The organism is Fodinibacter luteus (genome assembly GCF_039541575.1).
Lineage (GTDB): Bacteria > Actinomycetota > Actinomycetes > Actinomycetales > Dermatophilaceae > Fodinibacter > Fodinibacter luteus.
In genome coordinates this window covers 115344-158312 of record NZ_BAABGM010000016.1, presented here as the reverse complement: position 1 = coordinate 158312, position 42969 = coordinate 115344, and the positions used below count along the sequence as shown (strand labels likewise).

The window sequence follows — 42969 nt, the reverse complement described above, 5'->3', positions numbered from 1 at the left end:
CACCGTCCACGTCGCGAGCATCGACCACTGGCTCAGACGACTTTCGTAACAGGTCCTAGGCGTGAGCCTGAAGACCGTGCAGAACCACGTCTCCCAGGTCCTGGCCAAGATGCAGGTCCAAGACCGCACCCAAGCCGCACTGCGCGCTCGAGGGCTGTAACCACAGGCGACGACTCGACCACCCGTACCAGGCACGATGGCTTGGCCCATGGGTGACGGGTGGTTCGCGCTCTACGCACGTGGACCTCACCGTCGGCGCATAGCGCCAACTCCTCCCACTCGGCCTCGGAACGGCGATCCTCGCGAGAAGCGTCTCGCTGTTGTCGGCAACACCTGAAAACTTGATCAGTGAGCTACGCGAAGTTCGGGCTGAGGTAACTGCAACGTCGCCAAGTATCTGGGCGAAGTCGCAAGGCTTAGCGGGCGAACAGGCGGCGCAGAGACGCACCTCGATGTTCTCGCTCATGCCGAATGTCGGACGTTTCGCGATCGCTGACTTGTGGTCACTTTGAGCGGACTCGAGCGGCCCGAGCCCTTGTCAGAGCGGATGCGGTTCGGTGCACTCAACGCGATGCAGAGGCAAGCTCAGCCGCGCCCCCGGCATCGCACACAGCCCAGGAGCAACGTCGGGATGTACCGCCTCGCGGATGACGTGGCCGGGAGCAGTGGTGAACGAGTCAGACGAGGTGGCAGGCCACACCTCTCGCGGCAGTGCCGAAGGCTGTTGCGGATTGCGGACTCCGTCGGTGCCCGACTCCACTTCGGCAGGGGGCCACCTGGAGATCTCCAACCAGGCACAGGTCGACATGATCGACCGCGTCGAGGTCAGGCGGCGTGGCGGCGGACACCTGCTCGTCGCCTTCGAGGTGGCGGATGCCGCTTCGATCACCGGCAAGCTGGTGGATGCCGGCGCCCAGCTGGACGCGGCACCGACTCGCACGCCGTTCTGGGTGAGCCCGGCCTCGTCCCCCAGTAGTCTGCACGACCACCGTGTTCCAGGAGCAGGACGTCCCCGCGATGATCGCCTGATCGACCGCCGCGAGACGGGGTCAACCACGTGCTGGTCCCGCCTCCACGATGCCCATCATCCCCTGGTCCTCGTGGTCGAGGACGTGGCAGTGGTAGACGGTGCGGCCGCCGAAGTCCGCGAAGCGGATCCGCACCGTCACCTGTGACCGGGCGGGGACGATGACGACGTCGCGCCAGTCGGGCCGCCCCGTGGGGTCCACGTCGGCGGAGGCCACGACCTGCATCGGCCACACGTGCAGGTGGAAGGGGTGGTCCATCGGCGAGGCGTTTGCGATCGTCCACTCCTCGACGGCGCCCAGGGCCACGGACTGGTCTACGCGCTCGGGATCGAACTCTTGGCCGTCGAAACCGAATGTCATGCCTCCGCCGCCTCCCATCCCCATGCCCATGCCCATGCCCATGCCCATGCCCATGCCCATGCCCATGCCCATCGTGAAGGTGATGGTCCGCCGACCGTCCACAGCCTCGCCGCGCAGGTCGGCGACCTCGGTGACGGGGCGATCACCACGCGTCGGGAGTGCCGTGGCGCCGGCGCCCGTGGTGTCGTCGGTGACCTGTACCGTCGCGAGGACGGTCTCGGCCGAGGTCGCGGTGGCGCCCCGGCCCATCATCCCCATGCCGCCCCGGTCGTGGCCGAGGGTGCGCAGGGTGAAGGTGCCGGCAGCCACGGGCTGCACGAGCAGGTCGACGCGGTTGCCCGGGGCGAGGACGACGGTGTCCCGCTCGTCAGGGTGGCCGAGGGCCTGTCCGTCGTAGCCGAGGAACGCCCAGGTGTGCTCGTCCAGTGCGAGCTCAAGGAACCGGGAGGTGCAGGCGTTCACGACACGCCAGCGCTCCGGGGAGCCGGCGCTGACGTCGATGCGCGGACGCAGCTGACCGTTGACCAGGACGAGCTCGCCCTCGCGCCCTTGCATGACCTGCTCCCGGCTGACCGCGGCGACCTCACCGTCACCGGTCAGGGTGGTGTCGCTGACCACCAGCACCCGCTCCCGCTGCTCTCCCGAGTCGTCTGCCTCGGCCACGAGCAGCGCCCCGAACAGTCCGCCGAACATCTGGTCGGCCACAATGCCGTGGTGGTGCGGGTGGTACCAGAACGTCCCGGTGGGGTGGTCGGCTGGGATGGCGTACTCGTAGCGCGCGCTGTGTCCGGGCTCGACCATGCGGAAGACGTTGTCGCTGTTCCCCTCCGGTGACACGTGGAGCCCGTGGGTGTGCAGGTTCGTGGTGGCGTCAAGGTCGTTCGCCAAGGTCACACGCAGCACGTCCCCGGGGGCGACTCGAAGGGTCGGGCCAGGGCTCGTGCCGTTGTAGCCCAGGGCCTGGGTGCGCCGCCCGGCCATCACCACACCGGCGGCCGCTGTCAGCTCCACCTCGAGGACCCCTCCTCGGCTGGCCATGACCGGAGGTTCGCGCAGAGGTTGGTCCGCCCGCGGCTCGAGAGCGGCGGACGCCGGCGCGACCAGCAACCTCCACGTCCCAACTCCTCCAATGACCGCCGAGGCCGCGCCGAGCGTCGCGACCTGCAGGGCACGGCGGCGGCCGATCTCAGTGCTCATCCAGCACGCGCACCCGTTCGCGATACTCCTGCTCGGTGAGTTCCCCGCGCGCGAAGCGCTCCTGCAGAATCTCGCGCGCCCGTTCGTGCCCACTCGGTCCATGGCGCCCACCGCCGGTGCCGGCCCGCGACAATCCCCAGACCAGGGCGGCAACCCCAGCGAGGAGCAATACGGGCCAGATCCACCCGAACCCCATGCCGAAACCGTTCATCATGGCGACCACCTTCTTTGCGCAATCGTACCCCCGGGGGTATGACGGCGAAGGTCCGCGGCCAGCAGCACGGCCTCCGAGCGGCGAAGCCGCCTCCCAAGGCGGCTCCACGAGATGCCGCTACGCGCTGGGGTCCGTACCCCTCGCGGGGTCGGGGACGTGACGCCTGACCGGGTCCGGGGGTACCGCCGGTGGGCAGCAGGGTTGGACGCGAGCCCGGCCGGTGACCATGGCAAGGAGGAGCAGGACGAACGGTGCGAGGGCAACTGCTCCCAGCATGTAGCGCATCGTGGTCTCCTCGACGGTTGGCGTGTTGGTGAGCCTATGTGGCCGGCACGCGTGACCACCACGGCCATGGGCACGGCGGGGGCCGGTTCAGGTCGCAAGGCGGGCGCGCAGCTCGGTCATGAGCTGGTCGGGGGAAAGCCACATCGAGGGGTACTCGCCGTACCAGCGCTGTTCTCCGGCTTTGTCGATCAGCACGAAGCTGTGCCCCGGCAGGCCGGCGTGCATGCCCTTGCCGAGGGTGCCGTAGGCCTGTGAGACGGTGCCGTCGTCCAGCAGGAAGGGTGTGGCCACGCCGTTGGCTTTCATGTCGTCGGTGATCTGCTCGCGGGTGTTCATGACGATCGGGAGCACCGTGACGTTCAGGTCCTTCAGGGCGGCGGCCTCCTTCTCGATTTCGGCCATCTGCACCAGGCAGGACTGGCAGCCGGCGCCCTCGTTGAAGTAGAGGACGACGTTGCTGCCGCGGTAGTCGGACAGCGCCACCTCTTGGCCCGTGGTGTCGGTGAGGGTGAAGTCCGGGGCCGTCTTGATCGCTGTGGAGGACTCGGGCTGCGACGTCGCGAGCATGAACCCGACGATGCCGAGGAGAACGACCAGGACGGTCGCCCAGGCCGCCGCGAGCCGGCCGCGGTGACCGTGCTCGGCGGCCTGTGCCACTTCCGCGACCTTGGCTTGGCGGTGTTCTCGCGCTGCCTTCGTGGACATCGGTACTCCTCGGTGTGGTCAGTGGTGGTCGTGTGGGTCGTCGATACCGGCGGGGGCGCCGCTGGGTGCGTGGCAGGCGTGGGTGGTGTCAGCGTCCGGGACCTCGGCCGGCTGCTCGCTGCGGTGGACCTCGCCGGGGGACAAACGGCGGCGGCGGTCCCTCAGGGTGGCGACGACGAAGACTGCAGCGATGGCGAGCACGGCCAGCCCCAGCAGCGGCTCGGGCACGGGGGCCACCCATGCCTCGATCCGCGAGAACAGGCTCGCGAGGGCTCGCCCCATGCCGACCTGGAAGCCGGGCCCGCTGGTCATGGTGCCGGTGCCGGCCAGGTAGAGCACGAAGCCGCCCATGACGGCGAAGGCCGCGGCGACCCCGACGTTGATCGTGTTGGTGTGCAGCGTGTGGCCCGCGGTCCGCAGCGTGACCGGCTTCGCCGTCAGGAAGCGTCGCTCGCCGAGCCGGTAGCGGTCCCACACCAAGGCCATGACAAAGAGTGGGAAGACCATGCCGAAGGTGTAGGCCAGCCCTAGGGTGAGGCCCCCCACGACCGAGCCGGACAGGGCGGAGAGGGTCAAGACGCCAGCGAGGACGGGGGCGCAGCAGCTGCTGGCGACGCCGGAGAAGACGCCGAGGCCGAAGAAGCTCAGGGCGTCCCCGCTGCTGGTGTCCGGGGCCCGCAGGAACCGTGGCAGCGTCATCATCCGCCCGGACAGGCTGAGCGCCGCCAGGGCGAGCATGAGTGCGCCCCCCGCGTAGTACAGCGGTTGGTGGTAGTTGGCGATGGCGGAGGCCACCAGGCTGATGCCCAAGGTGATGGGCACCAGGACGAGCGCGAGCCCGGCGGCGAACACGAAGGTCAGGGGCAGGAGTCGCCAACGTCGGTTCTTCACCGCGACCGCCAGGTAGCTGGGGGCCAGGAAGACGATGCAGCACGGGGCGAAGAGTGCGACCCCGCCGGCGAGGAACGCCGCCAGAACTGAGCCGGTGGTGAGAAGCTCGCCCATCGTCAGGCGCCGGTCGTGATGTGAGGTCGCTCAGCACACTTGCGCAGGTGCCGGGCCAGCTTGCGCCGGGGAAGCCGGCCTTGGCTGAAGAAGGCGCCGTCGACCAGGACGAGCGGGCTCATTCCTGCACCGTGCCGTCGCATGAGGTCCTGGCCGGCGGGGTCGCGCACGTCGAGCGTGGTCACCTCTAGTGGGTGGCCGTCCCCGGTGAGCTGCTCGAGCGCCTGGTGCGCGTCAGCACAGTAGTGACAGGAGGGGGACTCGACCACGGTGACCTTGATGGGCCCGTGGGGCGGGCCTGGATGCGTGGACAACGGGGCCTCCTCGACGACGGTTCATCGGATGCTTCGAGCATCGCGGGGCCACCCGGTGGTCACCGTCGAGGTTCGGTCAAGATTCGCTGAAGATGCCGTCTGCCGAACCGATTTCGCGATCGGCTCGGCAGATCGGGACATGTCAGCGGGAGGGGTCGAACCGTCGCAGGCGCAGGCTGTTGCTGACGACGAACACGGAGCTGAAGGCCATGGCAGCGCCCGCGATGAGGGGGTTGAGCAGGCCGAGGGCCGCGAGGGGCAGAGCGGCCACGTTGTAGGCGAACGCCCAGAAGAGGTTGCCCTTGATGGTGCCCAGCGTGGCGCGGGCGAGGCGGATCGCGTCCGGCGCGGCCCGCAGGTCTCCGCTGACCAGGGTCAGGTCGGAGGCCTCGATCGCGACGTCTGTGCCGGTCCCCATGGCCAGGCCCAGGTCGGCCTGCGCAAGGGCCGCTGCGTCGTTGACGCCATCGCCGACCATGGCGACGACGGCACCCTCGCGCTGCAGGCGCTTGACGACGTCGACCTTGTCCGACGGCAGCACATCGGCGATGACGTCCTCCGCGTCGATGCCGACCTGGCGCGCGACCTCGCGGGCTGCTCGTTCGTTGTCGCCGGTGAGCAGCACCGGGCGCAGCCCGAGGCGCTGGAGGTCGGCGATGGCAGCGGGTGAGCTGTCCTTGATGGTGTCGGAGACGACGATCACCGCCCGGATGCTGCCGTCCCAGGCGATCCAGACCGGTGTGCGGCCCTCGGTCTCGGCGGACTCGGCCAGCTCGACCAAGTTGGCGGGGGCGGTCAGGGACCACTGCTCGGCGAGCCAGGAGCGGCGGCCAGCCTGGGCGGCGTGCCCGCCCACGACGCCGGTGACGCCGTTGCCGCCGTGCCCGGTGAAGTCCTGGACGGTTGCCAGGTCGAGGCCGGTCTCGCTGGCGTGCTTGGCGATGGCGCGACCGATGGGGTGTTCGGAGGCGTCTTCGAGGGCGCCGGCAATGGCGAGCACCTGCTCGAGTGGCTGCCCTTGGGCCGGGTGGACCTGGCTCACGCCCATGTGCCCGGTGGTCACGGTTCCGGTCTTGTCGAGGACGATGGTGTCGACGCGGCGGGTGGACTCCAGGATCTGTGGGCCCTTGATGAGGATGCCGAGTTGTGCGCCCCGGCCGGTCCCGACGAGCAACGCTGTGGGGGTGGCCAATCCGAGCGCGCAGGGGCACGCGATGATCAACACTGCGACGGCGGCGGTGAAGGCCGCGGTCGTGGAGTGGCCGGTCAGGAGCCAGGCCGCCAAGGTGACCAGCGCGAGCCCGATCACGATCGGCACGAAGACCGCGGAGACCCGGTCGGCGAGCCGCTGGACGTCCGCCTTGCCGTTCTGAGCGTCCTCGACGAGTCGGGCCATCTGAGCGAGCTGGGTGTCGGAGCCGACGCGGGTGGCCTCCACGACCAGGCGTCCTCCGGCGTTGACCGTCGCACCGACCACGGTGTCGCCGGGGGCGACCTCGACGGGGACGGACTCGCCGGTGAGCATGGCGGCGTCGATGGCCGAGGTGCCGCTGATGACCCTGCCGTCGGTGGCGACCTTCTCGCCCGGGCGTACGACGAACCGGTCGCCGACAGCCAGCTGCGACACCGGGATCCGGATCTCGGCGGGTCCCTGTGGGCCGTCCCGGAGCACGGAGACGTCCTTGGCGCCCATGTCCAGCAGGGCACGCAGCGCGGCACCGGAAGTGCGCTTGGCCTTGGCCTCGAAGTATCGGCCGGCGATGATGAAGGTCGTCACCGCGGCGGCGACCTCAAGGTACAGGTGGGCCTCTTCGGCTCCCGAGCGGCCCGGGAAGAGGTCGAACGGCATCCGCATGCCAGTCATGCCGGCGTCGGTGAAGAACAGGGCCCACAGCGACCACAGGTACGCCGCTCCAACGCCGACTGAGATGAGGGTGTCCATCGTGGCCGCGCCGTGGCGCAGGTTGGTCCAGGCCGCACGGTGGAACGGCAACGCCCCCCACACGACGACCGGGGAGGCCAACGTCAGGGAGAGCCACTGCCAGTTGTCGAACTGCAGGGCCGGGACCATCGACATCAGCAGCACCGGCACGGTCAGCACGGCGGAAACGACCAGGCGCTGGCGCCAGGCGGCGGCCTCCTCGTCCTTGGCGCGCTGCGCAGCATCCTCTGCGGGAGCGCCCGTGGTGTCCGAAGCCGGTGGGGCGGGCAGGATCGCGGAGTAGCCGGTGGCCTCGACGGTGGCGACGAGGTCCGCCGGGTCGACGTCCGACCCGAAGCTGACCTTGGCCTTCTCCGTCGCGTAGTTCACCGTGGCCGTGACACCGGGCATCTTGTTGAGCTTCTTCTCGATCCGGGCGGCGCAGGACGCGCAGGTCATGCCCCCGATGACGAGCTCGACGTCGCGGTCGTGCTGCTGGGTGTCGTCCAGGTGCGTGGTCATTGCTGTCCTTCCGGGCCCGGGTGGCGGGCCGTGCTGCGTGTGTCAGGCGGTGGCGAGGTGGTAGTCGCCCGCCTCGTCGAGGGCCGCGGCGACATCGGTCTCGCTGACCGGGACCGCACTGGTGACGTTCACCGTGGAGGTGCCACCGGCGACGAGGTCGACGCTGACGACGGTGACGCCGGCGATCTCTTTGATCTCGCTGCTCACGGCGTTGACGCAGTGGCCGCAGGTCATGCCGGTGACGGGAAAGGTCTGGGCGCTCATCGTGGTGTCTCCCTCGGGTGCTGCTGGTCGGTGATTGGTTTTCAGGATCGGACGAGTCGAGCGATGGCCGAGGACGCCTCGTTCAGCTTCTCCTCGAGGTCTACGGGGTCCTTCACTGCATGGACCAGGCAGTGCCGCAGGTGGTCATCCAGCAGCCCCAGGGCGACCGCCTCCAGCGCCTTGGTGGCAGCTGAGACCTGGGTGAGGATGTCGATGCAGGAGGTGTCGTTCTCGACCATCCGCTGCAGCCCGCGGACCTGTCCTTCGATTCGGCGCAGCCGGGTGAGGTGGCTGTCCTTGTCGTCGATGTAGCCGGGGATCGTGGCGGGGTGGGCGGGCTGGTCAGTCATGGCGGTCCTTCCCTCATCCTCGTCAACGATACCCCCGGGGGGTGTATTCCTGTGGGTGGCTGCTGTCAGCCGTGGGCGGCCGGCAGGCGGATGCTGAACGTGGCGCCCTGCCCCTGGCCGGCGCTGTGCACCGACAGGCCACCGCCGTGCGCTTCGACCAGGGCGCGGCTGATCGTCAGGCCGATGCCGCTGCCGCTACTGCCGGGCTGATGGCGGCGGGCGGGGTCCGCGCGGTAGAACCGCTCGAAGACGTGCGGGAGGTGCTCGGGGGTGATGCCCTCGCCGGTGTCGGTCACGTCCAGCTCCACCCAGTGGTTGTCCGGACGGGTCGCCGAGAGCCAAACAGAGCCGCCGGGCGGGGTGTGCCGCAGCGCATTCTCGAGCAGGTTCGCCAGGACCTGCCCGATGCGCTGGGGGTCGACGTGGACGTCCGGGACTGCACCGCTGGCCTCGACGGCGAGCCGCACCTGCCCGGCGTCATAGGCGTCCTGGGCTGCGGCCGCCGCTGACTCCAGGAGCACCTGAGGGTTGGTTCGGACCGGACGCGAGTCCAGCTGACCCTCCTCAGCGCGCGAGACGGCACTGATGTCCTGCGCCAGGCGATGCAGCCGCTGGGTGCCTCCGTGCAGGGCAGCCAGGGTGGGCTCGTCAAGCGTCCGCACGCCGTCCTCGAGGGCCTCCAAATGCGCCTCGATGGTTGCCAGCGGGGTGCGCATCTCGTGGGCGAGGTCGGCAAGGATGCGGCGCCGTGTGCCCTCGACGTCACCCAGGCGCTCGGCGAGGTCGTTGATGGTGGTGGCCAGCTGGTCGAACTCAGGTCCCAGGCCCGGGTTGGGGACGCGCGCACCGAACTGTCCCTCGGCGATCCTGGCCGCGGCGTGCGAGACGTGCGTGGTGGAGCGCTGGACCCGGCGGGTGAAGTAGCCCGTGACCAGCAAGGCCATCAGGACCGAGGTCAGCAGTGCGACGGCCATCGAGATGATCAGCGCAGAGCTGAACGCCTCCTCGATGTGCACGGTCTCCGCCGCGGAGTGCCCCGCGCCGGCCTGGACGAGGTGGTCGTGGAAGATGCCGGGGGCGACGAGGGAGGCCACCACCCAGGATGTGGCGGCGCCGGCCATCAGCACCATGGCCTGCGCGACGAGCAGTCGGGTGGACAGGCCGGCATCGGTCCGCTGCCTGGCGAGCCAGGTCTGCGCGCTCACTCGCCCGTGCCCATCCGGTAGCCGACCCCGCGCACGGTGCGGATGAACCGTGACGCGTTGGCCTCGTCGGCGAGCTTGCGGCGCAGGTGCCCGATATGGACGTCGACCAGGTGCTCGTCGCCGACCCAGGTCTGCCCCCAGACGGCATCGATCAGCTGGCGTCGGCTGTAGGCCAGGCGGGGGCGCTCGGACAGCACGGCGAGGAGGTCGAACTCGGTGCGCGTCAGGGCGACCGGCTCGTCGTCAAGCCACACGTCACGTCCCGTCGGGTCGATGGTCAGCGGTCCGAACGCCCGGAACCCGGCGTCATCGGGCGCCGGTGCGCCGATGGGGCGCGGGCGCCGCAGCATGGCACGCAGACGGGCGACGAGCTCGCGAGGGCTGAACGGCTTGGTCAGGTAGTCGTCCGCCCCGACAGACAGCCCGATCAAGGTGTCCACCTCGTCGCTGCGTGCGGTGAGCATCACGACGTAGGCGTCGGAGAAGGTGCGCAGCTGGCGACAGACCTCGAGGCCGTCCTGACCGGGCAGACCGAGGTCGAGCACGACGATGTCCGGGTCGACCTCGCGCGCCCTGTCCACGGCATCCAGGCCGTCATGGCTGAGGTGGACCTCGAAGCCTTCTCGCTCGAGGTAGCTGCCGATCACCCTCGCCATCTCGACCTCGTCCTCCACGACGAGCGCCCTGACGGCAGCTCGTGCCGGTGAGCCGGCGTCGCCGGTCGCCGACCGCATGAGGGGATCCTTGTCAGGCATGCCGCCATCGTCGCAGCCACCGGGCGTGGTTCCCGGACGAGCGGGGGCCGCAGCGCACATCTTCAGCGAACCTTCACGGAACCGCGACCGCGCAGCCGGGGGTGGACGAGCAGGGTCGACTCATCGACTTCTTGGGAGAGGTGAGGACCATGATGTGGGGCAACGGCATGGGCTGGGGTGCATGGGTCCTCATGGCACTGACCACGGTGGGCTTCTGGGCCTTGGTCGTCTTCGGGATCGTGGCGCTGTTCCGCGGCACCGGCGGTGCCGGCCCGCGCGACCGTGACCCCGAGCGTTCGGCCCGCCAGATCCTCGACGAGAGGTTCGCCCGCGGCGAGATCGACGCCGAGGAGTACCACTCGAGGCAGAGTCTGCTTCCCCCGGCGCGTTGATGGCACGGCGAGGACGCTCCGAGACGACGTCCGTTGAAACCACCAGCCGCACGCCGGCCATCCACCACCGACACCTGGTCACGTAGCGCCACTCCGTTCCGAACACCACCGAGAAAGAGGACAAGTCATGACACGTTTCGCACTCCGAGCCGCCGCCGCAACAGCATTCGTCGCGCTGGGCGCGGTCCTAGCATCAGGGTCGGCATCCGCAGCGCCCGCAGACGCCGCGGCCTACGGCCAGCACGTGCGCGACTGCCCACAGAGCATGGGCTTCGACCACCACCACAACCCGGGCATGCACCAGGGCATCACGATGTGGGACCCCGCCCACACCTGCTGAGCCACGCCGGTAGGCCGCCGTTGCACATTTGGCACCGGCGGCGTGGGGCTACGTCACTGGTTGGGTCTGGCGCCTGCTGCCGCTGACGATCACTGGGGTCTTGGCGCTGGCCGTCCTCAGTATCCCTGCACCCCCGAGCGCAGCTCCGACTCCAGCCCGGGCACAGCTCGGCCTGCGCCCCCAGACCGCCACGCTCTCCGGCATGGGAACCTGGCGGCGAAGAGCCGTGTGCGAGCGCGCGAAGCCCGATCACCACACCCGAATCCCGAAAGGAAGCCCGCCATGAATGACCACCTGACGCACCCCGCCGGACACGGTGCGCACCCCGACGCGCCACCGACTGGAAGAACCGGTGAGACGGGACCCGCTCTGGCCTCCGAGACGCCCCAGTCATCACGGGGCCACCGCCTGATGATGATGGTGATGTGCGTCCCCATGCTGGTGATCGTCGCCGTCCTGGTCGCCACCGGCGTCGCAGGAGCGGGAGCAGTGGTCTCCGCGCTGTTCTGCGTCGCGATAATGGCGGCGATGATGATGCTCATGCCGGGACACCGCCGCTAGGCGCGTTTCCTCGCACCCTGCTGATCTGAGGCGATGGACGCTTCGGGCGCAGGCCTTTCCGGAGATCGAATGGGACGCAGACCTCCGGACCACTGTCTTCATTGACCGCCGCGTCATCGCATGCGAATGGCAGCGAGCAGTGCAACCACAGCCGCCAGCAGTCCAACCACCGACACCGCAGTGCTCGTCAGGTCGGTAAGCAGCAGCAGTAGAGACGCTGCGGCCATGAAGATCCCTAGTTGGATCACCAGGAACTTCGCGTACGACATGAGACTCCCGAAGGGTTGACGTCTGGCTCCCCGACCCGGGGTTCCGACTGAGGATGGCAGTCAAGAGCCATATGCCCCTGCTACTGAACCGGTCCCACCCTCAGCCAGTTCTTGGGTTGGTCAGGACAGAAGGCAGACAGTCACCGGAAAGCGCTTGGCCCCAGAGTCGCCAAGAACGCGCGACACCTAAGGAAATACCCCTAGGGGGTATCGCGTTGTCCGACTCGAAGGACGTTGCCGACCCAGGAGAAGTGAGTGCGCCATGAGCCAGACCACCGTTCTGCACGTGGGAGGACTGCACTGGGCGACTAGTGAGCATGCCATCGAGTCCACCTTGGTGCGCCGTGCCGGCGTCGAGTCTGTCGAGGCGAACGCCGCGAACCAGAGCGCCACGGTGACGTACGACCCGGACATGACCTCCGTGGCCGAGCTCGCGGGGTGGGTGCGCGACTGCGGCTACCACTGCGCTGGGCGCTCCGTGCCGATGCACGTCTGCGAGCCGATGGGCGAGTCCGCAGTTCACGAGGCGGCTGCTACCCACGGGCTTCATGCTGACGTGGCGACGGCCGACGCCGCAGGCCGCCACGCAGCGCACGGCGCCGGGCCGACCGCCATGAACCCCGCTGAGCACTCCGCCCAGGAGATGATGGGGCACGGTGGGCACGGCGGGATGTCGATGGACGACATGGTCCGCGACATGCGCAACCGGTTCGTCGTGGCGGCGGTGCTGACGATGGGGATCGCGCTGTGGTCGCCAATGGGGCGCGACATGCTTGGCTTCTCGGTGCCCGCGCCGTTCGGGTTGAGCGACGAGGTCTTCGCGCTGCTGCTGAGCCTGCCCGTGGTCTTCTACTCGGCCTGGATCTTCTTCGACGGCGCCTACCGTGCCCTGCGCAACCGCACCCTGGACATGATGGTGCTCGTCGCGGTCGCGGTCGCTGCGGGGTGGCTCTACAGCGTCGGCATCACGCTGACCGGTGGCGGTGAGGTGTTCTACGAGGCCGCGGCGATGCTCACGGCATTCGTCCTGCTGGGCCACTGGTTCGAGATGCGCGCCCGCGGAGGGGCGAACGAAGCCGTCCGGGCGCTGATGGATCTTGCGCCCCCGATGGCCACCGTGGTGCGCGACGGCACGCCTGTCGACGTCCCGACCGCCGACGTCCAGGTCGGCGACCTCCTCCTCATCCGCCCCGGCGGGAAGGTCCCGGTAGACGGTCTGGTCGAGGACGGCACATCGGAGGTGGACGAGTCGATGGTGACCGGTGAGAGCCTGCCCGTCGCCAAGACCACCGGCTCCTCGGTCATCGGCGCGTCGATCAACACCACCGGGACGCTGCGGGTCCGGGCCACCAAGGTCGGCTCCGACACCGCCCTGGCGCAGATCGTCGAGCTGGTCCAAGAGGCGCAGAACTCCAAGGCCCCCGGGCAGCGCCTTGCCGACCGCGCCGCGTTCTGGCTGGTCCTCGTCGCCCTCATCGGCGGCCTGCTCACCTTCGGGGCGTGGCTCTGGTCCGGCGCCAGTGTGGAGACCGCTCTGCTGTTCGCCATCACCGTCGTGGTCATCACCTGCCCAGACGCCCTGGGGCTGGCCACCCCGACCGCGATCATGGTCGGCACCGGCCTGGGCGCCCAGCGCGGCGTCCTGGTCAAGAACGCCGCCGCACTCGAGGCCTCGGCCCGCATCGACACGGTCGTCATGGACAAGACCGGCACGCTGACCAAGGGCGAGCCTGAGGTCATCGACGTCATAGTCGACGGCATTGACGAGGCCGAGCTGCTCACCCTGGTCGCATCCCTGGAGAACGAGTCGGAGCACCCGCTGGCCGCTGCCATCGTCGGATACGCCGCCCAGCGTGGCGTGGTCCCCGAGCGACCCACCGAGTTCCGCAACGTCCCCGGCCACGGCACGACCGCCCTCGTGCACGACCGCCGGGTCGTCGTGGGCAACCGCAGGCTTATGGACGACGAGGGCGTCGACGCGTCATCCCTCGTGGCCCGCCGGGACGAGCTTGCCGCCAGCGGTCGCACCGCGGTCCTGGTCGCCGTCGACGGCCGGGGCGTCGGGATCATCGGCCTCGCGGATGCCGTGCGCGGCACCTCCGCAGCAGCCGTTGCCGCGCTGCACGAGATGGGCGTGGAGGTCGTCATGCTCAGCGGCGACAACCTGGCGACCGCACGCCGCATCGCCGGGCAGCTCGGCATCGACACCGTCCTCGCGGAGGTGCTCCCCGGTGACAAGGCCGCCGAGGTGGCCAGGCTCCAGCAGGCCGGCCGGAAGGTGGCCATGGTCGGCGACGGCGTCAACGACGCCCCGGCCCTGGCGCAGGCCGACCTGGGGATCGCCATCGGCGCCGGAACGGACGTGGCCATCGAGACCGCCGACGTGGTCCTCATGCGCTCCGACCCCCTCGACGTGCCCACCGCCCTGCGGATCGGCAGGGGCACCCTGCGCAAGATGCGGCAGAACCTGAACTGGGCCATCGGCTACAACGCCATCGCGCTACCCATCGCGGCCGGCGTGTTCGCGAGCTGGGGCCTGGTGCTCCGCCCCGAGATGGCCGCGCTGTCCATGTCCGGGTCCAGCGTCATCGTCGCCGTCAACGCGCTCATGCTCAAGCGGCTGCGACTGCCCCAGGCCCACGCCGAAGGCCCTCCAGCCGAGGCGCCTTCATCAAACCTTCACAGAACCACCGTCTGACCTCCAAGGTCCGTCGTGCAGGCTCGTCGTTCCCGCTCCAGCCCTGACAAGAGGAGATCCTCCCGTGCGCCTGATGTCCCGACGTGCTCTCCCGGCCGCCGCTGCCGTCCTCGTCCTAGGAGTCAGTGCGTGCGGCTCGAGCGATGACTCCACACACGGGTCGATGCCGGCTGGAGGCGGCACCTCCGCCTCCACCTCAGCGGAAACGGCCACCGGGCTCGAGGCCGACGTGAAGTTCGCGCAGATGATGATCCCGCACCACGACCAGGCCGTGGAGATGGCCGACCTCGCCCTGCAGAACGACACGGCGTCAACGGAGGTCAAGGCCCTCGCGGGCCAGATCAAGGCCGCCCAGGACCCCGAGATCCAGACCATGAAGGCATGGCTCAGCCAGTGGGGGGCGCAGGAGAGCAACGGTCCGATGGACCACGGCTCCGGCGGGATGATGAGCGAACAGGACATGAGCACGCTGATGGGTGCCAGCGGCTCCGACTTCAACCAGATGTGGCTCGAGATGATGATCGAGCACCACCAGGGCGCAATCACGATGGCCCAGGACGTGCTAGCGACCACCGCCGACCCTGACGTGGAGAAGCTGGCGACGGCGGTCGTGCAGGGCCAGGAGAAGGAGATCGCCACCATGCAGGGGATGCTCGGCTGATCATGCGAGCGCCCTCCCCGTTGTCGCGACCACCCGGCCTGCTCGTAGTGGTGATCTCCGTCGGTCTGGTAGCGGCCTGCTCGACCCCGCCTGGGGCGCCGCCCCCGCCGGCAGCCACCCCGACCTGGTCGACCGCGGCCCCGAGCCCGGGGCCGGAGAGCCCGGCCGGCGGTGCGCCCTCTACCAGCCCCGGCGCGGACCCGGTCACCTTGCCCTCGGCGCACGTCCACGCCATCGCCCGCGACCCCGGAAGCGGCAAGCTCGTCGTGGCCGCCCACGACGGCCTGTACGTCTACAACGGGACCACACCCGAGCGGGTGGGACCCGTCATCGACCTCATGGGATTCACCGTCGCCGGCCCGGGCCACTACTACGCCTCGGGACACCCCGGCACCGCGACCGACCTGCCGCAACCGGTCGGGCTGATCGAGTCTCGAGACGGCGGGAAGACCTGGAAGGTCCTCTCCCGTGGTGGCCAGTCGGACTTCCACGCCCTGACCACCACCGGCCAGGCTGTCGTCGGATTCGACGGCGCCGTCCGCGCAACGACCGACGGACGGACCTGGGCCGACGGAAACCTCGATTCCCAGCCGCGAACCCTCTCCGGTTCCCGCGAGGGGGCAACGGTTCTCGCCACCACGGAAGAGGGCCTGATGCGGTCCACCGACGGCGGAGCGACCTGGCAACAGATGGACCAGGCGCCCTGGCTGCTGATGGCCGCCTTCGGTGACGCAGACACCGTCGCCGGCCTCACGCCCTACGGGCAGGTCCACACCAGCGCCGACGCCGGCCGGACCTGGCGCGCGACCGATCTCCTCGCCTCAGACGCGCAGGCGCTGTACGCCTCGGGAGAGGGAGAGTCGCTGGAGGTCCTCGTCGCCGACGGCAGCAAAGTCCTCGTCTCCACCGGAGGCCAGCCCTTCCAACCCATGCGTTGAATCAGTGAGTGGTGGCGGGCGGTCGTGGGAAGCCCAGGGCGGGGCGCCGGGCCCCATTGTCCGTCGGCCCTCCCGTAGAGCCATCCTCTTCTGCCGCGGAGCGGGAAAGTGCTCCTGCCGATGTAGAGGATCTTGCGACCTGCCGGGCGGTAGACGCACAAGTGACGCGAGTAACCCTCGTGGACCTGCGGTTGCTGCGGGTGCGAGCGGTCGTATCCCTACAGTGGTTGTGTGACTCAGGCGATGGAAGCCGCGCAATCACCGTCGGCATCCGCGAGGCCCCGACTCACGCACCGGCGCCCCGTACTTGTGGCCATGCTGCTCCTCACCCTCGCAGCCATAGCTTTGCTACTTGCCTGGTTCTTCGCCACGGCACCTCTCACCGGTGTCGAACCCAACGCGGAGTTCATCGACTGCGGCCCAGCGCTGGTTGGGCGGCCCTCACCCTTGCCGGACCCGTCCTGCGCGGACGCTTACGGGCAGGTTGTGCTACTGAGCGTGGTCTTCGGGCTGGCGGGCGTCATGAGTCTCATCGGTGGCGTTTGGCTCCTGGTCCGCGCCTCTACCCGAAAACTCCGGAACCGCTGACTCACGCACATGCCGCGATCCGCTACTCGGTGGGCCGTGCCACCGATTCCTCTGTCGGGTCCCATTCCATGATGCGCCGGAACACCCGATACTCGTCGCGCTGCTCGTCCGTGATGCGGCACTCGGGATCTGAGCACCATCCGGAATCCTCGGGTACGAACCACCGGCTCCGGTCGCGACGAGGCTTCTGCCGCCCCGGCCTTCGTGGCCAGACGTGCGGCACCTTCCAGTCGGCACCACAAACGGGGCAAGGGTGCTCGTTGTCCGGGTAGATCACAACTGCCACGCTAGATCGATCGTCGGACTCGACGCACGCATTTGGCCGCAGCGAGGAAGAGCGGATGGGCGCCGCGCCGTGGGCGTAGCCTTCGAGAACCAAGGGAGGAGGCCACCGTGATCCCGACAATGATCCTCTTCGGCCTGCTGCTCGGGCGGTGGTGGAAGCTCGCGCTGCTCGTCGGCACCTCAGGTTGGACGGTCCTGTTGTGGTCGCAGGGACTTCTCGCCACGCCGACGGAGTTCGTCGGGGCGGCCGTACTGGCGTTGGCCAACACCGCGGTCGGCGTTTTGGTCCACCAGGTCCTGCTGGCGTTCGTGCGTCGTGTCCGTGGTCATCCGCCGACCCAGGTCGAGGCCACACGCTGACGCACTCACATGCCGCCGGTAGTGAGGCTGCGACCCTGTCGAAGAGCGGATGGGACTTGGTCGCGGCGATAGCGTGGAGCCGGGGTTGGTGGCGACCCGGGAGGCAGCCATGGACGAGGACCAGATCTACGCCGAGCTGGATCGTGTCCGGGACGACTACCGAGCACTGCTGAACAGCGCCACCGTCGCCGAACTGCGTCAACCCACCAACGGCACGAAGTGGAACAACGAGCAACTGCTCTTTCACATGCTGTTCGGCTACCTCTTGGTGCGGAACCTTCGGTTCATCGTCTGGGGCTTCTCCCGCCTCCCGGACAGCGCTTCCAGGCGATTCGCATGCGCGCTCAACGCGGGTACCGGCCCGTTCCACGTCATCAACTACGTCGGCTCGCTCTTCGGCGCCCGCGTGTTGGGCTACGCGCGCATGCAGCGGCTGATGGACCGAGCGGTCACCGGCCTCCAAAGGTCCCTTCGAGCGCAGTCGCGTGAGGCCTTGGCTCGAGGCATGCATTTCCCGGTGGGCTGGGACCCCTACTTCAGCGACTTCATGACACTGCTCGAGGTCTACCACTACCCCACCCAGCACTACGACCACCACAGACGACAGCTGACCCTGGCCAGTGCGCGCCGGGGGTGAGCCCGCCACCGTCGCCGCTCGCAGGGAACGCACACGCCGCAGCACTTGGACTGCTGCACGACACGTGGGCGCCGACGCGTGCGATGTGGTCACTTCCTCACGGCGATCAGTGCGCTCACACTGGGCACATGAGCGCCGAACCGGTCACCGCCATCGACCTGCACGCGGACGGGAGCGTCCAGTGCTGGTGCTGCGGCACCATCGACACCCCGGCCCGCATGGTCCACCTCGGCAACCACCCGGAGGTGCACCTCTGCCTGGGCTGCGCCCACTTCGTGCACCAGCAGGCCTGGGAGATTGAGGACGACGGGAACCGACGGCCGGCGGCATTGTTCCGAGACCGGTTCCGCAACCTGCGCGCCTTCGTGATTCGCCGAGGCTGGCACCACAACAGGTTCATCGGCAATAGGCTCCGCTCGCTCGACAAGTACCTCCCGTAGCCATGCAGATCGAGCTGCTGGTTGTGCCTGATTGCCCCCACGATGCCGCTGCCGCCGAACTGATCGCCACCGCCGTGGCGGACACCGGGGTGCAGGCCCAGGTCACGCGCACGGTCGTCACCAGCCAGGACGAAGCGCGGCGACGCGGCTTCGTGGGCTCTCCGACGATCCTGCTCAACGGCACGGACCCGTTCGCAGACCCCGCCGCCCCCGCAGCGATGGCGTGTCGGCTCTACTCCACCCCAGAGGGACTGGGTGGTGTCCCCGCGCTGCGGGATCTGCGCCAAGCGCTCAAGCGAGTAGCCGAAAGCTGATCAACGCAAGGCGCGGCTTCCGCTCATGCCGCGATCCGGGCAGGCGCAGACGACGCGATCAGGCGGCGCTATGACGCACCTGCGCGGTCGCCCTCAGGCCGACAACCGGAGAGATCCCATCCCAACACTGCTCCCTTGCAGCCGATCCTGCCGTGACTTCAGAATTGCCCTGACGACGCGTGAGGAGCATCCATGATCAAACGGATCTGGCGTGGCTGGACCAGCGTGGACAACGCCGACGAGTACGAGCAACTGCTGAACACGACCATCGTTCCGGGCATCACGGCTCGGCGTATCGCGGGCCATCGTGGCACCGAGATCCTGCGAGAACGCGAGGCGGAGGGCACCGAGGTCCAGTTCATCACGATCATGACGTTCGAGGACTGGGATGCCGTCCGGGAGTTCGCCGGCGGTGATGGACTGGGCAGCGTGGTTCCCCCGCAGGCTCGAGCACTGCTGTCGCGGTTCGATCAGCATTCCGCTCACTTCGATGTTGCGGGTGACCACCCAACCGATGGCATCGCTCGAGGCGTACGCGAACCGACGCCCTGATGCAACACGATGGCGGGGGACCTCAAGCTCGGGCCAGGTGTGCGGACCGCAGGCGGCTGTTGAGACGCAGTCAGGCGAGCAGACCGAGCGAGACTGGTGGCCGCACTTCTGCTAGCGGAGAACCGAGGGTGCGATCGCTGCCCGCTCTATTCCAGCACGTCGGCCCAGCCTGACGTAGCGTTGTCAGACCCGGACCCGTATCCGGGCGCCCAGCGAAGGCCACGGCAGCAGTGCCCCAGTGAGCGGCGGGCGGGGATGACAGCGGGTTCGGGTGCCTCGACGAGGCCTATTTCTTGCGGATCTCGCCGATGTCGAGGTGGTTCTTGGCCTCCACCTTGGCGTGCTTTTCGGCCCGCTTCTCCTTGATTGACTTGCTCGCCTTCTTGGCCATGTGTTGTCGAGGTGACTTGTCGGCCATGGCTGTGCTCCCAGCGCTAGGAAGCCTGGATGACTCCGTACCTTGACAGTACGCCGTGCTGTTGCGGGCGACCCGCCCCCGGCGGCGGGGCCACGTCACCGGCTGGGCTGAGGACCGCCCCAAGCGCGCGCTCGACCTGGTGCAGGTCCTGGCGCCCTTGAGGGCCAGGACGCCATGCTGTACTTCGGCAGTGCGCCTCGATAGTCGTTGCGGCTGAGGTCCGCTGCGGCTTCGCTGGGCGAAGTGTGCCGTGGGGCCGTACTGGTTCGACCCTGGCATGGTGCGCTGGGTCGGACTAGCGTGCAGCCCACCGGCACGTTGGCGAGGTGTGGCATGAACATGCACGAGGATCGGGTCGCCGAGTTCCAGCGACTGCACTCCGCAGGGTGTTTCGTCATGCCGAACCCGTGGGACGTGGGCAGCGCGCGAGCGCTGGAACGAATGGGATTCAAGGCCTTGGCCACGACGAGCGCCGGACTGGCCTGGACACTCGGTGTCGCGGACGCGCAGGTCACCCGCGATCAAGCACTCGAGCACCTTCGTGTCATCGCGGCAGCCGTCAGGGTCCCGGTGAACGCTGACTTCGAGGGTGGCTACGCGGTTGATCCCGCTGATGTCGCGGCGAACGTGACACTGGCCGTGTCCACGGGGATCGCGGGGCTCTCGATCGAGGACTCGTCCGGGGACCAGGCCGATCCGCTGTTCGAGTTCGACCTGGCCGTGGAACGTGTGGCCGCCGCCCGACGGGCGATCGATGGCAGCGGCACGGGTGTGGTCCTGACGGGACGGTCCGAGGGTTTCGTGTGTGGCCGTCCTGACATCGAGGAGACCATTCGTCGGCTCCAGGCCTATGCCGAGGCCGGGGCGGACTGCCTCTACGCTCCTCGGATCGACAAGCTCGAGCACGTCGCCGCGATCGTGGCCGCGGTGTCACCCAAGCCGGTCAACCTGCTCATCAACTCTCCGTTCACCACCGTCGCGGAGGCGGCGCAGTTGGGAGTGCGGCGGATCAGCGTGGGAGGCACTCTCGCGCGCACCGCGTGGGGTGGGTTCCTGCAGGCCGCCGGGGAGATCGCAGACACGGGGACCTTCACTCGGTTCGAGCAACTACCCAACGTCGACGGACTCTTCAGTCCCTGAGAGGCCGCGCCCACCCGGAACGAACAGCCCGAATCGCGGCCGCAGTGACGGCCGTTGGACTTCGGACTTCCGCATAGTGTCGAGGGAGGCCAAGGGCGCCCAACGCCAGGATCGGCTGGCTGAGGAGTCAAGCGCCAGCGTTGACAACGCAGAACACGTTGCCGTCGGGGTCTGCAAGGACCACGAAGTCCGCGTCCTCGGGGTAGTCCCACGCGACGCGCGTGGCGCCGAGTGCCTGGAGCCGCTCGACCTCAGCAAGCTGTTCATCTTCGTCTGCTGCCCAGAGGTCGAGGTGGGTGCGGTCGGTCGCGTCCAGGTGCAGCCGCGGCCCGCCACCGGCACTGGGCAGAAGAAAGTGGGGGTTGTCTCCGCGTTGGTATCCCAGCGCCCGGCTCCAGAAATCTCCCCCTCGGCCAGTGTCAGAGACGTTCAGGACTATCGCTCCAATGCGCACCATGCGGAGACGGTACGCCGAGCCCGTGGGAGAGCCGGGCCAACAGTCACGCAGTCACCGACCACCTTGGGTCGGCTGGCGGCGAAGAGACGCACCTCCGCTGGCGCTGCGGGGCCGGCCCAGACCGCCGAGGTCGTTGCGTCCCCGTCACGTGACCTGACATGACGCCGAGCACCCTCACCTGGTTTAGGTCCAGGTGAGGGCACATCGGAGCCTGCTCAGGCTCGCCGCGCGAGCCGGCGACGGAGCGGTGTCACGCGGAGATGGCGGTCGGGATGGGTGCTGCTGCGGCGGTGTGCTGTCGGCGGGCGATGATGACCGATGCAGCGACCAGCCAGAACGGCAGCAACAGGTAGTTCACCAGACCGCCCGGTGGGATGCCTGCCGCTCCGAGCAGGGCGAGCACGCCGAGGACGAGTGTGGTGATGGCGAACCACTTGGGCAGGACGGCGCTTCGGACTCCGCCCAGTCCGATGGCGATGAACGCTGCCGCAATCCCCACGCCCATCGCGAGCCAGCCGAAGTACTGGGCGTAGCCCAGAGTCTGCACGGCTCCGGCGTTGTCGTCCTCGGCGGCGGACAGCAGCGCCTTGTCCCACAGTGCCATCTGACCGAGGGCCGCCGAGACGGTGATCCACCCTCCGTAGGCGACGCTGGAGTAGGTCGCCTCGCGAGCCTCTCCCGAGCGCAGCAGGTTGCGAACGGCGGTGGCGAAGAAGAGCAGGGCCACCCCCATCACGACGATGCACGCCATACTCGCGACGTTGCGGGAGAGGTGGGCGTTCACCACTGCCAGTGAGGCGCCCCCGGGTTCCTCGGAAGTCGATGTGTTGGCCAAAGCGTCCTGCCCGATCCAGGCGAGGCCGGCGAGCACGCCGCTCCAGGGGAGCATCTTCTCGAACCTACTGAGCGGCATGGCCGCCTCCTTGTGATGGTGAGTTCTCCGGCGGCCCTCGCCGGCCATGTCACCCTCGCGCTCCCGCTGACCCGTCCGCATGATGCGGGCGTCCCGGTCCACCCGGGAACTGTTCCCGGGCGTGGTGACGTCGAGTGGCCGAGTCGACACACTGGTGCGATGACGAAGCTGTGGCGAGTGGCGGTGCTGCTACCCGCCCTCGGGTTGGTGGCGGTCGGATCCGGCTTCGCGGGCTGGTCGAGCGTCATGATCGGTGCCGTGGTAGGCGTGACGGGTGCTGTGGCGTTGCTCGTCCTGCGTCGCCACCCGACGCACCGCATCGGCTGGTTGCTTGCGGTGCAGTCCTGTCTGGTTGCCGCGATGGCCCCCGGCGGAGGCGGTGACAACCAGTGGACCTTCGTGGCGGGCCAGCTGCTCCAGGGAGGCTGGGTGCTTGCGATCGTGTGCCCCGTGCTGATCGCCTACCTCTTCCCGGACGGGCATGCACTCTCGCGCGGCTGGGCGACGTGGATCGTGGCGTTCGTGGCCGGGTACGTCGTCTTCATGCTCGCGGCGGCGGGCGATCGGTCTGGTTTCGTCGAGGTGTTTCCCAGCCACGAGCCGCCGCTTCCCACCCTGAGCCAGCCGGTGGCCGGCGTGGTGGGCCTGGTCGCGCTCGCCTTCGTACCGGCCAGCCTCGTGGGCGCCGTGATCTCGGCCCGCCGGCGCTACAACCGGTCCACCGGGCAGGAGCGGCTGCAGCTGCAGTGGTTCGCGCTGTCAGCGCTGAGCCTCCCCGCCATGATGGGCCTGCTGTGGACGACCTACTTCCTCGACATCAACAGCGATGCAGTGGTCTACCCGATCCTTGCCGTGGGCCTCAGCGCGATCCCGGTCGGCATCGGCATCGGCATCCTGCGGTGGGGCCTGTTCGACGTCGAGCTCGTCCTCAGCCGGGCACTGACGTACGGGGCACTGTCGCTGGGCGTGATCGTGCTGTACGCCGCGCTTCTCCTGCTGACCGAACGACTGCTCACCAACCGGTCGGCGGCAGGCCTGTTCGCGGCTGCTGTCGTTGCGGTCGCCGTCCAGCCGGCGCACGCCTGGCTGAGGAGGCGGATCGAGCGCGCGGTGTACGGCTACCGGTCCCAGCCTCACGAAGCCCTGAGGATGCTGGCGGACCGGGCCGAGCTCGCCGACCCCCTGGGGCTGACCGAGTCGATCACCGCCACGGTCGCGGAGGCACTCAAGGTGGAGCAGGCGTGGGTCGAGGAGGACAGTGAACCCGAACCCGGGGAAAGGGTCCTCAGGGCACCCCTGGTCCACCGAGGCGTTCGCCTCGGCGACCTGGCTGTCGGCGTCCCCCCGGGCAGGCAGTTCTCCGCAGCGGATACGGAGCTGTTCCACGACCTGGCCAAGTACGCCGCCGTCCTGGTCGGCGCAGAACGACTCAACGCGCAGCTGGTGCGCTCTCGCGCCGGCCTGGTCACCGCGCGCGAGGAGGAACGTCGACGTCTGCGGCGGGACTTGCACGACGGCCTGGGGCCGTCACTCGCCGCGATCGTGCTGAAGCTCAACGCCGCAGAGACCCGCCCGACCGAGGGGGAGCGTCGGGCCCTGCTCGCGGAGACCCGCGACGAGGCGCGGGCCGCCATCGCCGAGGTGCGTCGGCTCGTGGACGACCTGCGCCCCCCAGCCATCGACGAGGTCGGGCTGCTGAACGCCATCCGTCAACGGGTGGGGTCGCTGTCGGCCGACCTCACCGTCGAGGTCGACGGTCCCCAGGAGATGCCGCCGCTCCCCGCCGCCGTCGAGGTGGCCGCGTTCCGCATCGCCTCCGAAGCAGTCACCAACGCGGCCCGGCACGCCGGCGCATCCCGGTGCCGTGTGACGTTAGAGCTCGACGACGCCCTCGCCGTCACCGTCACGGACAACGGCCGAGGCGCACCGGTAGAGACCCGGACAGGAGTCGGCTGGACGTCGATGCGGGAACGTGCAGCAGAGCTAGGTGGGAGCTGCACCATCTCCACCCCCTTACACGGGGGCCTCGTCGTGCGCGCCGTGCTCCCGCTCGTCGACATACCTCACGACACAGACATCGAAGCGGAGGTCACACCATGACGCGGGTCCTGATCGCCGACGACCACCCCGCATACCGCCGTGGGCTCTGCCTCATGCTCGACGGCGTGGACGGGTTGCAGGTCGTCGGCGAGGCGGAGAACGGCCTGCGCGCCATGGAGCTGGCACAAGAGGTCGCCCCAGACGTCGTGGTCATGGACCTGCGGATGCCCGGCATCGACGGCATCGAGTCGACCCGTCGACTAACCCGCCAGCCCGAAGCACCAGCCGTGATCGTCTTGACGATGTTCGAGGACGACGACTCCGTGTTCGCCGCCATGCGCGCCGGAGCGCGCGGATACCTGCTGAAGGGCGCCGAACAGGACGAGATCGTGCGAGCCATCCAGGCCGCCGCCGCAGGAGAGGCCATCTTCGGCCCTGAGATCGCACAACGGGTGATCGCGCACTTCGCCACGGGCACCGGTTCCACCTCCGCAGCCTTTCCCTCACTCACCGAACGGGAGCGCGAGGTGCTGCAACTGCTGGCCGCCGGTCAGGGAAACGCCTCGATAGCCCACGCACTGATGATCAGCCTGAAGACCGTGCGCAACCACGTCTCCAACATCTTCACCAAGCTCCAAGTCACCGACCGGGCCGCCGCAATCGTGAAAGCCCGAGAAGCCGGGCTCGCGAGCGGCAGCTAGACACTGAAAAGCGGCTACGGCCGAGGAGCGCATGGGTGAGCTGCTGGCTCAGCGGTCGAAGATCCTCCTGCCACAGAGGCGAACAGGCGGCTGCTAGACGATTGTCGTAGAGACGCACCTTGCTTCAGGCGCACACTGGGGTCGTGAAGACATATACGTTGCTGGGTGAGGACAGACGGCCCTACCAGTCGGGCACCCCTGGCACGCTGGGCGGATATCGGCGCAGCAAGATCTATGGACGCCTCGACTGCCCGTCAGCGTTGCGCGCGATTGCACTGGGAGGGTATGTCGAGCACCGGGTGTTCTTCGCCGACGAGGAGGTCGCCATCGCTGCCGGGTACCGACCCTGCGGGACATGCCTCCGACCGAAGTACCGCCAATGGCGGGCAGACACCGAGTCCCGAGAGGTCGTCCGCGATGCCGAGACCGAGCTGCGCATCGAGGGTTGATGCGCGTCCCGGTCGCGAGGGAGTCGGCCGCGAGGCGGGCGACTGACGGCGGATGGACGCAGGCCGGGTGTCACTCAGGGCGTGCTCCGTGCCAGACACCGATGCTGCCCGACGAGGTCCGCGGACGGCTCGATCGCGCCTTCCCGGACTCTGGTGCTTTGGCAGGTGCGGGCGGAGAATCAGGCGGTGGCGAACATCAGCGGGCGGAGAGGTCCATGACGTTGACCGAGTCCTTCATCGTGCGCCGAGATGCCGGCGAGCCGGGGCCCTGGCAGGTTCTCGCTGGGGGTGCCCGCACGGCCGGGTCAGTCATGTTTGGCGAGGCCCGGCTACCGGCGCGATCCACCGGCCCGGGGCTGCATATCCACACCCGCGAGGACGAGGCCGCCTACGTCATCAGCGGGGTCCTGACGTTCGTGGTCGGGGACCGCCGCTTCGAGGCGTCCGCTGGTGAGCTGGTGTGGCTGCCCCGGCAGGTGCCTCATACGTTCGCCAACCTCGGGGACGAACCGGTCTGGGCTTTCGGGGTCACTACCCCGGCGGGGCTGGAGGGGATGTTCGAAGATCAGCGCGCGTACTTCGCGGGCCTGCAAGGTGCGCCGGACCCGGACAGAATCCGTGAGATCGGCGCTCGATACGGGGTGCGGTCACTGGGACCGCCGATCAGTCTCGAATAGGGACAGCGTCAAACCCGAGCAGCAGGACGCGCCAACAGGCGGCGCTAGGAGGCACTCGGCCCTGGCTCCACTTGCGCGGCATTGGCGCGGGCGAGCGACGGCCGCACATGTTCGATGTCAGCAACCATGTCGAGGACGTCCGGTACGGCATCCAGCACTGTGACTTCAGCAAGAGCCCCAACTCGACCATGCTTGCGTCGGTACTCAGAATGGGGGTAGTGGTCGATCGCGACCCAGGAATCACGGCTTCGCAACGGGTGGTTGCGTTGGGTAATCGCTCCACTGTTGAACCGGCACAGCTCGATCTGGTCTTCATACCGCTCGACAAGCATCTTCGTGTCGACGTGCAGGATCACCTGCTCCAAGTTGCGGTACTCCTTTGCCTGGCGAAGGCGCTCCAGTCGTTCGAGGCTCGGCCAGAAGAAGACGCGGGAGTTGATCGCCATCAGGAAGCTCTCCACGGACCCGCCCGGTTCGATCTTCTCCCCCAGGAACTTCATCGGCTTCTGATCGCGGATCACGGCCGGAGGCAGGCCCGGAGCCACCAGCTCGACCGACTCCGACCGCCGTTGCGTCAAGAGCTCTACCTGCCGGTGCGGGCTCACCTGGTAGAGGTCGAGGAGACGCTGGGTGGACAACAGCCCATGCTGCTTGATCGACGGCCAGGCAAGTCCTGAGGCGGAGTGGAACACCCGTGGATACGTGGAGATGAGCTCCGAAACGTCCATGAGAAGACTCTGCCATTGACCAGATCGCCCCCATCCAACACGCGGTCGGCTGGCGGCGGAAGAGGGCACTGCAAAAGTGCTGTCGCTAGTGTCCAAACATGACTGCCTTGCTCGGAGGAGCCGCCAACCCGCTCGGAGCCGTCGTGCAGTTCATCCACGCCCCGATCGGCGGCGTGGCCGACGCGGTCGCACCGCGATTCACCGCCAGCCCCGCGAATGCCGGCCTGATGGACGCGCTCAGCCTGCTGCTGCCCTTCGAGAGCCCATGGTCGCGAATCCTGCTCGCCCCGTGTGGCGACTGGACGGCGCTTGTCAACAACGGGCTGTACGGCGGCGACTCAACCGCTCCTGGACCTGCGATCAGCCGCGCGCTGAACGTTGAGTGCGTCGTGGCCAGCGCTGTCCCACGTTATGGGCCCGGTCACGAGCAGACACAGCTGGAGGTCTTCGGCCCTGCGGGTGAGCCTCCGTTGATGTACATCCGCTCACTCTCGGCCACGGCCACCGACGGGCGATGGGAGTGGTACGCGTCGGGAACGCCGTTCGAGTTCGAGGCCACCGAGCGTTACACCCGCCGGCGCAAGCGCGACCGCTTCGATCGCGAGTTGCTCTTGGACTACCTCGAGCACTCAGGCATCCCGGCACGCACGGACACCGCGTACGGGCCGGCAATCCTGCTCCAGGAGCGCGCACAGTACGAGCGACGCAACATGACACTGGAGGAGGCCCGCGCCGACTTCAGGTAGTGCCCTCTCATCGGCTAATCGCCAAGGTCACTATCCGCGGCATGTGCGTAAGGGTCGGCTACTTTCACGTGGCTCACTTCGACGATCGCGGCCTTGCTGTCCGCGGCCCAACGACGGATGAACTCCGCGTCCGGTTCGGTCGGTCGGCGCAGCCACTCCGAAGCCATCCGGGGCAACCAGATCCCCAACCCCTGGGTCCAGGCTGCCTGAACCAACCCACGGCAGAGACCATGGAGAGCCCGGTGCGGTGAAAGTCGCACGCCGGGTTCGGCGAGCGGCCTGGGGAAACGGACCAGCAGCAATGCCGGCACCGCGCCCCAGGCCGACTCCACCCAATCGCGCACCGTCGTCTCCCACGCCTGGAGGGTCGAGGGTGGCGTGTCGGTCTCATGGCTGCGCAGCAGTTCGCGAAGGACTTCTCGGGTCCTCATCTGCTCAACGAGTGGTGGCTGGCGCCACCACTCGACCGGGTCGCCTGCGGCTCAGGCCGGCGCCGAACGCCTCGCCACCACGCGATCCGACGCACGGGCGGAGATCACCGCAAGGGCGGTGCTGGCGAACGCGGCCAGGGTGACCGGGCCCACTAGGGTTGGGCTGACCGACCCGCTCAGGACGAACAGGATCTGAAAGCCGGGGACCAGCATCAGGAAGCTGCTCACGGCGAGGACCAGCGGCCACGGCCACAGCCGGGCAGCCAGGTCCGTGGCGCGACCGCCAGGCGTAGCCCAGGTGTGCCCCACCCGGGTAGCCAGCAGTCCGGCCACCAAGCCGATGATCGGCGGCCCGAACCCACCCCCGCAGAGCAGCTGCAGCATCGAGAGCGCCACCAGTCCCGCACCCCACAGGCGGTGGTGCGCTCCCCAGAGGGTCCAGACGCCGAGGGCCACGCAGGTGAGCACCGCGAGAACACCGGTGATGAGCAGATTTGGGACGAGCGTGAGCGCGGGCTCACCGCCCAACGCGTCGAACGCCGCGGCATCCGGCCAGGACCGGAACACCAGACCCGGCGGCGCGTCGGTTCCCTGCTCGATGGCGCCGAGCCCATGCTCCACCCCAACGGTCGCGGAGAGCAGGCCCAAAGCAGTGACCGTGATCCGGGTCGCTGACATACCCGACGAAGTCCCCGGTGTCGCCCGTGCCCTTTCGGCGGAATCCACCCCCATCGGTGGTTGCGGTGTCTGTGCACCCGACGCCCCGCGCCGGTCGGTCTTGCCTGACATGATCCACACTCCCTCGAAGGAGGCGAACCGTGCGCGCTCGTTGCCGGCGGTGCCAAGTCCCGCCTCCACCTTCACGCTAGCACCGGCACGGACCGTCGAGAACCCGGCGGCTCCGTGACGAGCACCGCGACGACGTCGTCGCCGCAAGCCCATGACGAGCACGGACGATGGGCCGAGGAGCGCTGGCGTGCACGTGGCGGGGCCGCGCCCTATGGCTGGGACGTTCCCGGGCCCATGAGGGTCAGCAGCTCCCATCCCGTGTGTGTCGCCGCGAGCCCGGTGAGGCCGGCGTGGTCGTAGGCGGGTGCCACCTCGACGACGTCGCCACCGACGATGTTGAGCCCGCGTAGACGGCGCAGCACCGTGAAGAACTCGCGGGTGCTGAGCCCCGCGACCTCCGGGGGTGCCGGTCCCCGGCGCATGGGCGGGGTCGAGCATGTCGATGTCGACCGACACGTACACCGGACCCGACCCCAGCCGCCGCCGCACCTTCTCTGCGATGTCCTGGGCGGTGCGGTCCTGGAACCCCTCGCTGCGGATGATCTCGAAGCCCGCTCGTTGGTCGTCCTCCAGACCGCTCGGCCCCTAGACGCCGCCGCGGATGCCGACGTGCTGGCAATGATCCAAGTCGAGGAGCCCTTGCTCTTCGGCCCGACGGAACGGCGAGCCGTGCCAGAGCGTGGCCCCGCGCAACACGTCCCAGGTGTCCAGATGGGCGTCGAAGTGCAGCACAGCCACGGGGCCGTGAGCGGCAGCCGCGGTGCGCAGCAAAGCAGGGCGATCGTGTGGTCGCCGCCCAGCGCCAGGATCCGGTTACCCGAGGAGGTCAGCGTCTGGGCGCTGGACTGGATCGTCTCTACCGCCCGCGCGATGTCATACGGACCAACGCCGATGTAGCCGGCATCGGCAACCTGCAGGTTCCGGAACGGGAGAACCTCATGGATCCTGGTGGTACGGGTGGAGCTGACGGGAGTGCTCACGGATGTGCGCCGGCCCGAACCGCGCACCCGGCCGGAAGCTCGTGCCGGAGTCGAACGGGACGCCGACAACGGCCGGGTCGGCGTGCTCCACGTCCTCGAGCCTAGGCAGCAGCGCGAACGTCGCAAACCCCGCGAAGCGCGGCATGCCGGGGTCCTAGCGCTGTCCGATGATGCGCCGCTGCGCGGCCATAGCGATCTCCTGACTCTGCACCTGACCTCATGCCGCCGCTGACGTCATGGTGACACAGACATCCACCACCGCATCTCCTGCACACTCCGCACCGCTGATCAAGGTGCCCCACCTACGCCGCCGCGACAGTTCCGTTTGGCGCGGGCCCGGGCACCCGTGTGATCCTGCATACCGGACGGGAGCCCCAGGCCGCGGGCGGTGGGCTCCACCAGCCGCGTGACTGACCCTCGTTGCCATCACAGGCGGCCCTCAACGTCGCGCGGTGCGCGTTGCGCACGCGCAGCATTCACGCCCGGCGCGCGCGACCCGGCGCGGCGTTCACGTCGATTCCGGATGACCGTCGTCGACGCCGATGGCCCCAGCGATCCCACGCGCCCACGAATCGATGGCCGCCCAGTCCCGAAAGTCACCGGTAGGCATGGTGTTCTGCGCAGCCGGCATGTGCCGAACGAAGCATTCACCCAAGCCGATCGGTTTGGCGTCCGGGTCATACGCGCCGAAGAAGACCTGCTCACCGCGCGGGTGCAGCAACTCGGTGAGCTCGTCGAACTCCTTGGGCCGGGTTGAGAGCAGAACGTCCTCGCCGTCCTTGTCGACCAGGTCCGTCCCGAGCGGCCCGCTGCTGAACAGCCAGACGGGGCGGCTCGCCAGCGCCGCCCGATGCTTGCGAGCGAACTTCACAGCGGGTTTGAGCCAATGGAGCATGTATGCCGCGCCACCCAGGACGACTGCGTCGTACCCGTCGATGCTCGTGACCTCCTCAACCGGCCGTGCCTCGCCGGGCCGGCCCGACTCGCTCAGGACTGCTGCGATGCGGTCAGCGATGCCAGCGGTGGCGCCGTGCCGGGTGGCGTAGGCGACCAAGATCTTCATGACGGTTCCTCTCTCGTCGTCGGTCTCATCAGGTCTGCGCCCGTGGCCAGGAACGCCACGGCCCCGCCTCCCGGCTCTGGCCACTGAGGAGGGCGGAGCAGACGATGCCCGGTCGGCCGGCTCACCGACCCGGACTCCGCGCGGCGCTCACGCGAGCCCGCGCAACGAGAAGCACTTCAGGTGCCGACACGGCACCGTGATGCACCTCGAATGGGTCATGAGCGCCGCAGACCCGGTCTCAACCACATCGTCTCGCCCCCGCGGCCTCAACGGCAGCCACATGACTGCAACGTCACAATGGACGCGCGTCGGCCGACACACCCGCCGTGACACCCCCAAGCGCACCACCGTCAAGCGGCATCAGTGGGAGCGGGGCACTGTGCGACACCGAGCCGGCGGGAGCACTGGTCGGCGAGAGTATGCCACGGCGTTCGACGCGGCTTGCCCATGCAGCTTTGACGATGTCCGTCCCGGACTCATCCACAAAACACTCTACGAACCATTTAACATCCAGGCCCCGAGTCGCCGGATGTGGTGCCGCAGCGCGGCCAGCGAAACACCCTCAACGCGGCAGAATCGCAACGCCCGACCATCGGCAGTTGAGGACGGATCACCGACTATCCCGGATGACCGGTCGACGGTCCGTATGAGCGCGAATCGGGACGCCAGCGGAGTGACCCATAGTGGGCGCTGTGACGCGCCCCAGAGCACCACGGCCCAACCGCCATGTGTCAGAATCCGCCGTCGCGCGCCATGTTGTTGAAGCGCGAGTAGTGCCCTTGAAACGCAAGGACGATGTCCTTCGTCGGGCCGTTGCGGTGCTTGGCGACGATGACGTCCGCCTCGCCGTCCCGCTCGGGGTCGGAGCGGTCCCGGTGGAGCAGGATGACCACGTCCGCGTCCTGTTCGATCGACCCGCTCTCCCTCAGGTCGGACATCTGCGGACGCTTGTCGGTGCGCTGCTCGGGCCCACGGTTGAGCTGGCTGATCGCGATGACCGGCACCTCGAGCTCCTTGGCGAGCAGCTTCAGCGCCCGGGAGAACTCCGCGACCTCCTGCTGGCGCGACTCGACCTTCTTGCCCGAGCTCATGAGCTGGAGGTAGTCGATGATGACCATCTTGAGGTTGTGCTGCTGCTTCAGCCGGCGGCACTTGGCCCGGATCTCCATGAGCGACATGTTCGGGCTGTCGTCGATGAACAGCGGACTGTCGGAGATCTTCCCCATGATCCGCGCGAGCTTGTTCCACTGGTCCTGGCTCTTCAGGCCCTTGCGGAGGTCCTGGAGCTGGATGGTGGCCTCCGCCGACAGGATGCGCATCGTGATCTCGGTTCGGCTCATCTCGAGTGAGAAGACCGCGGTGGCGAGGTTGTGCTTGATGGCTGCCGCACGGGCGATGTCGATACCGAGGGTCGACTTACCGACAGCCGGACGGGCCGCGACGACGATCATCTGGCCCGGGTGGAGCCCATGCGTCAGCTCGTCGAGCTCGATGAAGCCGGTCGGCACCCCGATCATCTCGTCGGTGCGCCCCGCCGCCGCCTCGATCTCCTCCATCGTCTCGTTGAGCAGCTCGCCGAGCACGTGGTAGTCCTCGCCACCGCGCTTCTCGGCGACCGAGTACACCTCGGCCTGGGCGCGGTTCACGATCTCGTCGATGTCGCCCTCGCCCTGGCCGTAGCCCATCTGGACGATGCGGGTGCCCGCCTCGACGAGCCGCCGCAGCACAGCCCGCTCGTGGACGATCTCGGCGTAGTAGCCGGCGTTGGCGGCCGTGGGCACCGACTGGATGAGCTGGTGCAGGTACGCCTGTCCTCCGACCCGGGTGAGGTCGCCGCGCTTGCCGAGCTCGTCGGCCACCGTGATCGCGTCGGCGGGCTCACCCCGCCCGAACAGGTCGAGGACCGCGTCGAAGATGAGTTCGTGCGCCGGGCGGTAGAAGTCGTGCGCCTTGACCGCCTCGAGGCAGTCGGCGATGGCGTCCTTGTTCAGCAGCATCGACCCGAGCACCGACTGCTCGGCGTGGAGGTCCTGCGGGGGGAGGCGGTCGTCGGCGGGGCCCTCGCCGGGCACTCCGAACGCCGCGCTCAGCTCCGCTATGGACACCTGCCCAACCCCTTCTCGCCGGCCCGCGCCGGGCCGTGTCGACCGCTGCTGCCCTCGGGCCTCGGGCCCTGGGAGAAGACCACCAGAGACCACCGACAACCCGCCGACGAGTCACCGTAGAGGCCGTGCGCACCGCCCTCCAAGTCCTCGACAGGGCCGTGTCCGAACGGCTGTGCGCAACGTGGGGACAACGTGTGCAAAACGCCCGGCGCCGGTGTGCACACTCGGTGGACAACCCTGTGGACTCCCCGTAACCGAGTCGTGACACGAGGCTGTGGCCTGCGAGGACACCGTCCACTCCATGTGGAGGCGAGAAAGTTTCGGGCGTGTCACGATCCACATGACCCAGGTCACACCGTCGCGTCGGCATCCTGCACTACCGGTCGGTAACAGGAGCCGATCGTCCTCGCGCTGCGCCGGTCGCCCGGTCGCGCTCAGCCGGTGCGTCCGTACCGCTCCGCAGCCCGGGCCCGCGCCTTCGCGGCCTCGGCCTCCCGGTCCTTCGGGGGCGCCGTCGTGACGAGCTCGTCGAGCAGCCGCGCCGTGACCTGGGCGACCTCTTCGACGGCGCGGTCGAAGGCGGCCTGGTTGGCGGCCGACGGCTTCGTCGTGCCGCTCACCTTGCGCACGTACTGGAGTGCAGCCGCACGCACCTCGTCGGTCGTCGCCGGAGGCGCGAAGTTGTTCAGCGGCCGGATGTTCCTGCACATACCTCAAAGGTATGCCGTCCGCGCGCCGGGCGCTCGCGCCGCCGCCGCCCGCTTCGCACGACCCCGCCGCCGGATGCCGTCCGCGCGCCGGGCGCTCGCGCCGCCGCCGCCCGCTTCGCACGACCCCGCCGCCGGATGCCGTCCGCGCGCCGGGCGCTCGGGCCGACTCCGCCCGCGTGGGATGCGCCCTCAGATGCCGGTGTACCGGCCCGGCCGGTGGTTCATGGCGATGACGAGGTTGAGCAGGACGGCTCCGGCTCCGGTTGCGAGGACGACGGCGAGGTCACCGACCGCCGCGAACGCGAGGACGACGCCCACGTCGAGCACCATCTGCACGTAGCCGGCCGGCCACCCGAGACGCTCCTGGCAGAGCAGCGCGACGACGTTGAACCCGCCCAGGCTCGAGCCGTGACGGAACACGACGAGGATGCCGACGCCGGCGAGGAGGTTGCCGACGAGGGCCGCGTAGACGGTGTCCGCCGCCTCCAGCCCGACGGCGTGCGGGTGCAGCGCGGAGAAGCCCGCGACGAGGCTCAGCGCCGCGGCCGACCGCAGGGTGAACGCCCACCCCTTGCGGCTGATCGCGAGCGCGATGAACGGCAGGCTCACGACGAGCAGGAGCCCGGTGAACGACCACCCGGACACCCGCGCCAGCAGCAGCGCGAGGCCGGCCGTGCCGCCGGTCGTCGCACCCCCGGCGTCGAGGACGAACAAACCCAGCGAGGCGAGGACCGCCCCCGTCGCCAGGCCCGCGACCTGCTCGGCGAGCGAGTGGGACCGCGCGGGCACCACCGGGAGCGGGGCGGGTTCGATCACCGTCCCCCTCGTCGTCATGCGTGCACTCTGCGGTCTCGAAGCAGAGTGTGCAATCGCAATGCCATGTGCTGTACACGGACTACCCTGAATGGTCTGCTGATCGCACAATGTGCTCGTAGGTCGAGCAGCGTCCCTCCCGTCGTGGGTGGACGCCCCGACCCAGCCTGTCGGGCACCCGACCGCCGCCCGGACGCGCGCCACGTGCCACGGCATCCGGGCGACATGCCGTAAGGCGTGCCCAACCTCACCTGACGTGCGGGCCCGGCCCCGCCATGATGGGGGCCATGAGGATCGTGAGCGTCGATGAGCTTGGCCGCCTGTTCGCATCGCTCCCCGGCAAGCCGCGGGTCGTCGTGTCCGGGAACGTCGCCGTCCCGTGGCCGGCCGTGCGGGCGCTCGACGAGAACAAGGACACGTACACGATCCACGCGCTCAACGCGCCGCCCGGCATCCCCGACCGCGAGGGCGTGACCGCCGAGACCTGCTTCGTCGGGGCCGGCATGCGCCGCCACCACGACCTGTCCTACGTGCCGAGCCGGCTCTCGCTCGTGCCGGTGCTGCTCAAGCGCCGCATCCCGCCGGACGTCGTCCTCATCCACTGCGCCCCGCCCCGCGACGGTCAGCTCTCGCTCGGCATCGAGGTCAACGTGCTGCCCGCGGCCATCGAGGGCTGCCGGATGCGATCGGGGCGGGTCGTCGCGGTCATCAACGACCAGATGCCGTACACCTACGGTGACGCGCAGGTCCCGGTCGAGGCGGTCGACGTCGCGATCGAGGTGTCCGAGCCCCTGCCGGCGCACGACCCCCTCACCCCCGACGCCGACAGCCAGGCGATCGGCGCGCTCGTCGCGGACCGGGTGAGCGACGGGTCGACCCTGCAGATGGGCATCGGCGGCGTCCCCGACGCGACGCTCAACGCCCTCACCGGGCGCCGGGGCCTGCGGATCTGGACCGAGATGTTCTCCGACGGCGTCCTCCAGCTCGACCGGGTCGGCGCCCTCGACCCGCACCACCCGCTCACGGCGTCGTTCCTCTTCGGCTCGCGCGAGCTCTACGACTGGCTCGACGGCAACCACCGGGTGCGGATGATGCGCACCGAGCACACGAACGACCCCGGGCTCATCGCCCAGCAGCGCAAGATGACCTCGGTCAACACCGCGCTCGAGGTCGACCTGTTCGGTCAGGCCAACGCCTCGCGGATCAACGCCCGGATCTACTCCGGCTTCGGGGGGCAGACCGACTTCATCGTCGGGGCGCTCCACTCCGCCGGCGGCCAGTCGTTCATCGCACTGCGCTCCTGGCACCCCAGGGCCGACGTGTCGACCGTCGTGCCGCTCGTCGACGAGCCGGTCACGAGCTTCCAGCAGACCGCCATCGTCACCGAGCACGGCGTCGCCGAGCTGTGGGGGTACGACCAGCAGGCCCAGTGCCGGCACATCATTCGCGACGCCGCGCACCCGCAGGTCCGTGAGGAGCTGTGGGAGGAGGCCCGCCACCTCGGCCTGGCCTGAGACGGCGCGCCGTGCCACGGTGTCGGGTGCCGGGGTGGCGGGTGCCGGGGTGGCGGGTGCCGGAGTGTCGGGTGCCGGAGTGTCGGGTGCCGGGGTGGCGGGTGCCGCGGTGGCGGTCGTGACGACCGGCATCCCCGCGTCGGCGTCCGCGTCGGCATCCGCCGTCCCGCCGATCGTGCCCGCGGTGCGGTCGGCGCTGCGCTCCGCGGGCGACCCCGAGCGCGCCGTGGGGCAGCAGCGGTACATGAAGTCGGCCCTGCCGTACCACGGCCTCACCTCGTCCGACCTGCGCGGGCTGCTGAGGCCGCTCCTCGCCGACCCGGGCCTCGCCCCGGCGACCCGCGGGGAGTGGGAGTCGGCGGTGCGCGCCCTCTGGGACGGGGTCGAGTACCGCGAGGAGTGGTACGCGGCGATCGCCCTCACGGGTCACCGCGCCGCTCGCGCGTGGCAGGACCCGGACGCGCTCGGCCTCTACCGGCACCTCGTCGAGACCGGAGCGTGGTGGGACGTCGTGGATGCCGTGGCGGCCGACCGTGTCGGGCCGATCCTGCTGTCGCACAGGCCGGTCGTCACGCCGGCCATGAGGGCGGATGCCGTGGACGGTCACCTCTGGGTCCGACGGACGGCCATCCTCGCCCAGCTCAAGCACCGGTCGGCGACCGACGTCGGGCTTCTCGAGGACGTGCTCGACGCCAATCTCGAGGACTCGCGGTTCGGACGGGAGTTCTTCATCCGCAAGGCCGTCGGCTGGGCGCTGCGCCAGTACGCGCGCACCGACCCCGAGTGGGTGCGCGGCTACGTGGGCAGCCGTGGTGCTCGGCTGTCCGGGCTCTCGCGCCGCGAGGCGCTCAAGCACCTCTGAGCAACCCCTCGCGGACTCAGGTGCACTCCGTCGGCTCAGGACCACGCACGACCCTGACCTGACGAAGTGCTCCTGACTCCGCACGGGAGGGGCGGGCGGCGGGCTGCTCGGGATCCGCGGTCCGGGGAAGGAGGCGCCCTCGGGGCGTGGACGCGGTCAGCCCGTCGAGGGCAGCCACGTGTTGGTGGGGAGCGGGTGGATGCCGTGGCTGGCCAGCAGCGCTCCGAGGCGCCGTCGGTCCATGGCCACCGCCCAGGTCCAGCGGGCGACTTCTGCCAGGCGCCGCAGCCGGTCCTCGCGCTGCTTCTCCTGCCAGAGCACCTCGGAGGCCTGTCGCGGATCGCCGTCCTCGGCCACGCGGTACTTCACCTGCCCGTCGAACTCGCCCACGACGCCGTCCCAGCCGAAGTCCACGAAGCCGACCAGCCCCTGGGCGTCCTCGACCTTGCGCTGCAGCTCCGGCCGAGGCAGGTTGAGCAGGTACATCTGCACACGCGACAGGCTCTCGCCGGGGCTCATGCTCAGCGGGTCAGCCAAGGCCACCACCAGCCGAGCCGTGCGCCGGCCCCTGACGCGCGACGGCACGGCATCCACCTCGGCCGTCAGCTGCTCCGTCGTGCACAGATCGTACCGGAGCGCGTGGTCAGCGGCCGCGACGGCGGTGTGCAGCGAGCCAGTGCGTGCCAGGTCGACGACGGTGCGGGCCACCGAGGTCACCATGACCCCGCCACGCTCGACCGCGGCGGCCGCCCGTCCGACGTGCGGTCGCACGAGGGCCGACCCCCGCCCGCGCGCCTCGTGGGCGGTGAGCACCCGGACGGCATCCGGCCAGGCCTCGATCCTCGGCAGGCCCCACACGGCGGCGGCGGAGGTCAGCGCGAACACCGGGCGTTCGCGCTCGAGGCACAGGGCGGTCGCGTGGACGAGGGCCGCGTGCTGGTGGCCGGGCGTCAGCGCACGCCACTCGTGCTCGGTGACCCACACCCCGTGGCGCACCTGGTGCCAACCGCCACGCGCCGGCTCGACCCCTGCCTCCCGCAGATCGCGGCCGCGACGGAGCACCCCGGCATCGAAGGGGGCGGGGCGGGCGGGGCCGACGAACATGGACCCACGCTGGCAGAACCGCGCTCGCCGACCGGGGCGTCATCCACAGCCCGGCGGCCCGCCACCGTCACTCAGGGGGTTATCGTCCGCTCAGGGCCGCACACGACCCTGAGCGGACGAAGTGGCCCTGACTTCGCGGGAGGGGTCCGGCGTCTGGAACAGTGCCGTTGCGTGGGAGACGCCGACGAGCGCCCGGACGCCGGGGGGCAGCACCGCCCGGACGCAGGGGGGCAGCACTGCCCTGACGCAGGGGACCACGACCGCACCGGCGCCGGGGGGCAGCACCGCCCGGATGCCGGGGGGCAGCACCGCGAGGTGCTGCGCCTCGCCGTACCCGCGTTCCTCGCCCTCGTCGCCGAGCCGATGTTCCTGCTCGCCGACGCGGCGATCGTCGGGCGGCTCGGTGTCGCACCCCTCGCCGGCCTCGGCGTCGCCAGCGCCATCCTCCTGACCGCCGCGAACGTCTTCGTCTTCCTCGCCTACGGCACGACGGCGGTCGTCGCGCGCCAGCTCGGGGCCGGCTCGCGGGCGGGTGCCATCGCGGCGGGCATCGACGGCACGTGGCTCGCCATCATCCTCGGCGCCCTGACCGCCGTCGTGGTCGCGGTCCTCGCCGGGCCCCTCTGCCGGGTGTTCGGCGCGTCCGAGGCGGCCCTCGAGCAGGCGGTGACGTACCTGCGGATCTCCGCGCTCGGCATCCCCGCCATGCTCATCGTCCTCGCGACGACCGGCGTGCTCCGCGGCCTCCAGGACACCCGCACCCCCCTCGTCGCCGCCGTCGGCGGGTTCGGCCTCAACATCGTGCTCAACCTCTGGTTCGTCCACGGCCTCGGCTGGGGCATCGGCGGGTCGGCGTGGGGCACCGTCATCGCCCAGACCGCCATGGCCGCCGCCCTCGTGGGCGTCCTCGTCCGGTATGCCGCCCGCACGGCGGTCCCGCTGCACGCCCACCCCGGACGGGTGCTCGCGGCGGCACGTGGCGGCGTCCCCCTCCTCGTGCGCACCCTCGCGCTGCGCGCGGTCCTCCTCGTGACGACGTGGGTGGCCGCCGGGCTCGGCGACGTCCCGCTCGCGGCCTACCAGGTGACCGCCACGATCTGGACCTTCCTCGTCTTCGCCCTCGACGCGCTGGCGATCGCCGCCCAGGCCATCACCGGAAAGGCCCTCGGCGCCGGTGAGCGGCACCGCGCCCGCGTCGCGACGGCCCTCATGCTCCGGTGGGGGGTGGCGGCCGGCATCGCCCTCGGGGTGCTCGTGCTGCTGCTGCGCCCCGTGCTCGGGCCGCTGTTCACCCCGGACGCCCAGGTGCAGGCGGCCATCGCCGGCGGCCTCGTCGTCGTGGCCCTGGGCCAGCCCCTGTCGGGGTTCGTCTTCGTCGTCGACGGCGTGCTCATCGGCGCCGGCGACGGGGTGTGGCTGGCCCGCGCCATGCTCGGCACCCTCGTCGCCTACCTGCCGGTCGTGCTCGGGGTGCACCTCGCCGGCGACTGGCTGCTCGCCGGGGGCACGACGCAGGGCATGGTCGACGCCGTCGTGTGGCTGTGGATCGCCTTCACCGTGTTCATGTCGGTGCGGGCGGTGCTCATGTGGATGCGCGTGCGCACCGACCGCTGGATGGTCGTCGGGGCGGCCCGCACCTGAGCGGCGCCGGGCCGGCAGATGGCCGTCGGGGCGGCCCGCGCCTGAGCCCCACCGGGGCGGAGCTGGCCGTCGGGACGGCCCGCGCCTGAGCCCCGCCGGCCGGCCGCCATCCGACCGCCCTCAGCCGGCAGCCGTCAGGCGGCACCACGACGGCACGACACCCCGACCGGAACGCCTGCGACGCACCGGACCCCGCGGCCGAGGCCGCCGGGTCCGGTGGTGGGGCGGGCGAGGCCGGCTACGGCGTGACCGAGCCGACGACGACCGCCCCGGTCCCCAGGACGGCGCCGGCCGACGAGACGAACCGCATCTCGCCCAACAGCTGGCGACCGGCGGCCGGGGCCGTCTTCGCCGTCACCGCACCGGTGGCCGTCGTCGACGCCCCCGGGGCGAGGTCGACGGTCGCGTCGTCGGTCGTCAGGGTGCCGAGCGCCGGCGAGACGAACACGTCGAGGTAGTCGTACTCGGTCGTCCCGGCCGGGACCGAGTAGCCGTCGACCTGCACCCGGTAGGTGCCCGCGGCCGGCTTCGTGATCGTCACCGACTCCTCGGAGTCACCGTCGGCCGACTGGCCGACGAGCGTGCCCGACGCGGTGCGGACGAACAGGTCGAGGTCGGCCCCGAGGTCGGACGTGCGCCCGATCCTCGCCGTGAGGCGCTCGGCACCCTCGGGGACGACGACGGTGAACTCCGACAGCGCGGCGTCGGCGATCGTGCGGCGCTGCGAGACGGCGCTGCCGAGGGTGCCGCCCAACGCCGCCGCCGACACCGAGCCGAAGTCGTTCGCCACGGTCCACGACACCGGCGTCGGCTCGCCCGCCGTGACCGAGGCGAGGGTCTGGGATGCCGGGTCGACCGTGACACCCTGGACCGCGGCCGTCAGCTCGTACGGGTTGGCCAGGCTCGGCGACGTGCGACGCGCCTCGACCTCGAGTTCCCACACACCGGGCAGCGGGATCGAGTAGGCGCGCGAGGCGCTGTTGCAGCTCGGGGCGCTGAAGTTGGTGAAGCAGGCCAGCGACGATGTGGACTCCACCGGGACCCCGTACGGGTTGTTCGCGATCCAGCGCACCTGGTTCGAGCCGCCGACCCCGGACAGGTTGACCTGCAGGGCCTTCGTACCCGGCGGCACCGTGACGAACAGCTTCCTCGTCAGGTTGCGCTCGACCGTGCCCGACGCCGTCGTCGCGTACGACGGAGCGACGAGGTCGGTGGACAGCACCACCGTGAGCATGACCCGCTGGTCCACGACCGGCGTCGCGGGGTCGTCGATCTCGAGGATCGCCGAGTGCACGCCGGGGACGCTCGTCCTCGCCTTGACGGGGATGTCGACCGCGCCGCCCTTGGGCATCGGCCGGCTCGTCGTCGGCAGGGAGAACGTGCCGTCGTTGCCGACGAGGCGCAGGGTGTGCGCCACCCGTCCGCCCTTGCCGCTCGTGCGCGTCGCCTTGACGACGTACGTCCTGCTCTCGCCGGAGACCTGACCACCGTCGGCAGCGGCGCACCGGTTGTAGACACCGGTCCCCACGTCGGGCGTCGCGAGGTAGTCCGAGATCGGGGTGCACACCGGCGCCGCCACGGAGATGTCCTGGGCGGACGGCCTGGCCCCGAGCAGCTTCCACGCACCCGGGACGTCGACCTGCCCGGCGCCCTGCCCGATCGCCTCGACGCCCTCGACGAAGTCCGCCGAGGAGTAGAGCGAGTCGCGGATCTGGCGCGGGGTCACGTCGACGCCCTTCGCCGCGGCGGCCGAGAGGAGCAGCGCGACGCCACCCGCCGTCTGCGGAGCGGCCATCGAGGTGCCGTTGAACATCGCATACCCCGGCGGCAGGGAGTAACCGGCCTCGGGGACGGGGCTGCCGAGCTGCCACGTCGGCACCGAGGAGATGGCCGACCCCGGAGCCATGACGTTGGGCTTGAACCCGCCGTCCTCGCGCGGGCCGCGCGAGGAGTAGTTGTGCAGGGTGAGCGGGGTCGAGACCTGCGATCCGTAGTTGGCGAGCCAGGTCTCCTTCGTGATGGACGACCCGACGCTCACGACCTTCGACGCCACCGACGGGTCGCCGATCGTGTTGATGCCGGGGCCGCTGTTGCCGGCCGAGATGACGAGCTGGACCCCCCCGTCAATGAGCGCGTCGTAGAGACGGGCCCGGGCGTTGTTGCCGTCGTTGAGGGCCGGCAGGCCGCCGATCGACATGTTGACGACGTCGACGCCCCGGTTCTCGACGAGGTCGACCATGCCGTCGGTCAGCGCGACGGCAGTGCAGCCGCCACCCCACGAGCAGGCCCGGCTCGAGACGACCTGCGCCCCGGGCGCCTGGCCGTCCATCGCCCCACCGAACAGGCCGTGCCCGGCCGCGATGCCGGCGACGTGCGTGCCGTGCGCGGCCTGGACGATGCCGATGCTCACGTAGTCCGCCCGGGCGCTGCTCGAGTAGGCGACGTCCTCGCGGTACTCGACGACGAACGGCATCGACTCGGCGACGGGGGTCTTCGGGTCGTCGGTGCCGAACCGCCCGATGTCGAACTGCTCCTCGTACGGACGCATCCTCTCGTCGTCGGAGAAGGTGCGGTCCAGGTTCGCGTCGACCCAGATGTCGTGGGTCTCCTCGTCGTAGAGGACCCCCCAGCGGTCAGTGGTGTCACCGTCGCGGTTGAAGTCGCCGGCCGCCTCGTCGCGGGAGGAGATGCTCTCGGCGACCCGGTTGAACCGGTAAGACCCGGCATCCGGGGCGGTCCACGTGCCGTCCTCCCCGGTGACGGTGAACGTCGGCCCGGTGACGGTCGTGGTCATCCGCAGCCAGGACCCGTCGCCCTCGAGGGCCGGGTGGGTGCTCGTCACCCAGTCGACGATCTTCCGATCGCCGGTGCTGGTCTCCTGCAACGCGGGGTGGTCGAGGTCGACGCCGGAGTCGATGACGCCGATCGTCACTCCACGCCCGTCCCACGTGGGGTTGGCCTGCTTGAAGGCCACCGAGCCGGTGTCACGCGTCGGCATGTAGGGGTTGTCGTCCGGGGTGCCCGCGTCGGGGGGCGCGACACCGGCGCTGCTCCCGGTGCCCTCGCCCTCGACCTCGGGGCGCGGCAGCGGGATCGACTCGTCGAGGTCGACGGCGAGCACGGAGGCGGGCTTGGCGATGGTGTCGACGCGGTCGGTCGGCACGCTGGCGCTGACGTAGCCGTAGCGGTCGCTCACGGTGGCGGTGAGGCCACCGGCGGCGCGGACGCCGGCCGCGACCGACTTCGCGGAGCCCTTCGTCGTGGCGAGCATGACCGTGACGCGCTCGTCACCCGCGGTGCGGGCCTTCGCGAGCAGCTGCCGGTCGTGCGCCCCGAGCTTGTCCTTCTTCCTCTCCTGCGCCTTGATGCTGCCCTGGCCCTTCGCGTTCGGCGAGGGCTCGGCGGCGGAGGCCGTGGTCGACACGACGCCGGTGGCGAGCGCCGCGGCGGCGAGCGAGGCGAGCGCCACGCGCGCACCTCTGGTCATGGGTGGTGTCATCGCGGATCCTGTCCGAACGAGGGTGGAGG

General features: G+C 69.8%; 46 protein-coding genes and 2 pseudogenes. 21 read left to right on the top strand and 27 right to left on the bottom strand.

Going from position 1 to position 42969, the window contains the following annotated elements; all coding sequences use genetic code 11:
* Positions 1–61: 61 nt before the first annotated feature.
* A complete protein-coding gene (locus ABD899_RS14130; RefSeq protein ID WP_345207089.1) occupies positions 62–160 on the top strand; it encodes a LuxR C-terminal-related transcriptional regulator in 99 nt (32 codons plus the stop codon).
* A gap of 889 nt (positions 161–1049) precedes the next feature.
* Here the strand turns inward: ABD899_RS14130 and ABD899_RS14125 are convergent.
* The 10 genes from ABD899_RS14125 to ABD899_RS14080 form a co-directional block, all read right to left on the bottom strand.
* Positions 1050–2426 (bottom strand): multicopper oxidase family protein, encoded by a 1377-nt coding sequence (locus tag ABD899_RS14125; protein WP_345207087.1) that lies wholly within the window; start codon positions 2424–2426, stop codon positions 1050–1052.
* Positions 2427–2574: 148 nt separating this feature from the next.
* Entirely contained in the window at positions 2575–2799 is a 225-nt protein-coding gene (locus tag ABD899_RS14120) for an SHOCT domain-containing protein (protein ID WP_345207085.1), read from the bottom strand.
* 372 nt (positions 2800–3171) lie between these two features.
* Positions 3172–3789 (bottom strand): peroxiredoxin family protein, encoded by a 618-nt coding sequence (locus ABD899_RS14115; RefSeq protein WP_345207083.1) that lies wholly within the window; start codon positions 3787–3789, stop codon positions 3172–3174.
* Positions 3790–3807: 18 nt separating this feature from the next.
* Positions 3808–4794: a cytochrome c biogenesis CcdA family protein gene (locus ABD899_RS14110; RefSeq protein ID WP_345207081.1), complete on the bottom strand. Its 987-nt coding sequence runs from the start codon at positions 4792–4794 to the stop codon at positions 3808–3810.
* A gap of 2 nt (positions 4795–4796) precedes the next feature.
* On the bottom strand, positions 4797–5063 hold the full coding sequence (locus tag ABD899_RS14105) for a glutaredoxin family protein (RefSeq protein ID WP_345207110.1): 267 nt from the start codon (positions 5061–5063) through the stop codon (positions 4797–4799).
* 187 nt (positions 5064–5250) lie between these two features.
* The gene (locus tag ABD899_RS14100) at positions 5251–7551 is read right to left on the bottom strand and encodes a heavy metal translocating P-type ATPase (protein ID WP_345207079.1); all 2301 of its coding nucleotides are present in this window, start codon (positions 7549–7551) and stop codon (positions 5251–5253) included.
* 42 nt (positions 7552–7593) lie between these two features.
* Positions 7594–7815 carry a heavy-metal-associated domain-containing protein gene (locus ABD899_RS14095; protein WP_345207077.1) on the bottom strand — a complete coding sequence of 74 codons (222 nt, stop codon included), beginning with the start codon at positions 7813–7815 and terminating at the stop codon, positions 7594–7596.
* Between the two features lie 41 nt (positions 7816–7856).
* A complete protein-coding gene (locus ABD899_RS14090) occupies positions 7857–8165 on the bottom strand; it encodes a metal-sensitive transcriptional regulator (protein ID WP_345207075.1) in 309 nt (102 codons plus the stop codon).
* Between the two features lie 65 nt (positions 8166–8230).
* Positions 8231–9370: a sensor histidine kinase gene (locus ABD899_RS14085; protein WP_345207073.1), complete on the bottom strand. Its 1140-nt coding sequence runs from the start codon at positions 9368–9370 to the stop codon at positions 8231–8233.
* Positions 9367–10104, bottom strand: a complete 738-nt coding sequence (locus tag ABD899_RS14080; protein ID WP_345207108.1) for a response regulator — start codon at positions 10102–10104, stop codon at positions 9367–9369. The genes ABD899_RS14085 and ABD899_RS14080 overlap by 4 nt, the downstream gene beginning before the upstream one ends.
* A gap of 170 nt (positions 10105–10274) precedes the next feature.
* Between ABD899_RS14080 and ABD899_RS14075 the strand changes: the two genes are divergently transcribed.
* The 3 genes from ABD899_RS14075 (at position 10275) to ABD899_RS14065 (ending at position 11418) form a co-directional block, all read left to right on the top strand.
* Positions 10275–10517 carry an SHOCT domain-containing protein gene (locus ABD899_RS14075; RefSeq protein ID WP_345207071.1) on the top strand — a complete coding sequence of 81 codons (243 nt, stop codon included), beginning with the start codon at positions 10275–10277 and terminating at the stop codon, positions 10515–10517.
* A 127-nt stretch (positions 10518–10644) separates the two neighbouring features.
* A complete protein-coding gene (locus ABD899_RS14070; RefSeq protein ID WP_345207069.1) occupies positions 10645–10857 on the top strand; it encodes a hypothetical protein in 213 nt (70 codons plus the stop codon).
* A gap of 423 nt (positions 10858–11280) precedes the next feature.
* Positions 11281–11418, top strand: a complete 138-nt coding sequence (locus ABD899_RS14065; RefSeq protein ID WP_345207067.1) for a hypothetical protein — start codon at positions 11281–11283, stop codon at positions 11416–11418.
* A gap of 113 nt (positions 11419–11531) precedes the next feature.
* Here ABD899_RS14065 and ABD899_RS14060 read toward each other — a convergent pair whose 3' ends face one another.
* Positions 11532–11687, bottom strand: a complete 156-nt coding sequence (locus ABD899_RS14060; RefSeq protein WP_345207065.1) for a hypothetical protein — start codon at positions 11685–11687, stop codon at positions 11532–11534.
* A 262-nt stretch (positions 11688–11949) separates the two neighbouring features.
* Between ABD899_RS14060 and ABD899_RS14055 the strand changes: the two genes are divergently transcribed.
* The 8 genes from ABD899_RS14055 (at position 11950) to ABD899_RS14020 (ending at position 19160) form a co-directional block, all read left to right on the top strand.
* On the top strand, positions 11950–14385 hold the full coding sequence (locus tag ABD899_RS14055; RefSeq protein WP_345207063.1) for a heavy metal translocating P-type ATPase: 2436 nt from the start codon (positions 11950–11952) through the stop codon (positions 14383–14385).
* A gap of 163 nt (positions 14386–14548) precedes the next feature.
* Positions 14549–15046, top strand: coding sequence for a DUF305 domain-containing protein (locus tag ABD899_RS14050; protein ID WP_345207061.1), 498 nt, complete (start codon positions 14549–14551; stop codon positions 15044–15046).
* A gap of 2 nt (positions 15047–15048) precedes the next feature.
* Positions 15049–15984, top strand: coding sequence for a F510_1955 family glycosylhydrolase (locus ABD899_RS14045; RefSeq protein ID WP_345207059.1), 936 nt, complete (start codon positions 15049–15051; stop codon positions 15982–15984).
* Positions 15985–16965: 981 nt separating this feature from the next.
* The gene (locus ABD899_RS14040; RefSeq protein WP_345207057.1) at positions 16966–17217 is read left to right on the top strand and encodes a hypothetical protein; all 252 of its coding nucleotides are present in this window, start codon (positions 16966–16968) and stop codon (positions 17215–17217) included.
* A gap of 109 nt (positions 17218–17326) precedes the next feature.
* Entirely contained in the window at positions 17327–17854 is a 528-nt protein-coding gene (locus tag ABD899_RS14035; protein ID WP_345207056.1) for a DinB family protein, read from the top strand.
* A gap of 128 nt (positions 17855–17982) precedes the next feature.
* Complete coding sequence (locus ABD899_RS14030; protein ID WP_345207055.1) at positions 17983–18294, top strand: hypothetical protein; 312 nt, start codon at positions 17983–17985, stop codon at positions 18292–18294.
* A gap of 2 nt (positions 18295–18296) precedes the next feature.
* Positions 18297–18608: a hypothetical protein gene (locus tag ABD899_RS14025; RefSeq protein ID WP_345207054.1), complete on the top strand. Its 312-nt coding sequence runs from the start codon at positions 18297–18299 to the stop codon at positions 18606–18608.
* A 192-nt stretch (positions 18609–18800) separates the two neighbouring features.
* Complete coding sequence (locus ABD899_RS14020; RefSeq protein ID WP_345207053.1) at positions 18801–19160, top strand: hypothetical protein; 360 nt, start codon at positions 18801–18803, stop codon at positions 19158–19160.
* Positions 19161–19446: 286 nt separating this feature from the next.
* On the opposite strand, the gene ABD899_RS14015 is transcribed toward ABD899_RS14020, so the two are convergent.
* Positions 19447–19578: a hypothetical protein gene (locus ABD899_RS14015; protein ID WP_345207052.1), complete on the bottom strand. Its 132-nt coding sequence runs from the start codon at positions 19576–19578 to the stop codon at positions 19447–19449.
* 333 nt (positions 19579–19911) lie between these two features.
* Between ABD899_RS14015 and ABD899_RS14010 the strand changes: the two genes are divergently transcribed.
* On the top strand, positions 19912–20718 hold the full coding sequence (locus tag ABD899_RS14010) for an isocitrate lyase/PEP mutase family protein (protein WP_345207050.1): 807 nt from the start codon (positions 19912–19914) through the stop codon (positions 20716–20718).
* A 127-nt stretch (positions 20719–20845) separates the two neighbouring features.
* Here the strand turns inward: ABD899_RS14010 and ABD899_RS14005 are convergent, their stop codons facing one another.
* Both ABD899_RS14005 and ABD899_RS14000 read right to left on the bottom strand, forming a co-directional pair.
* Positions 20846–21175: a VOC family protein gene (locus ABD899_RS14005; RefSeq protein ID WP_345207049.1), complete on the bottom strand. Its 330-nt coding sequence runs from the start codon at positions 21173–21175 to the stop codon at positions 20846–20848.
* Positions 21176–21425: 250 nt separating this feature from the next.
* Positions 21426–22190 (bottom strand): hypothetical protein, encoded by a 765-nt coding sequence (locus tag ABD899_RS14000; protein WP_345207047.1) that lies wholly within the window; start codon positions 22188–22190, stop codon positions 21426–21428.
* A gap of 57 nt (positions 22191–22247) precedes the next feature.
* Between ABD899_RS14000 and ABD899_RS13995 the strand changes: the two genes are divergently transcribed.
* The 4 genes from ABD899_RS13995 to ABD899_RS13980 all read left to right on the top strand — a co-directional run bounded on the left by ABD899_RS13995 (position 22248) and on the right by ABD899_RS13980 (position 25955).
* Positions 22248–24188 carry a sensor histidine kinase gene (locus ABD899_RS13995; protein ID WP_345207045.1) on the top strand — a complete coding sequence of 647 codons (1941 nt, stop codon included), beginning with the start codon at positions 22248–22250 and terminating at the stop codon, positions 24186–24188.
* Positions 24185–24829 carry a response regulator transcription factor gene (locus ABD899_RS13990; RefSeq protein ID WP_345207044.1) on the top strand — a complete coding sequence of 215 codons (645 nt, stop codon included), beginning with the start codon at positions 24185–24187 and terminating at the stop codon, positions 24827–24829. Before ABD899_RS13995 ends, ABD899_RS13990 begins: the two co-directional genes overlap by 4 nt.
* 143 nt (positions 24830–24972) lie before the next feature.
* Entirely contained in the window at positions 24973–25278 is a 306-nt protein-coding gene (locus ABD899_RS13985; RefSeq protein ID WP_345207042.1) for an Ada metal-binding domain-containing protein, read from the top strand.
* Positions 25279–25493: 215 nt separating this feature from the next.
* Complete coding sequence (locus ABD899_RS13980) at positions 25494–25955, top strand: cupin domain-containing protein (protein WP_345207040.1); 462 nt, start codon at positions 25494–25496, stop codon at positions 25953–25955.
* 44 nt (positions 25956–25999) lie between these two features.
* On the opposite strand, the gene ABD899_RS13975 is transcribed toward ABD899_RS13980, so the two are convergent.
* The gene (locus ABD899_RS13975; protein WP_345207039.1) at positions 26000–26683 is read right to left on the bottom strand and encodes a DUF7002 family protein; all 684 of its coding nucleotides are present in this window, start codon (positions 26681–26683) and stop codon (positions 26000–26002) included.
* A gap of 98 nt (positions 26684–26781) precedes the next feature.
* Between ABD899_RS13975 and ABD899_RS13970 the strand changes: the two genes are divergently transcribed.
* Positions 26782–27429: a hypothetical protein gene (locus tag ABD899_RS13970; RefSeq protein WP_345207037.1), complete on the top strand. Its 648-nt coding sequence runs from the start codon at positions 26782–26784 to the stop codon at positions 27427–27429.
* A 14-nt stretch (positions 27430–27443) separates the two neighbouring features.
* Here ABD899_RS13970 and ABD899_RS13965 read toward each other — a convergent pair whose 3' ends face one another.
* From ABD899_RS13965 to ABD899_RS13935, 10 genes and pseudogenes are all read right to left on the bottom strand, one after another.
* Positions 27444–27860 carry a hypothetical protein gene (locus ABD899_RS13965; protein ID WP_345207035.1) on the bottom strand — a complete coding sequence of 139 codons (417 nt, stop codon included), beginning with the start codon at positions 27858–27860 and terminating at the stop codon, positions 27444–27446.
* A 51-nt stretch (positions 27861–27911) separates the two neighbouring features.
* Entirely contained in the window at positions 27912–28724 is an 813-nt protein-coding gene (locus tag ABD899_RS13960) for a hypothetical protein (protein WP_345207033.1), read from the bottom strand.
* Positions 28725–28858: 134 nt separating this feature from the next.
* Positions 28859–29071 (bottom strand): arginase family protein, encoded by a 213-nt coding sequence (locus ABD899_RS18975; RefSeq protein WP_425474978.1) that lies wholly within the window; start codon positions 29069–29071, stop codon positions 28859–28861.
* Between the two features lie 43 nt (positions 29072–29114).
* Positions 29115–29381: pseudogene (locus ABD899_RS18970) on the bottom strand (arginase family protein); the annotation flags it as partial.
* Between the two features lie 101 nt (positions 29382–29482).
* Positions 29483–29629, bottom strand: a pseudogene (locus tag ABD899_RS18965) (hypothetical protein); the annotation flags it as partial.
* Positions 29586–29774: an arginase family protein gene (locus ABD899_RS18960; protein WP_425474975.1), complete on the bottom strand. Its 189-nt coding sequence runs from the start codon at positions 29772–29774 to the stop codon at positions 29586–29588. The pseudogene ABD899_RS18965 and the gene ABD899_RS18960, both read right to left, overlap by 44 nt.
* Positions 29775–30137: 363 nt before the next feature.
* Positions 30138–30692: a flavodoxin domain-containing protein gene (locus tag ABD899_RS13950; RefSeq protein ID WP_345207031.1), complete on the bottom strand. Its 555-nt coding sequence runs from the start codon at positions 30690–30692 to the stop codon at positions 30138–30140.
* Positions 30693–31423: 731 nt separating this feature from the next.
* Positions 31424–32797, bottom strand: a complete 1374-nt coding sequence (gene dnaB, locus ABD899_RS13945; RefSeq protein ID WP_345207029.1) for a replicative DNA helicase — start codon at positions 32795–32797, stop codon at positions 31424–31426.
* A gap of 434 nt (positions 32798–33231) precedes the next feature.
* Complete coding sequence (locus ABD899_RS13940) at positions 33232–33507, bottom strand: DUF2277 domain-containing protein (protein WP_345207027.1); 276 nt, start codon at positions 33505–33507, stop codon at positions 33232–33234.
* Positions 33508–33696: 189 nt separating this feature from the next.
* On the bottom strand, positions 33697–34341 hold the full coding sequence (locus ABD899_RS13935; RefSeq protein WP_345207026.1) for a YitT family protein: 645 nt from the start codon (positions 34339–34341) through the stop codon (positions 33697–33699).
* Positions 34342–34607: 266 nt separating this feature from the next.
* On the opposite strand from ABD899_RS13935, the gene ABD899_RS13930 reads away from it, so the two are divergent.
* Together ABD899_RS13930 and ABD899_RS13925 are read left to right on the top strand one after the other, a co-directional pair.
* Positions 34608–35834: an acetyl-CoA hydrolase/transferase family protein gene (locus ABD899_RS13930; protein ID WP_345207024.1), complete on the top strand. Its 1227-nt coding sequence runs from the start codon at positions 34608–34610 to the stop codon at positions 35832–35834.
* 94 nt (positions 35835–35928) lie between these two features.
* Complete coding sequence (locus ABD899_RS13925) at positions 35929–36696, top strand: DNA alkylation repair protein (RefSeq protein WP_345207022.1); 768 nt, start codon at positions 35929–35931, stop codon at positions 36694–36696.
* 156 nt (positions 36697–36852) lie between these two features.
* Here ABD899_RS13925 and ABD899_RS13920 read toward each other — a convergent pair whose 3' ends face one another.
* The gene (locus ABD899_RS13920) at positions 36853–37800 is read right to left on the bottom strand and encodes a hypothetical protein (protein ID WP_345207020.1); all 948 of its coding nucleotides are present in this window, start codon (positions 37798–37800) and stop codon (positions 36853–36855) included.
* Between the two features lie 315 nt (positions 37801–38115).
* Here ABD899_RS13920 and ABD899_RS13915 point away from each other — a divergent pair, with 315 nt between their 5' ends.
* The gene (locus ABD899_RS13915; protein WP_345207106.1) at positions 38116–39441 is read left to right on the top strand and encodes an MATE family efflux transporter; all 1326 of its coding nucleotides are present in this window, start codon (positions 38116–38118) and stop codon (positions 39439–39441) included.
* Positions 39442–39679: 238 nt separating this feature from the next.
* Here ABD899_RS13915 and ABD899_RS13910 read toward each other — a convergent pair whose 3' ends face one another.
* A complete protein-coding gene (locus ABD899_RS13910; protein WP_345207019.1) occupies positions 39680–42928 on the bottom strand; it encodes a S8 family serine peptidase in 3249 nt (1082 codons plus the stop codon).
* Positions 42929–42969 lie beyond the last annotated feature (41 nt).

What these genes read in the sequence shown, in the direction of transcription:
- ABD899_RS13930 (WP_345207024.1), top strand. Translation starts at nt 34,608, where the DNA reads ATGAGGATCGTGAGCGTCGATGAGCTTGGCCGCCTGTTCGCATCGCTC.
- ABD899_RS14065 (WP_345207067.1), top strand. Translation starts at nt 11,281, where the DNA reads ATGTGCGTCCCCATGCTGGTGATCGTCGCCGTCCTGGTCGCCACCGGC.
- ABD899_RS14055 (WP_345207063.1), top strand. Translation starts at nt 11,950, where the DNA reads ATGAGCCAGACCACCGTTCTGCACGTGGGAGGACTGCACTGGGCGACT.
- ABD899_RS14120 (WP_345207085.1), bottom strand. Translation starts at nt 2,799, where the DNA reads ATGATGAACGGTTTCGGCATGGGGTTCGGGTGGATCTGGCCCGTATTG.
- ABD899_RS14115 (WP_345207083.1), bottom strand. Translation starts at nt 3,789, where the DNA reads ATGTCCACGAAGGCAGCGCGAGAACACCGCCAAGCCAAGGTCGCGGAA.
- ABD899_RS13940 (WP_345207027.1), bottom strand. Translation starts at nt 33,507, where the DNA reads ATGTGCAGGAACATCCGGCCGCTGAACAACTTCGCGCCTCCGGCGACG.
- ABD899_RS13935 (WP_345207026.1), bottom strand. Translation starts at nt 34,341, where the DNA reads ATGACGACGAGGGGGACGGTGATCGAACCCGCCCCGCTCCCGGTGGTG.
- ABD899_RS14030 (WP_345207055.1), top strand. Translation starts at nt 17,983, where the DNA reads ATGAGCGCCGAACCGGTCACCGCCATCGACCTGCACGCGGACGGGAGC.
- ABD899_RS14090 (WP_345207075.1), bottom strand. Translation starts at nt 8,165, where the DNA reads ATGACTGACCAGCCCGCCCACCCCGCCACGATCCCCGGCTACATCGAC.
- ABD899_RS14080 (WP_345207108.1), bottom strand. Translation starts at nt 10,104, where the DNA reads ATGCGGTCGGCGACCGGCGACGCCGGCTCACCGGCACGAGCTGCCGTC.
- ABD899_RS13965 (WP_345207035.1), bottom strand. Translation starts at nt 27,860, where the DNA reads ATGAGGACCCGAGAAGTCCTTCGCGAACTGCTGCGCAGCCATGAGACC.
- ABD899_RS14035 (WP_345207056.1), top strand. Translation starts at nt 17,327, where the DNA reads ATGGACGAGGACCAGATCTACGCCGAGCTGGATCGTGTCCGGGACGAC.
- ABD899_RS13975 (WP_345207039.1), bottom strand. Translation starts at nt 26,683, where the DNA reads ATGGACGTTTCGGAGCTCATCTCCACGTATCCACGGGTGTTCCACTCC.
- ABD899_RS14095 (WP_345207077.1), bottom strand. Translation starts at nt 7,815, where the DNA reads ATGAGCGCCCAGACCTTTCCCGTCACCGGCATGACCTGCGGCCACTGC.
- ABD899_RS14045 (WP_345207059.1), top strand. Translation starts at nt 15,049, where the DNA reads ATGCGAGCGCCCTCCCCGTTGTCGCGACCACCCGGCCTGCTCGTAGTG.
- ABD899_RS14010 (WP_345207050.1), top strand. Translation starts at nt 19,912, where the DNA reads ATGAACATGCACGAGGATCGGGTCGCCGAGTTCCAGCGACTGCACTCC.
- ABD899_RS14100 (WP_345207079.1), bottom strand. Translation starts at nt 7,551, where the DNA reads ATGACCACGCACCTGGACGACACCCAGCAGCACGACCGCGACGTCGAG.
- ABD899_RS14005 (WP_345207049.1), bottom strand. Translation starts at nt 21,175, where the DNA reads ATGGTGCGCATTGGAGCGATAGTCCTGAACGTCTCTGACACTGGCCGA.
- ABD899_RS13970 (WP_345207037.1), top strand. Translation starts at nt 26,782, where the DNA reads ATGACTGCCTTGCTCGGAGGAGCCGCCAACCCGCTCGGAGCCGTCGTG.
- ABD899_RS13995 (WP_345207045.1), top strand. Translation starts at nt 22,248, where the DNA reads ATGACGAAGCTGTGGCGAGTGGCGGTGCTGCTACCCGCCCTCGGGTTG.
- ABD899_RS18975 (WP_425474978.1), bottom strand. Translation starts at nt 29,071, where the DNA reads ATGCGCCGGGGACCGGCACCCCCGGAGGTCGCGGGGCTCAGCACCCGC.
- ABD899_RS14060 (WP_345207065.1), bottom strand. Translation starts at nt 11,687, where the DNA reads ATGTCGTACGCGAAGTTCCTGGTGATCCAACTAGGGATCTTCATGGCC.
- ABD899_RS14075 (WP_345207071.1), top strand. Translation starts at nt 10,275, where the DNA reads ATGATGTGGGGCAACGGCATGGGCTGGGGTGCATGGGTCCTCATGGCA.
- ABD899_RS13920 (WP_345207020.1), bottom strand. Translation starts at nt 37,800, where the DNA reads ATGTTCGTCGGCCCCGCCCGCCCCGCCCCCTTCGATGCCGGGGTGCTC.
- ABD899_RS13990 (WP_345207044.1), top strand. Translation starts at nt 24,185, where the DNA reads ATGACGCGGGTCCTGATCGCCGACGACCACCCCGCATACCGCCGTGGG.
- ABD899_RS14110 (WP_345207081.1), bottom strand. Translation starts at nt 4,794, where the DNA reads ATGGGCGAGCTTCTCACCACCGGCTCAGTTCTGGCGGCGTTCCTCGCC.
- ABD899_RS14020 (WP_345207053.1), top strand. Translation starts at nt 18,801, where the DNA reads ATGATCAAACGGATCTGGCGTGGCTGGACCAGCGTGGACAACGCCGAC.
- ABD899_RS14025 (WP_345207054.1), top strand. Translation starts at nt 18,297, where the DNA reads ATGCAGATCGAGCTGCTGGTTGTGCCTGATTGCCCCCACGATGCCGCT.
- ABD899_RS14070 (WP_345207069.1), top strand. Translation starts at nt 10,645, where the DNA reads ATGACACGTTTCGCACTCCGAGCCGCCGCCGCAACAGCATTCGTCGCG.
- ABD899_RS14015 (WP_345207052.1), bottom strand. Translation starts at nt 19,578, where the DNA reads ATGGCCGACAAGTCACCTCGACAACACATGGCCAAGAAGGCGAGCAAG.
- ABD899_RS13950 (WP_345207031.1), bottom strand. Translation starts at nt 30,692, where the DNA reads ATGAAGATCTTGGTCGCCTACGCCACCCGGCACGGCGCCACCGCTGGC.
- ABD899_RS14050 (WP_345207061.1), top strand. Translation starts at nt 14,549, where the DNA reads ATGCCGGCTGGAGGCGGCACCTCCGCCTCCACCTCAGCGGAAACGGCC.
- ABD899_RS14125 (WP_345207087.1), bottom strand. Translation starts at nt 2,426, where the DNA reads ATGGCCAGCCGAGGAGGGGTCCTCGAGGTGGAGCTGACAGCGGCCGCC.
- ABD899_RS13980 (WP_345207040.1), top strand. Translation starts at nt 25,494, where the DNA reads ATGACGTTGACCGAGTCCTTCATCGTGCGCCGAGATGCCGGCGAGCCG.
- ABD899_RS13910 (WP_345207019.1), bottom strand. Translation starts at nt 42,928, where the DNA reads ATGACCAGAGGTGCGCGCGTGGCGCTCGCCTCGCTCGCCGCCGCGGCG.
- ABD899_RS18960 (WP_425474975.1), bottom strand. Translation starts at nt 29,774, where the DNA reads ATGCCGCGCTTCGCGGGGTTTGCGACGTTCGCGCTGCTGCCTAGGCTC.